Here is a 56,072-nt window from a genome sequence, read left to right on the forward strand (position 1 = left end):
CTTTACCGCAATACAATATGATGCATACGGTTGCACATTCTGCGCTACGTCGTATTCATTCTCTTTCATGTACGGCAATAATCGGTTCCATTCATCAAGTGCTTTTCCTATTACTGAATCTGGCGCATCAAAGGCCATATCATTCACCCCTTCCCGGCATGTTTTATTCATTCATCGTGCATACCCATACATGACCCGTGTTTGTATCAACTTTTGTTTATGCAGGTCAGTTTTTTCACAGAACCAAATGACGCGGGTCTAGACATAGGTACCCTCTAGACTTTTTTGGACTGCATGGGGGTACCCTATGTATGATTATGCATTGTATGTGCATAGTGTTTTATTCATTTATTTTCTATTTCAAATCAAAGAATGAATGATAGTAGGACCATGTGTGTCTATATATATGTCATTGGTATTGCTTACTACTCATCTCCTACCCCTTCCCCGCCGTACTACCTACCGTCTATACCTGGTTACTCTGTGTATAAGTTGGAGTGGATTAGGTATGTGTGCTAGCTTGCTCGCAAGCAAGACGAACTAGCCGCCGAGTAACCGCACACATAGGGGATGACATGGGTAAGCGCATCATCTGGACGTCTGACCTTCCGGACGCCAAGGGCAACTACAACGAGGTTGGCGACCCTGACGAACTTCAGAAGGTGTTCATCGGCATCGGCGGTGACGTGCACCAGCTCGACCTGACCGAAGGTGAGGCACAAGCCTTCCTCAAGTCAGTTCAGAAGTACGTGGATGCTTCGAAGAAGGCTCACGCTGAAGATGATGTGAAGGTGTTCGAAGATGTCTTTGACACCAAGCAGGGCTACCGCAAGGCTGCCTTCTCCTCTGGCGCTGCCCGTACTGCTGGCACGGCCGGTACTGCTACCAAGCCGAGCATGACCGGCGCTGAGATTGCCGCCAAGGTTGACGGCCTGGTCTGGCGCAAGGCTGCCAAGTTCGGCAAGAAGGATGGTGACGCGGTTCCCGAGTCTTCCAAGGGCTTGAAGGACTTCGTCATTGCGATGGGCCAGGACGCGGGCAGCACTCGCATTCCCAACGAGTCCTACGCTGCTGCCATTGATGCAGCCATTGAGCAAGGCATCATTGGCAAGGCCGGTGACGACGAAGGTTCTGACGACAAGTCGGACGACTGACACCTAGCTGACTGCGGTCAGCAGCTCGACACTCAAGCCCCCCGGTGCCTGTCTGGTGCCGGGGGGCTTGCCGTATGTGCCTTAAACCACGATCGCTGTATTGGCCTCTGAGAGCGTCTGTGAGCCACTAGAACCCCTCTCGGGTGTACTGACCCTACCTAGGTCAGTCTGTTTCGTCTGTGTCCCTCTGGGAGCCCTTGTTTCTGGCCTCATCTATGGCTTCATTAATAGGTCTCAATGATTCGAAGTAATCTCGCATCTGTCCCTTAACAACATCGTCACTATCGCCAATAACCCTTACAACGACTTGCTTGACTCGATCAGATGAATCTTTGTTATCTAGTCTGCGATCTTCTCTCATTCTTCCTCCCCGAGAAAAGCGCCTAGCATTGTTTGGCGCTTAGGCTTATCATTATCTTTCAACTGATCAGTATTGACTCTTACTGTCACTGTCTTACTTTCTTTTATCAAGCTAGGGTCTAGCGCGCTAGCCATCTGCAATAGTAATTGCACTACTTGTTGTTTATCTCTTTCGTCAAAGGTCAGGGATACTTTGCCTTCTCCCCCGGCTATTTGAAAACCTTTAAGTGTTGGTATCATAGTGCACGAACCATATTTATTGAACAGTCTAATACTTTCGGCATCATCTTGTACGTCTTCTAGTGTCTGGTCTCTCTGCTCTTCATACTCGAATGTCTCGGTAATCTTTGCTGCATTATACTTTCTAATAATCATTGCTATTCCATTCCGGCCACCACTGGCCTTCTTTATTTTCTCCCCTTGGAGAATCCTATATACCAAACATGTATCTGTATGGCTTACCTGCTTTGCTTCGGAGAAAGGCTCTAAGCTCTTTCTCTGTTGTCTGTCCGTATGGCTTCTTAGTGAACTTCTCAACTTCTCTTCGATAGCCCCCCGTTAAATTTTCAACGCTCATAGTTCCTTATTCCCTCTTGCATAGTTGCAATGGGAATGTGCCGGAGCGAGATTATCAATTGAATGATCTCCTCCCATACTTCTCGGGATGATGTGATCCGCAGTATCAGCGCCGGACAGTCCGCATAAGTGGCATATATCGCTCATGCCTAATACCACTGCCCTATTCTTCTGATACTCGTAACCAAGCCCTCTTTGTGTAGATGATCCACGTTGGTGCTCATAGTGTCGTTTGCATTCAGCACAACGACCACGGATTACTATTCTTCTGCAACCCCCCGCACATAATCTCTTGACTGCGATCACCTTACTTCTTCGACTTTCCTATAGATTTGAGACGCTTACCGCATTTAGGGCAATTGCCTTTGTTCTTGCTGCTGTAGCGCTTATAAATGCACTTAAAGCAGACCAGTATGTAATCACCTGGTGACATGTCAAATCTTCTCGATTCTAATAATGAGCCTATCCAGCTCGTCGTCTGTTGTAATCATTTCGATTACCTTCGGAGGAACGTTATGTTCCGCCGCAATATGAAATAGTCGCAAGCGATATTCCTTGATTCCGAATACAAGATCGAAATACTTTTCTTTCCATGTATCTGCTTCGTCTTCAAGCGATTGAACCTTACTTGAAAGCTTGTCGATTAATTGTTGATGTTTGGATACTTGTTCTCTAAGTTCTCTTCTATAGGATCTACCGCCATTACTCCAGACGGCTATTAATCCTGCTAATCCCCCGCCGGATATAACACCTATGATTGCGAGGATAATTTCTACGCCCATTCATAGGCACATCCTTTCGGTTAATTTGACTAACCCTCGGTATGGGGAACCGTTTGCGCCACCGAAAAGGAATTTGAATAAAAAGTGGCAGAAACGAAAGCAAAGGCTCAACCCATACCGAGGGTTAATATTGATGGGATCTTTTTGTAATACTTCTGATCCCTCAAATCCAGAAAGCCCGATCGGTAAGGAGAGGAGCGTTAGCTTAAGACTTCTGGATACCGGGGAATTATTTTCCCCTCTACTTATTAATAAGAGGGTGCACCCCGTAGAGTGCACCCACCTTTTGAAACTTTCTTCAGATTATTTATTGCTACCCCTCAGAACGGCCCTGAGAGCTTATTACCTTATTAATGGGGTGGTTGTACCCTAATCCCTATTCATTAAGCCGTAGGGCTGATCTAGACCCCTTACCAGTCAAAGCCTGACGGCTCGACCAGTCCAGTTCTCACTAACGCTTGCTCTGCGATTTCATCGGCGGTACCCGTAAAAGCGCCATCTCTTACCGAGGTCATAGCGACGCTCATTGCATTGACGATTCTTGAATCACTGATTCTTGACTTAGCTGATTCTTCCTTTAAGCGACTGCGGATCTTTGTTCTGATATCCGCATAGTAACCTTCGGACCCCGGTAGATTCTCTGAACTCACCCCGTTTATTTCACTCACTGACCCTATGTTCTCAGAACACACCCCCTCTTTCTTTGCTGGCACTTTAAGTACTCCATTAGAATCAAGGATATATGTATCAGTCAAGGAATAAGTAGGGGGTACGCTAGTCGCTCTGCGACTAGCCCCAAACATTTCTTTTCCTTTGGAGTCAAGGAGGTTCATTGAAATAACAATGCCGCCCGGCTTTGCCGGGCTTACTTCTTTATTCTCTTCTTTGATCATTAGTAGTTCCTTAGTTGTTTGTGTGTTGTCAGAACATACCTCCTGTGTTGTCAGAACATAGGGGGTGTGTTGTGAGGACATACCCCCTATGTCGTCAGAACATAGGGTAGGCATTGCGAGGTCGTAGTATTTACGACCGTCTTGCTTATCCTTTGATGAATCGTGAGTCATTAAGCCAAGCTCTTCTAGTAATTGGAAGACCTGACCTACGGTTTTATTCGACATATTGAAGTCTTTTGCGAGCTTAATTTGAGAGCAGTAAATGCCCTCTCCTGTTGTCCAATCAGCGTACTTTTGTGACAGGTGATAGGCGATAAATCCAAACGAAGTACTCGCCTTTAATACAACCGGCTTACCGGTGGCAGTGGTTACCTTGACTTCTGTTTGCTCACTAACGTGAGTATCAATTATCAAAAGCCATTCTCTTTTACTGTATTCAATCATTGTGGTTGTCTCTTTCTCGACATATAAAAGACCCCAAGTGCGGACAACCACGAACGCACTTGGGGTCTTCAAGTCTTTATTTGAAGTAAGCTGAAATGTTCCTTTCGGAGGTGGTTGTCTTTCGCTTCTACTTCTATTATCCGGATATTCTTCTATTTGTCAAATCGCCGGATGATTATTAGGAACGTTTATGGTTGGACTAAAGTCCTCTTTATCCGGGCCTAAAAGGCTTCACCGGTAATTCTCTCTGACCTATCCATTGTATCATTGTTGACCGGGGATACCTAGCCACATTCGCCGTATGACCCCCTAGCAGGGCCGTAGAGCCTCCCTGACCCCTCTTGGGTACAGGCATATAGGCAAGGGCTTAAAAGTCCTTCTATGAAGTTTCCGCAGGTCAAACTATGTTACTTATAGTCGCACGCATAGATACCATGATCATGTCAAGGGCCGTTACCCATACTTGATTAGATGCTCCTTGATTGCATTAGTGCTGCTCTTTGCATTGCTTATGCCCGGTCAAACCATAGCGTTTATTAATGTAACGGGGTATACAATCACCCCACCCGCTATTTTTAATAACGCAGAATCGCTATAGGTAACGATGTGATCTCGGTAACACTTTCCTAGAATAGCCCATAATAGCCACATTTTTACACAAACAATGGAAATATATGATATACTATATATAGATGGTCGGTAAGGACCACAAATAGGAGAAAAACAAATGAGAGAAGTAAGCTATTCATTACTAGCAAAGAAGTACGGGGATTATGACATCCTTTCTGATGGTCGCATTTACTCTTGGAAAAGACGTAAGTTTCTATCGGATAGAGCCTCAACCACATATCAAGAAGTTTGCTTGATGATTGAAGGCAAACGAGAACAATGGAAAGTTCATCGATTAGTGACAGCGGCTTTCTACGGACCATTACCCGAGGGGATGCAAACAAGACATCTCAATGGAAACAGTCGGGACAATAGACTTAGTAACTTGGCTTATGGAACACCAGCAGAAAACATTGCAGACAAAGAACGTCACGGAACAATGTTGAGAGGAACGGATACGCCAATGGCATTATTCAACAAAGAGCAAGTATTAGAGATCAAAGAGGCCCTATCAAACGGTGTCCACTATACAGAAGTAGCAAAGCAGTACGGCGTAAGCGAATCGGTTGTTTACTGTATCGCCAGAGGAAAGACCTATAAGAATGTCGGACCATCACTCTTCATTTCATCTCCGGACAGAATGACCAAAGAGCAAGAAGCAAAGCTAGTCGAGTTGGTTTATGATGGTAAGACAATCAGTGAGATAGCGGAAGCAATCGGTTATAACGTAGGTGCCGTATCACGCAAGTTCAAGAGACTAAAGGGAAAATCAATCAGAGAGTTTAGGAAGGTAGCAGCATGAGCGAAATAAGGATTACTTCTGTAGCGGCGGAAGATAAAGAGAGAATTGAAAGATGGGCAAGAGCGCAGAACTTGCGATTGACAACGGCGGTAAAGAAAGCACTTTTAGATACCGTAGATCAATGGGAAAGGGGAGAGAATGTTGACAATGGCTGATCAGTTCACCTTTGACTTCATGCGAGCTAGCGCAGATGTCGACAAGATCGCCCGTAAGATTATTATTACATCCGGGTTTGATCCATCTAGATATTTGGAAGACATCGCACAAGATGTGCGACTGTATATGTACGAGAGAATAGATAGACTGAAAGAACTAGTAGTATCCAAGAGCTATCAGAATGCGGTTATCAAGCACGCTACATTGAATGCCTTGCTTCCATTGAAGCGGGAAAGAGAAATGCAAGTAGAGTCAACGTACCCACGTTGGTGGATTAAAGACAACCTGGATGACCTGTTAGACGGATTGTCAACACCGACTTATGCGTACGTAGAAGATAAGCTAACAGATGCCAAAGTGAAACAGATAGTAATCAACGGTCATGATGAACAAGACCTAGCAATACAGGTTGATTTCAACCGTGCCTTTACTTCCTTGACCGATAAGCAACAGGAAGCATTATCAAAGGACAGAGAGACTGCAAGCGATAGATCAGCATTCAGTAAGGCACTAGACAGGCTTCACCTGGCAATGAATAAGCCGGGGAAAATCAAGGAGGAACAATGAGAATAGTAAGAGAGTACGAACTAGCACACAGGAGAGCACTACGGGCAAAGATGGGTATTGACTCCGACCCTTTCGCAAAGATTAAAGAAATGATTGCAAAAGTGGATGAGCTTCTAGACCAGTTTGAATCGGCAGTGAATCACTTAAGATGACACGAATTACAGATTGGAACCAACGACCGGCAATCGAATTACCCGGATGGTTCAAGCAAGTACAGAAAGATAGCAAGACCATCACAGTATGTGGTGAAACGTTCAAAACTAAGGAGAATGAAAATGGGCAAGATTGAGCAAGTAAGAGCCGAGGTTGATAAAGGTAACCAGGGAAACCTAGACCTTAGCTTAGTCATTAAGTTAAAAGATGGTGAGCCATGCAGTCACGGATATGCAAGAGGCACCATCAATGGAGTTGATATATCCGATTTAGTGAGAGTGGATGTGAACCGACTTAGTGCAAGTGACTTACTCGGAGAAGTCCGAATAGTATTCTTCCTTGACTATGGGGACTATGAAAATGAGTGAGAATGGATGGAAGGCGGTAGCCGATTTGGTAAACGGTGGGTTTGCGGTTGGTTTCGAAGTAGATTCAGGCATGAACCCGGTGAATGTAGTTGCATTAGATGACACTACAGTAAGAAGATTCTCAATTGAGATGGAAGTAGCAGAAGAAAAAGAATAGGGAATGGGCAGCCTTAGGGCTGCCTCCCTCTAGGAGAAAGGTAAATGGATGACGTAGACAAGCTAGCGGAGCTAGCCGAGAAGATGAAAGCAATTGAGCAAGGGCTAGGCAAGAGAGCGACTAGAGAAGAAACTCTAGAGGCATTCATTCAAGCTCTAACCAAAGAAGCTGAAGACGATGAATGATTGCCACTGCTGGCACAGCTTATACGGTAATCACCAGTGTAGCGGAGGCTTAGACTTAATAAGCCTGTCCCCCGGAATCACTATTAACGTATGTCAACAATGCAGAACAAGAATAACACAGCAGAGCGAAACAATGAAGAGGTACCGCTCTCAATAATGATACAATAAGGGTGGACACCAATAGTGCCCACTCCCTTTTTGGGAGATATTATGAAGAATAGAAAGGAAAAGAACAAAATGGATGACAAGAAAGCAAAAGATGGGGAGCTTGAAACTCAATCGACACCCTATGACCAGTGGGATTATAGGATTGAAACCAGAGGTCTAATCTATAAACAATTCACTATGGGTTACATGCAAGGTCTCGGAGTATTCCCCGCGATATTGATAGACAACTACGGCAGTCAAGATGAGTCATATGAAAGACTTCAGGTATGGGTTACAAAGCAAGTAGACGAGACATTGGTAAGTGACTTTCAGGCTATGGCCGATGCACTACCCGAGGATTCACCGCGTAAAGCTACATTCGCCTATATAGCAAATATGGTCGCATCGGTTTACGACTCATACGTTAATCCGCCCGACTGGTCAGACTTGCCATAAAGTGGACACTTTAGCCAACGTAACGACCATTGCTAGAACAGACCGAACGTGATTGGATGCGCGACATGAAAAAGAGCCACAAGATAGCAGCATGGATCACCGGTGCGATTCTCGTTGCCGTACCTCTCACACTCGGCTTGACCGGCTATGAGCCTGAATTCAGTGCTGACGAAGAGAGAGCTTATGACAGAGTTGTCAAGCTCTACACCGGGAAAGAAGCTATTAATACTTTTCCTAAGGCAGATGTGGTCAATGATATTAATGAGTTTTGCGGAAATCTCACCAAGCACGAATACCGGTCGGATGCTGCACAGGCTACCGACTTTGTGACTGATGAGTTGAGCTATGAACTTTCTCTGATCTATGGCGTAGAGGTTATTTGCCCCGATGATTGGAGTAAGGCAAAGAAGATGGAATAGTGAGGATGGATGGAACCTACAGAAGGGATATGGGTTGACGAGATAGACGCGATACTGTCAAGGATGGTATTCGATGACAAGACAGCCCGAGATATCAAGACCATATTGCAGCAATAGAAAACCCCCGTGAGCAGACTTACACTCACGGGGGTTTTGCTTAGGCATTACCTAGTGGCTAGTCAGGAAACACAAGCTGATCGGGATGGAACCTAGTTCCCTTTGCCCCCGTAGGCTTGACACCAACCACCGGGAACAAACGCTTGATAGTTGCTCGCTGCTGGTCAACACTCGCGTTGAAGAAAGCTTGAGCGTCATCTACAGGCAACTTGGCTTGCTTGGCAGAGGTCTTACGCAATGCCTTGATTTTGTTCTCGGCATCCTGGCGAACGTCAACGAAGTCGGCAAGAGTAATCATCTCTGCCTTCCATGCGTTGCGTGCCTCATCAATCTTGCGTTCTAGCCTTTCAATCTCCTTTGCATTGTCATCGTCTAGCGGTACGTCCTTGACTGCCGGAAGCATCTTGATTGCTTTGTAGGTCAGGGAGATCATGAATTCGTCAACAGCCTTCATGTTGCGGACAATCTTTCCACAACCACCACGACTGACATTGCAGTAGTAACTAGGTGCCTTACCCCCTAGTCCCTTACCGCAGAGGTCACAGACAAGAATGCTGGTAAGCAAGTGCTTACGGGCAGTGTTGCGGGAATACGGTTCATTGTTCTCAACCGCAGTCAGGATCTCGGCGTGCTCTTCGACAGTGAAAATCTTCTCCCACTTGCCTACTCCGACAACCTCACCTTTGAATGCCCTCAATCCAGCGTGCGTAGGGTTGGTAACCATCTTGATGAGGTTCTGACTTTTCCACGGCTTACCCGAGTAGGGCAATCTGCCAGCAGCATTGAACTCTTTGCACAAGGCATAGGCAGATTCACCCGCAATCATTCGCTTGCGTGCCTCTTGCAAGAGCTTCTTTTCCTCGGGAACCGTAGCCGAGAAGTCATAGACATAACCATAGGTGCGGTTCTTTGAGATCGGGGGTTCCCCCGCTTCCGCACGTTCGAGCTTCTGCCTTGATACCCGTCTGGCAGTATCGGCAGATGATTTGTTTGCAATGCTTACCAGGATACGGGCAACCATCTTCCCGTTGTCCGTACTCAAGTCGATCTCACCGGTTACAACAGCATTGGGAATCCCAGTTTCCTCAACAATGTCAATGAGGTTTTCAAGGTCTCGGTTCTGCCTTGCAACACGGTCAAGGTCATAGGCAATGATGCCATCAATGACCCCTGACTTTAGATCAGTGAGAAGCTTCTCCCACTCATCGCGCACAACATCTTTCTTGTACGCGGATACATCATTGTCACAGTAGATGTGACTAGAGGTTCCCCACCTTTTAAGGTCAGCAACCTTCAAACAGTCTTTCGTTTGCCTATCGACACCCGCAGTCTCATCTACCGTACCAGGTAGAATCTCCGAGATACGTACATAGACACCCGCATTCTTGGGTATATAGCCCTTTGGGTATCGCATCTATCTTACCTTTCTTGTTAGTACCATTATAACAAGATATGTGGTACTATGGAAGTATTCTAAGAAAAGGATTGATGTAAATTGAAGAAGTGTAATAAGTGCTTAGTTGAAAAGGAGTTGGTTGATTTCTCTCCCTCTAGAACACATAGCCAAGGTGTAAAAGGAACCTGCAAAGCTTGTATAGCGAAAGAACGCAAAGAGGCTAGAGAGACAAAGAGGGTTGCAGAGGGTAGAAAGAAAGTTAACCGCGCTCCCTATATCGCCCCCGATGGTTTCAAATGGTGCGGCTCATGCTCCAATTTCAAGCCTTTAGACGGGTTTCATAAAGCAGCCACAATCTGTGCCTCTTGCGCCTCCAATCAAGCGTGGCTACTGAGATTGAAGTTATATTCAATTACCAAAGAGCAATACGACCAGCTATTAGCTAGCCAAGGTGGGGTTTGTAAGATTTGTAAGGAACCCGAAACTAGACGCTCTCCCAATGGCGTTGTTCACAGGTTGTCGATTGATCACAACCACTCATGCTGTGCAGATATCGCCACTTCCTGTGGCAAGTGCATTCGTGGTTTGCTGTGCCATCGCTGTAACCTGATGATCGGTCGGGTTGCCGACAGTCCAGACCTCCTACTAGCTATGAGGGACTACCTGATGGAAGACCCCCACTCGTTAGGTGACATGGATCTGTTCAAGTGGGCCTACAAGCTCGACCCGGCCACGCCGTCCGAGCTGGTCGCGGACTGCTTCGAGCTGGCATTGCGGATTCGCGAACTGGACATGCGGGCGAGCCCGTACGACCTGTCCGAGTTGGGCTACCGTCCGGTGCCGATCGAAACGGTCGACGGCCGGGCCGAGTACGTGCGGCAGCAGAGCGCGTTCGCCGAGGCCGCCGCCCCGTTGAGAGCCCGGCTGATCGACCTCACGCGGGTGTTGTCGCACTTCACCCGTTCCGCGGATGTCACCTGTTAGCGTGGCGCCGGTCGGGATTCGCCAGCCGTAGTCGGACGCTGAGAGGGAAGACGATGTCTCGACACCGCGCGCTGCGGACGAAGGTGCGGCGCGGCATCGCGACGTGGCCGGTCGCCATCGTCGGCCTGGTCGCCCTGCTCGTGCTCGGCTGGCTGGGCTGGACCTGGGTCGGCGGCCTCGTGGAACGCCGTGCCGCGGCCCAGGCGGGCGACTGCGACGAGGGTCAGGCGCTGCTCCGGATCGCGTCGACGCCGAGCATCGCCGAGGCGGTCAAGCAGGTCGCCGAGGCGTGGAGCATGCAGCGGCCCGTCGTCTACGACCACTGCATCCAGATCGAGGTGCAGTCGATCGGCTCCGAGGTCGTGCTGGAGGGCCTCACCCAGGGCTGGGACGAGGCCGCGCTCGGCGCGCGCCCGCACGCCTGGGTCACCGACTCGATGCTGTGGGCGAACCGGCTCGGCGCGCAGGACGCGAGCCTGCTCGGCGCGGCGCCCGAGTCCATCGCGACGAGCCCCGTGGTGCTGGCGATGCACCAGGAACCGGCGCAGGCGGTGCAGTCCGGGGCCGGTTTCCGCTGGACCGACCTGCCGGACCTGGCCGGCGCGGCGGACGGCTGGGGCAGGTTCGGCAAGCCCGAGTGGGGCGCGTTCACGGTCGCCATGCCCGATCCCGCGACGAACGCCGCCACCGCGATGGCCTTGCAGTCGGCGTTGGCGGGCGCGAGCCCCGAGGCCAAGGGCCCGGTGACCACCGAGATGCTGGCGCTGGACCCGGTGAAGACCACCATGACCAAGCTGACGGCCGCCAAGCCGGAGCAGACGCCCGTGAGCACGTTGGAGGCGTTGACGCTGCTGGCCGCCGACCCCGCGGTGAACGCGGCCGGGTTCGGCGCGGCGCCCGTGTTCGAGGTGGACCTGTACCGGCACAACACCGGCAAGGACGGAGCCACGCCCGCCCACCCCCTGTACGGGGTGGCGACGGGCGGGCCCACGCCGATCGCGGACTTCCCGTTCGTGCCGTTGGCCGGCGACTGGGTCGGTGAGGCCCAGGTGCGCGCGGCGCAGGCGTTCCGGGAGTTCCTCCAGGGCGACGACCAGCAGAAGACCCTGGCCGTCGCGGGCCTGCGGGTCGACGCCACCACCGAGCGGCCCAAGCCGTCGCCCGGGGTCCGGTGGGCCGCCGTGGCGGACACGCTGACGCCCGCGGACGCCAACACCACCCAGCAGATCTCGGCCGCGTGGGCGACCGCGGACAACGGCCAGGTCGTCACCGTGCTGGTGGACACGTCGAAGTCGATGGAGGAACCCGGCGGCGACGGCCGCAGCCGGATGGAGTGGGTGAAGCAGGCGCTGTCCGGGCAGGTCAACCGGTCGGTGTCCGGGTCGCTCGGGCTGTGGGAGTTCTCCATGCAGCTCGACGGCGACAAGCCGTACCGGCAGCTCGTGACCACCGGGCCGGTCGCCGGGCAGCGGCAGGCCCTGCTGGACGGGGTGGGGAAGCTGGAGCCGCGCAGCGCGACCCAGCTGTACACCAGCGTGCTCGCGCTGTACGAGCGGATGCTGGCCGACTACCAGGACGGCAAGCGGAACCGGATCGTGGTGCTCACCGACGGGGTGAACGACGGCGGGCTGACGTTCGAGGAGCTGACGTCGCGGCTCGCGTCGGTGAAGCAGCCGGGCAAGGACATCGTGATCAGCGTCATCGCGATCGGCCCGGACCCGGAACGGGAGCCGCTGACCGAACTGGCCCGCTCCACCGGCGGCACGCTGTCGGTGGCCGAGGACGGTCGCGGTGTGGACGCCGCCCTCGCCCAGCTCCTCTCGGCCGCCTAGGTCGTTCGGGGCCTTTCGGCTAGGCGGTCACCACGACCTTGCCCCGCGCGTGGCCGTCGGCGACGTGCTGGAGGGCCCGCCCGGCGTCGCTCAACGGCCAGGTGCGGCCGACGACGGTCCTGAGGTGCCCGGACTCCACCATGCGGGCCAGTTCCTCCAGGTCGGCACGCGTGGTCCGGGCGAGCACCGGCGCGATCCGGCGACGGGTGAACGGCTTGACCAGCTCGGCCTTGATCCGGTGCCGGCCGCCACCCATCCACTTGCCGCCGTTGCCGCTGTTCGGCATGAACACACCGCGGGGCGTGAGGAGCCCCAGCAGCGCGGAGAACGGGTGGTTCATGATGTGGTCGAGGATCGCGTCGTACCGCTCGGACGTGCGGGTGAAGTCCTCGCGGGAGTAGTCCACGACGTGGTCCGCGCCCAGTTCCCGCACCAGGTCGACGTTGTGCGGGCCGCACACCGCGGTCACCTCCGCGCCCATCGACTTCGCGATCTGCACCGCGTACGTGCCGATGCCGCCGGACGAACCGTTGACCAGCAGCCGCTGCCCCTCGGTGAGCCGTGCGCCGTCACGCAGGATCTGCAACGCGGTGAGCCCGGCCAGCGGCAGGCCCGCGGCCTCCTCGAACGTCGCGCCCGCCGGCTTGGCGACCAGGTTGTCCTCGTCGGCGCAGGCGTACTCGGCAAACGTCGCCCGACCCTCGCCGAACACCTCGTCACCGGGCTTGAACCGGGTGACCCCGGCGCCGACGGCGACCACTTCGCCGGCGACGTCCGTGCCCGGCGTGGTGCGTTTCGGGGTGCGCAGCCCGAAACCTGCCAGGCGCAGGACGTACGGGGTGCCGGTCGAGATGAACCAGTCGGCGATGTTCACCCCCGCCGCGCGCACTCGCAGCAGCACCTCCCGTTCGCCCGGCTCGGGCTGCTCGACGTCCCGGAGTTCCAGCACGTCCGGCGTGCCGTAGCTGTCCTGCACGATCGCCTTCATGGTCAGTCCACCGATCTGAGGATGTGTTCGACGGACGCGGTGCGGGTGCGCAGGTCGGCCAGGTCCGCCGCGGTTCGCTGCTGCACGTCGAGGGTGTTCTCGGCCAACTGCTCGTAGCGGCGGACGAGTTGGCGCAGCCCTTCGGCCTGCTCGGCGCCGATCTTCGCCTTGCGGATGTCCAGGAAGCTGCTGAGCAGGAACATCACGAAAACCAGGACCAGGAACAGGACGCCGACCGTGAGGATCGCGCCGGGCCAGGTCGTCTCGCTGAAATCCATCACGAACGCTCCTCGCGAGCCGGACCGCGCGTCGGGTCCGGTGTGGTCAGGGTCGGGACCGCCGCGGCCAGCGCCGCCGGGGTCAGGGTGAAGTCGAAGTCCGCGACCTCGAAGTACTTCATGGCCTTGCCGTCGTCGGACAGCTCCAGGCTGCCGACGACCAGCCCGGCCGCTTCCAGCCGTTGCAGGTGCATGTGGAGCAGTGGCCGGCTCACGCCGATCACGCGGGCGAGGTTGCTCACGTAGTCCCGGCCGCCCGCCAGCGTGGCGACGATGCGCAGGCGCAGCGGGTTGGCCAGCGCGGCCAGCACCTCGACCAGCTCGTCACCGGTCGGCCGGGTGCCCGTCATGTCACTCCTTCACGTGTAAGAATTCTCTTACACGTGTCAGGCTAGCACGGATTATTTCCGATAGACGGCGGTCATCGCGGCGAGCCGGGCGATGACGCGTTCGCGCAGCTCCGGCGGTTCCAGCACCTCCGCGTCGGGGCCGAGCCGGACCAGGTCGACCAGGGCGTGGTCCAGCGACTCGACCGGCACCCGCACGGTCGTCCACTCGCCCTGCGGCTCGACGTCCTTCAGCTCACGCGCGGCGACGAGGCTCAGCAGGACGCGGGCGGTCTTGAGCCCGTTCGGTGTCAGCCGGACCGTCACGCGCATCGGGTAAAGGCGCTCCTCGAACCGCTCCGACCAGCCCTGCCAGTACTTGGCGAGGTCGAACCCGTCGGGGCGGTCGAACGGCTCGTCCAGCGGGGTCAGCTCCAGCACGCGGGACACGCGGTACGTGCGCAGGTCGTCGTCCATCCGCGCGTCGTCCGTCCGCGCTTCGTCCGTCCGCGCGTCGTCCGTCCGCGCGTCGTCCGTCCGCGCGTCGTCCGTCCGCGCGTCGTCCGTCCGCGCGTCGTCCGTCCGCGCGACGAGGTACCAGGTGCCGGCCTTGAGCACGAGCCCCAGCGGCTCGACCGTCCGCTCCACCTCGACCTGCGCCCACCGGACGTACCGGATGCGGAGGCGGCGTTGCTGCCACACGGCCTCCGCGATCGTGGCGACGTGCGGCGTGCCCTCGTTGCCGCGGAACCAGCCGGGCGCGTCCAGGTGGAACCTCTCCCCCACCCGCGCGGCACGCGACCGCAACTCCGGAGGAAGGGCGGCGAGCACCTTCAGCTGGACCGCCGCCACGACCGCGCCCAACCCGAGTTCGGCGGCCGGTCCCGGTAGGCCGGCCAGGAACAGCGAGTCGGCTTCCTCGGTGGTCAGGCCGGTGAGCCGGGTGCGGTAGCCGTCGACCAGCTGGTAGCCGCCCGTCGGGCCGCGGTCGGCGTAGACCGGGACGCCGGAGGCGCTGAGCGCGTCGACGTCGCGGTAGACGGTGCGGATCGAGACTTCCAGCTCGTCCGCCAACTCCCGCGCCGTCATCCGGCCGCGTGACTGGAGCAGGAGGAGCAGGGACAACAAGCGGCTCGCGCGCATCCCGCCATCCTTCCTGACAGCACGTGTCAGGTATGCCCGGCACGATTCCCGGCATGACGACAGTTATCGCGCACGCGGAAATGAAGAGCTGGGACGAGACCACCTGGGACGGGAAGCGGTACGACGAGGTGAGCGGCCCGAAGCAGACGGCGGGCGGCATGACCGTCGAGTACAGCGGCGCCCTGGAGGCGACCGGCGACATGCGGTTCGTCATGTCGTACCCGGACGACAAGTCGTGCGTGTCGACCGGGTACGAGGTCGTCACCGGTGCTCTGGACGGCCGCCAGGGCACCTTCGTCCTGCACCACGTCGGCGGCTTCCGTGACGGCGTAGCGGACGCCACCGTCACCATCGTCTCCGCCACCGACGCCCTGGCCGGCCTCACCGGCAGCGGGCGGATCACGTGGGCGCAGGGCGAACCGGGGCGGTTGGAGCTGGACTACGACATCACCTGATCGAGGCGTCGATTTCGACGCCTCGGTAGGAGGACGAGGGCTTGGTGCAGGGGGTTTCGGTGCGCGGGTAGTGGGGTCTGGCAAGAGGTTCGACCTCACCGGCACCGGCCGCGTCACGTGAACCCATCGTCAGACTGTGGTGTCGATGGGTTCACGTTCAGGCGAGGGTCCACCGGGTCGGGCGTCCGTGCTCGTCACGGTTGATCCAGCTGCCGTCGCCAGGGAGCTCGATGTCGTAGTTGTCCTCGTGGATGTCGAGTTGCCCGAGCACGGAACCGGTCGAGAGGTCCAGGAGGTGAAAGGCGCGCCCCTCCTCATCGTCGGATTGCCATTCGACGATGACGACGGCGGTGGTGGCGTCGAGGTAGCCGCCGCCCCAGCCGACCATGACCTCAAGGTCCTCGTCATCGACCTCGGGCTGCGGCAACCGGTCGATGTCCACGACGTACGTCCGCTCGCCGGCGGGAAAGGTGTGGAACGCGACGTCGGCCTGGCTGTGGTCGACGGTCATGAACGCGTTGCCGTCGGGGGAGAAACCGATGAGCACGCGGTCGTTCCACGGGTAGGCGTGCACGTCCAGTGCGGTCCCGTCGAGGCGACCGCGGAACAGGAGGCTGCCGTCCTGACCTTCGCCGACGTCGAGCAGCATGTGCACCCCGTCCGGATGCGGGACGTGACCGGCGCCCTGGCCGGCCGTCGGCAGCGTCTCCTCGGCGACGAGTCGCCCATCGGCTGCGCGGAGCACGAGCCAGCCATCGCCTTCCCCGCGACCGAGCATCGCGTCCGGGCGGTAGACCCACACGTGCTCACCGTCCGGGAAGAACCCGGCGCTGCCACGGGCGATCGACTTCTCGGCCGGCGCGGCGAAGAGGTGCCGCCATCGGACTGTGCCGGAGGGTTCGACGTACATCGCTTCGGTCGTCGTGACCTGCACGTTCGGCTCGGCCTTGGGTTCGACCGGGTCCACAGCTCGCTTGTCCAGTAATGCCACGCACAAATGCTACGGCGGGCACGACAGCCAGTTCGACCGCGTCAACGTGCCTGCGGCCGCCCCGCCCTGACTGCGAGGGACGGCCTCGCAGCCAGGACCGAACGAGTGATCAGCCGCCGTACGCGGAGATCGGAGGGCAGGAGCAGACCAGGTTGCGGTCGCCCTTGGCGCCGTCGATGCGGCGCACCGGCGGCCACACCTTGGGCGCCGACGTGCCCGCCGGGAACACCGCCACCTCACGGCTGTACGGGTGGTTCCACTCGGCGGTGATAGAGGCGGCGGTGTGGGGGGCGTTGCGGAGCGGGTTGTCGTCCGCCGACCACTCGCCCGAGCCGACGCGGTCGATCTCGTGCCGGATCGCGATCATCGCGTCGACGAACCGGTCGATCTCGGCCAGGTCCTCGCTCTCCGTCGGCTCCACCATCAGCGTGCCCGCCACCGGGAACGACATGGTCGGCGCGTGCAGCCCGTAGTCCGCCAGACGCTTCGCCACGTCGTCCACTGTCACACCGGTCGCCTTGGTGATCGGCCGCAGGTCGAGGATGCACTCGTGGGCCACGAAACCGCCCTCGCCGGTGTAAAGCACCGGGAAGTGCTCGTCCAACCGCCGCGCCACGTAGTTCGCCGCCGCCACCGCGGTCAGCGTCGCCCGCCGCAGGCCGTCCGCGCCCATCATCCGCACGTACGCCCAGGAGATCGGCAGGATCGACGCCGAACCCCACGGCGCGGCGCTGATCGGCCCGACACCGGTCGCCGGACCCGCGGTGGGCTGCAACGGGTGGTTCGGCAGGAACGGCGCGAGGTGGGACCGCACGCCGATCGGGCCGACGCCCGGACCGCCGCCGCCGTGCGGGATGCAGAACGTCTTGTGCAGGTTCAGGTGCGACACGTCCGACCCGAACTTGCCGTACTGCGCCAGCCCGATCAGGGCGTTGAGGTTCGCGCCGTCCACGTACACCTGGCCACCGGCGTCGTGCACCAGCCCGCACACCTCGCGCACGGTGTCCTCGTACACGCCGTGCGTCGACGGGTAGGTGATCATGATCGCGGCCAGGTCGTCCCGGTGCGCCTCGACCGTCGCGCGCAGGTGCTCGATGTCCACGTTGCCGCGCTCGTCGCACTTGACGACCACGACCCGCATCCCGGCCATCACGGCCGACGCGGCGTTGGTGCCGTGCGCGCTGGACGGGATCAGGCACACGTCACGGTGGGCGTCGCCGTTGGCGCGGTGGTAGGCGCGGATCGCCAGCAGACCGGCGAACTCGCCCTGGCTGCCCGCGTTGGGCTGCAACGACACCGCGTCGTACCCGGTGATCTCGGCCATCCACCGCTCCAGGTCGCCGACGATGGTCAGCAGCCCTTCGGCGTCCGACGCGGGCGCGAACGGGTGGAGGTCGGCGAACTCCGGCCAGGTGATGGGCTCCATCTCGGCCGTGGCGTTGAGCTTCATCGTGCAGGAGCCCAACGGGATCATGCTGCGGTCCAGCGCCACGTCCTTGTCCGACAACGCGCGCATGTAGCGCAGCAGCGCCGTCTCGGAGCGGTGCGTGTGGAACACCGGGTGGGTCAGGTAGTCGCTGGTGCGGCGCAAGTCGGCGGGGATGCCGTCGGCGGTGTCGGCGTCCAGGCCGTCCACGTCGGCGACGGTCGCGCCGAACGCCTGCCACACCAGTTCCAGGTGGGCACGGGTGGTCGTCTCGTCGCACGCGATCGAGACGACGTCGGCGTCCACCTGCCACAGGTTCACGCCCAGCTCGCGCGCGGCGGAGACGATATCGGCCGCACGGCCCTCGACACGCGCCTGCACGGTGTCGAAGAACTCGCCGTGCACGACCTCGACACCCGCCTCGACCAGGCCCGACGCCAGCACGGTCGCCATCCGGTGGGCGCGGGTCGCGATCGCCCGCAGCCCTTCCGGACCGTGGTACACCGCGTACATGGAGGCGATCACCGCGAGCAGGACCTGCGCGGTGCAGATGTTGCTGGTCGCCTTCTCCCGGCGGATGTGCTGCTCACGGGTCTGGAGCGCGAGGCGGTAGGCGAGGGAGCCGTCGGCGTCGACGGACACGCCGACGAGCCGTCCCGGAAGCTGCCGCTCCAAGCCCTGGCGCACGGCCATGTAACCGGCGTGGGGGCCGCCGAACCCGATCGGCACGCCGAACCGCTGGGTCGTGCCCACGACGACGTCCGCGCCGATCTCGCCGGGCGGGCGCAGCAGCGTCAACGACAGCAGGTCGGCGACGACGACGGCCTGCGCCCCCGCCTTGTGGATCTCCGCGATCACCCCCGCGTGGTCGCGGACCACGCCGGACGCGCCGGGGTACGACAGCAGCACGCCGAAGTAGTCGCCGCCGAGGCCGAGCCCTTCGAGGCCCTGGGAGAGGTCGGCGGTGACGATCTCGATGCCCAGCGGCTCGGCGCGGGTCTCGATGACGGCGAGGGTCTGCGGGAGCGTGTCGACGTCCACCACGAACTTGGCCGACTTCGACCGGCCCGCGCGGCGGACCAGGGTCATGGCCTCGGCGGCGGCGGTGGACTCGTCCAGCATCGAGGCGTTGGCCAGCGGCAGGCCGGTCAGGTCGCCGACCATGGTCTGGAAGTTGAGCAGCGCTTCGAGCCGTCCCTGCGAGATCTCCGGCTGGTAGGGCGTGTACGCGGTGTACCAGGCCGGGTTCTCCAGCACGTTGCGGCGGATCACCGGCGGGGTGGTGGTGCCGTAGTAGCCGAGGCCGATCATCTGGGTCATCGGCCGGTTCCGGGCGGCGAGGGCGCGCAGTTCGGCCAGCGCCTCGGTCTCGGTGGCGGGCGCCGGCAGGTCCAGCACGAGGTCGCGTTCGCGGATCGACGACGGCACGGCGCTCTGCGCCAGTTCCTCCAGCGAGCCGACGCCGATGACGTCGAGGATGCGGGCCAGCTCCACGGGCCGCGGGCCCACGTGCCGGTCGGCGAAGGGCGTGCCGTGCTCCAGAGCGGCCAGGGGAATGCGGTCCTGCGTCATGTGATGCGCCTCCAGGATGGCTACGGACACACTTCTGCCGTTGCCCTCCCCCTCTGTCTCTGCCCGGTGTGCGGGCGCCTGAGAGCTTCACCCGGTTCGCGGGCTTGCACCGTCGGCGGGGTCGACCGGAAGGGCCGACCCGCTTTCCAGAGGCGTCTCACCCGCGCGGTCCTTGCGCCTGAGAGGTTCCGGGGAGGATTTGCTCCTTCGGCGCCGAGACTGGCTCGGACTCTCCCGCGCGGGTTGAAGCGACTACGCGCGAAACGATACCTCGCGGTCGCGCCCGTGGTATCGCCGCGCGACGTGGATCTCAGCTGGAGCTCAGCGGGTTCCGGCAGGTGGACTGGGCTGCGGGTCCAGGCAGCAGGTCCGGCAAGGTCTCGGCCAGGTGGTCCCGGCAGCGGTTCCGGCAGGGTCCCGGCCACGTGTGCCGCCAGCGGGTCCGGCACAGGGTCCCGGCCAGGTGGTCTCGGCGGTGGTTCCGGGCAGCGGGGTCCGGCAGGCTCCCAGCCAAGTAGTACCGGCAGCAGGTCCGGCAGGGTCCCGCCCAGGTGGTGGCAGCGGTTTCGGGCAGGGCTCAGCCGATGGCGCGGGTGCGGCGGCGGCGGGACAGCTCGTCGTCGGCCGCGTCCACGATCTCGCCGCCGTCCGCGCGTTCGGCGGGGAAGTCGTGGATCGTGCCGCTGATCTCCCGCATCGCGCCGCTCACCGCGATGCCGAACACGCCCTGGCCACCTTGGAGCAGGTCCACCACCTCCTCCGGCGAGGTGCACTCGTAGACGGTGGTGCCGTCGCTGAACAGCGTGATCCGGGCCAGGTCCTGCACGCCGCGGCGGCGGAGGTGGTCGACCGCGACCCGGATGTTCTGCAACGAGACACCGGTGTCCAGGAGTCTCTTGACGACCTTGAGGACCAGGATGTCCTTGAACGAGTAGAGCCGTTGGCTCCCCGAGCCGTGGGCGCTCCTTATGGTCGGGTTGACCAGCCCCGTGCGTGCCCAGTAGTCCAGCTGGCGGTAGGTGATTCCCGCGATCTGGCACGCGGCGGGGCCGCGGTACCCGACGAGTTCGTCCGGCAGCGAGGAGTCCGGGAACAGCTCGCCCTGTTCACCGGTTCCGGCCCGGATGGGCGCTTCCTCGACCACGCCTGCCTCCCCTCGGTCCGGTCACGACGACCGGCGACCAACGTGAAGCCGCCGCGGTGCCGAATCACACCGTGGCAATTCACCTGAGTTCGACGGTAAGACCGCCTAGGGGGCAGGTCAACGCGACGCGCGGGACGTGTCTGCCCTAAACCTCAGGTTGAGGTTGAGAGAGCCGCCTGACGTAAGCCATTCGAGTGACGTTTAGTGATCGTTTAGCCGATGATCGCTGACGTTGTGTAACCCGACGGTGTTCCACGAACGAGTGAGACCCGAGGTTGATCCACAACGCACCGCACACGCGGTTATCCACAGGCTCGGGCCGACGGCCCGGAATTGTCGGACCCGCCTGGAAAGATCGAAAACAGGGATCCCCTGGGCGGGGACCCCTGCGAGAGCGTGTGCGCGTGGGGTGTGCCGGTGGCATGTGCCGTGTGCCGTGCCGTGTGCCGTGTGCCGTGCCGTGTGCCGTGGTGTGTGCGGGTGGGACGCGAGGAGAGGCGAGGGCGAGCGAGAACCGTGCGGGGGCGGCCGAGTGGGCGGCGCGGGCGCGGGCGGCCCGAAGCGGTGGCGCTGATACCGGTGTGCGCTGGCGGGGGCGGCCTTGGCGGGGTGTGCCCTTGCGCCGGTGGCCCGGCGGTGGCGCGGGCGGCCGGAGGTGGTGACGGCAGGAGGCGGTGGCGGCCGGAGGCGGTGGCGCGGGCGGCCAGAGGCGGTGGCGCGGGCAGCCAAAGGCGGTGGCGCGGGCGCTCGTGGCGGGGGCGCGCGTGGCGGTGTGCCCTGGCGGCATGGCGCTGAATGGTGGCCCGGGTGTCGGTGACCGAGGCTATGTGTCCGCGGTCTCTGCGACCGTGCCTGCGACCGTGGCGATGTGGACCGTGGCTACGTGGACCGTGGCTACGTGTCGGCGCCGCGGAAGTCTTCGGGGGAGACGGAGTCGAGGAACTCGCGGAACTTCTCGACCTCGTCCTCCTGCTCGTCCGGGATGATCAGTCCGGCCTCGGCGAGCACGGACTCCTCGGCGTGGATCGGCACACCGATCCGCAGCGCGAGCGCCACCGAGTCACTGGGCCGCGCGGACACTCGGATGTCGCCGTCGAACACCAGCTCGGCGAAGTAAGTGCCCTCTTGCAAATCGGTGATCCGGACCTGCTCCAGCTGCCGGCCGAGGGCGCCGATGACGTCCTTGAGCAGGTCGTGCGTCAACGGCCGCGCGGGCCGGACGCCTTGCTGCTCCAACGCGATCGCCGTGGCCTCGACCGATCCGATCCAGATCGGCAGGTACCGCTCGCCCTCGGTTTCGCGCAGCAGCAGGATCGGCTGGTTGGCGGGCAGTTCCACCCGCACGCCGACGACGCGCATTTCGCTCATCGGGTCTCGCCTCCCTCAGCGCGCTGAAATTCTGGCGTCCCCGTTACCCACGAGGATCCCCCACGTACTCGTTCGACGCTACCCGCCAAGCGGGCCTTGTGCGCAACCGTCGGCGGGCTCCGGATCACGATGCGGACACACCACATCCCGGTCAGATGCGGTTACCCGGCACGTCGCGCAAGCCAACCTTCACGAGCAGTGTGTGCAGGGTCACCGACAGTGCCGCCAGCTCGCGCACGACCTCTTCGACCCTCGCCCGGTCACGCTGCCGGTGCACCGTCGTCAGCACCTGTTCGACCAGGCCGATCTCACGGTCCGCGGCGGCGCGGAAGGGGCGCAGGTGGCGCGCCTCCAACCCGTGCTCCACCATCGCCCGCACGGTCGACGCGATCTGCACCGCCTCGTGGTCGTAGAACCCGCCCGCACCCGCCTTGATCAGGCCGTGCTGCTCCAGGTCCGCCAGCACACCGGGCTCGATGCCCGCCCTTGCCAGCAGGTCCTCGCGGGTCACCCGGTGCCCGGCCGCCGGCGCCGGGTCGGCCGTGCGCAACGCCTTCGAAGCGCCCTGGTCGGCCGCCTCCAACTGCTCCTTGATGACCTTCAGCGGCAGGTACCGGTCCCGCTGCGCGGCCAGGATGAACCGCAGGCGCTCGACGTCCGCCGTGGTGAACTGGCGGTACCCCGAGGCCGTGCGCGCCGGGCGGACCAACCCCTCCGACTCCAGGAACCGGATCTTGGAGATGGTGACGTCGGGGAAGTCCGACCGGAGCTGCGCCAACACGGCCCCGATGCTCAACCCCCCGCGTGACCGCCCGGCCGCCGTCACCGGAGCCCCATCGCTCAGGCCCCCTGGCCCCCGGCGCCCGGACCGGTCAGGAACACCAGGCGGAACTTGCCGATCTGCACCTCGTCGCCGTTCGCCAGCACCGCCTGGTCGACGGGCTCGCGGTTGACGTAGGTGCCGTTGAGGCTGCCCACGTCGATCACCACGAACTCGCCGCCCTCACGGCGGAACTCGGCGTGGCGGCGGGACACCGTCACGTCGTCGAGGAAGATGTCGCTGTCGGGATGCCTGCCCGCGCTGGTCGTGTCGCGGTCCAGCAAGAACCTGGAACCCGCGTTCGGACCCCGCTTGACCACGAGCAGGGCCGACCCGGCCGGCAGCGCGTCGACACCGGCGACGGCCGGCTCCTGGGCGGGCGCCTCGGCGCCCTCTACCTCGGCGAGGAAGTCGGCCCGGAAAACGGAGGTCCGCTCCGGGGACTGCTCGGGCGGAACGCCTGGCCCGTCGTTCGTGCTCACCTGAGCTCTCCTCCTGCTGCTGGAAGCGTCGAGACCGCTAGAACCTATCGTGCCCGAACCCTTGTCTGAGGAGCGGCTCCCCCACCGACCGAAGAGCCGCCGGAAGATCGACGTCACTCCGAGGCCGCCAGCTCCTGGTACGCGGCGGCGTCGAGCAGGTCGTCGACCGCGGTCGGGTCCTCCAGCCGCAGCTCCACCATCCACCCCTCGCCGTACGGGTCGGAGTTCACCAGGTCGGGCTGCTGGTCCAACGAGTCGTTCCGGGCGACGACCTCACCGCCGAGCGGCGCGTAGATGTCCGAGACGCTCTTGGTGGACTCCACCTCGCCCAGCGTCTGGCCGGCCGCGACCTGCTCACCCAACTCGGGGAGTTGGACGAACACGACGTCGCCGAGTTGCTCCTGAGCGTAGTCGGTGATGCCCACACGCACGGTGTCCTCACCTGTGCGCAGCACCCACTCATGTTCCTCGGTGTACTTGAGCTCCTCGGGAATCACCGCGGTGTGCTCCTTCAATGACGGTGGATCTTCGCTGCCGGATCTTCCCACGTCGCCGTTCAGAGGGGCGCGACCCCCGGCTGTCTGCGCAGCGCGAGGCCGAATTGGTAGACGTACAGCGCCCCCGACCAGAGGTAGAGGGCACAGCCCCAGACCATGAACGCGTAGGCCACCGGCCGGGCGATCTGGGCGGCGGTGGACGTTCCCTGCGCGAGCAACAGCATCGGGAACGCGTACAGCAGGTTGAACGTGGCGGCCTTGCCCAGATAATTGACCTCGAACGGGCCGTAGCCGCGCACGCGCAGCACGGCCAGGCAGGCGCCGACCACCACTTCGCGGCCGACCAGCACCACGGCCACCCACCACGGCACGATGTCGCGCACGACGAACGCGACGAGGGTGGCGAGGATGTAGAGCCGGTCGGCCGCCGGGTCGAGCAGGGCGCCGAGCCTGCTTGTCTGGTCGAGCCAGCGGGCGATCTTGCCGTCGAGCCAGTCGGAGAGGCCCGCCGCGACCAGCACGACGAGCGCCCAGCCGTCCGCGTGGGGCCCGAGCAGCAGGTACAGGAACAGGGGCACGCCGAGCAGCCGCAGCACGCTGAGCGCGTTGGGGATGGTCAGGAGCCTGTCGGCCGGATCGTGCGACACGCACGCACTGTAGTCACTGGCCGCGCGTGCGGCTCCAGCCGCGGCGTTGCAGTTCGTCACCGCTGAGCGCCTGCGGACGACCGCGGTCGTCGACGCCGACCCAGCGGGCCCGGAAACCTTCGAGCACGTAGGCGTGGCCTTGACTCCAGACCACGCTGCACGGGGCTGTGGGCAGCGATCCCGTCCCGGTGGTGCCGGGACGCGCCGCCTTGCGCTTCGCGGGCTCGGACTCGGTTTCCGTTCTGGTGCTCATGTGAAATCCCTCCATCAGGGTTGTCGCTCACGGCCTTCGTGGCGTTATCCCCGATACGGAATTCTGCGCGACTGTGGTCGGGACCACTCCGCTTCCGGGCCCGGCCGCGCCGGGAGGCGGGTTTCGGTCGCCGAGTTGTGCAGATCCCGAAGTACGCCTTCCTTCGAGGTGTAACCGGCATCGGCCGGATCAAACCGCTCACCGTGCGTGGCACGCCGCACACCGAAAAGCGCACTACACTGGCACCCGTCATGTCGCCGCCCACGCGCTTGTGGTGTCGCCACGGGCTCCGTAACGTGGGTGGCGCAGCGGTTGAGCCAACAGCCGCGCCGGGAAGTCCGGCTAGCGGGCACGTTTCCGCCACGCTGCTGTTCAGTGTTGCGCACCCTGTCGTGCGACCGGGCTTCCCACCAAGGCGGTTCCAGCTGAAGCTGAAGAGGAGAGCCTCGTGACGGTTCAGGATCCGGACGTCGTGGCGACGAGCGGAGCCGAGTCCGCCGCAGCCGCAGGCCCGCGGGCCGGGCAGATCTGGCTCACCGTTCGCACGGTGTCCGAAGGGGTCACCGTGGTCGCGGTGAGCGGTGAGGTCGACATGCTCACCGCTCCGCAGTTGCGCGCGGACGTGCTGCCCCACCTCGACGAGAGCAGCACCCTGGTGCTCGACATGTCCGGCGTGAGCTTCCTCGGCTCGGCCGGTCTGGCGGTGCTGGTGGAGGCGTCCCAGCACGCCAAGCGCCGTGGCGCGGCGTTCCGCGTCGTGGCCGTCGAGCGCGCGGTGACCCGCCCGTTGGCCGCGACCGGCCTGGGTGAGGTGTTCAGCGTGTTCGAGTCGGTCGAGCGCGCGTTGGAGGCCGACGAACCCCGTTGAGACCGAGTGCCGGTCTAGCCGTGCGGAACCAGGTCGATGACTTGATCCACGCCCGCCGCGACGAGTGCGCGGCGGGCGTGGCCGTCTTCGGGTGCTCGCACGACGACCCGGTTGCCCGCCGCGGCGGCCGCGTCGGCGACGGCTCTCAGGCTCCGGATCAGGCCTTCGTTGCGTTCGCCGACGTCACGCAGGTCGACCACGACGGGCACGGTGCCGCCGCGGGCCGCGGTGAGGATGCGGCGGCGGACGGCGGGCGCGGCGTGGGCCGGCACGTCCCCGAGCACGACCACCTCCACCCAGCCGTCACGTGCGGCGACCTGCACGGGATCCGGCGGCGTGGACGGCGCCAGGAACGTGCCGCGCGATCTGCGCCCGGGGGTGAGGACGAGGGTGACGGTGGTGCCGTCCGGCTGCCGGTCGACCAGCACCTCGTCGACGTTCTCGCGCATCAGCAGCAGGCCGCGGCCTCGGGTGGACAGGGTGGGCGCCGGCACGTGCCAGCAGCCGTGGTCGGCGACGACGACCACGACGCGGCCGTCGGGCCGTGCCTCGGCGTCGATGTGCACGGTGCCGGCCGAGGCGGAGGCGTACGCGTGCTCGACGGCGTTGCTCGCCGCCTCGTTCACCGCGATGAGCAGGTCGTACCGGTCGTCCTCGGACAGGCCTTCGCGGGCCAGCCAGGAATCGAGTCGGGCGCGGACCGCCGCGAGTTCCCCGGGCCGGGCCGGGAACTCCACTCCCCAGTGGTGGTCCGCGAGTTGATCGGTCAAAAGGCCTCCTGTCGCACCAGTCAGTCTTCCCGGACCGCGCGTCGCCTACACGTGTGAGCGACGATCAGTTCGGGTACCGATAGCTTCAGCAGCACAACAAGACAGAACGGACGACGAGGTGAGCGTGTCGCACACTGAGCCGCGCAGCGGTGAGTCGGAGAACGCCCTGGCCGGGGTCGAGTTGCGGATGGCTGCGGATCCCACGCAGCTGTCCATCGTCCGCGCCGTGGCCGCCGATATCGCCATGCGGCAGGATTTCGACCTGGACTCCATCGAGGACTTGAAGCTGGCGGTGGACGAGGCGTGCTCGACCCTCATCTCGCTGGCCACGACGGACGCCGTGCTCAGCGCCCGGTTCATCGTGGTCGACGGCGCGGTGCAGGTGTTCACGGAGGTGGGTTCGGAGCGGTCGGCGCCGCCGGACCGGGACAGCTTCGGCTGGCGGGTGCTGAGCGCGCTGGTCGACTCGGTCACGACGTGGGTCGCGCCGCGGGCCGACGCGTTCGAGGTGCACATCGACCTGGTCAAGCGGTCACTGGGGACGGTGGATGCGTGACGGGGTCCGACGGGGGCACGACACGGTCCGGCACCCAGGGGGACTACGACCACCTGGCGCCGCTGTTCGTCCGGCTCGCCGCGACCGCCAAGGACGACCCGGAGCGGGAGCGGCTGCGCGACGAGTTGGTGACCGAGCACCTGCCCGTGGCCAAGCACATCGCGCGGCGGTTCGGGCACCGCGGTGAGCCGTACGACGACCTGGTGCAGGTCGCCACGGTCGGTCTGATCAACGCGGTGGACCGGTTCGACCCGGAGCGGGGCAGCGACTTCCTGTCGTTCGCGGTGCCCACGATCATGGGCGAGGTCCGCAAGTACTTCCGGGACTCCAGCTGGTCGGTGCGGATGCCGCGGCGGCTCAAGGAGCTGCACCTGGCGATCAACGCGGGGTCCGCGCGGCTGTCGCAGGAGCTGGGCCGGGCGCCGACGCCGAGCGAGCTGGCGCAGCACCTCGGGCTGAGCCGGGAGGAGATCCACGAGGGGCTGGCGGCGGGCAACGCCTACCACAGCGCGTCGCTGGACGACCTGCTCGTGGCGGACGACAGCTCGATCTCGCTGGGCAGCACGCTGGGCGAGGAGGACCCGGAGCTGGAGGCGATCGAGCAGCGGGAGGCGTTGCACCCGTTGCTGGAGAAACTGCCGGAGCGGGAGCGGAAGATCGTCGTGATGCGGTTCTTCGGGAACATGACGCAGACGCAGATCGCGCAGAAGGTCGGGATCTCGCAGATGCACGTGTCGCGGTTGCTGGCGAAGACGCTGCGGCAGCTGCGCGAGGGTCTGACCGAATAGGACTCCTCCGGACAGCGCTCCGCCGGAGTGGACTGTTCCGGCGAGGACTGTGCCGCGGGGGACTGTCGCGCCGAGGACGGTCGCGCCGAACATTCGAGGCCGCCTGACTTCCGGGTCAGGCGGCCTCGGCGTGTTCAGAGGGGTGTCGGATTGCGTGTCGGGTTGCGTGTCGGGTTGCGTGTTCGGCCTCGGCATTCGGGGGTCGGAACGGGAGGCTCGCCGGACGGTCAGGCGGCGGAGCGGCGGCGGTTCGCGATGATGCGGCGGCGCTCGTCCTCCCCCATACCGCCCCAGACGCCGTATGGCTCCTGCACCGCCAACGCGTGCTCGCGGCACGGGTCCACGACCGGACAACGGGCGCAGAGTTGCTTGGCCTTCTCCTCCCGGGCCGCACGGGCGGAACCCCGTTCGTTGTCCGGGTGGAAGAACACGGCACTGTCACGGCCTCGGCACAACCCCTCCTTCTGCCAGTCCCAGACGTCGGTCACGGGCTTGGGCAAGCGCGCGGTGCTGGTCATCGGATGAACCCCCTAGCGGTGTCACATGTCCTTGATCACGGCGTACCCGCTGGTCCGGGGAGGGCAAACGTGGTGCGCCTCATCGGATTACCCGAGGGCCCGATTCGTTCGGGCTCCTGATCACTCCGGTTCCTCCTGCGCGAGCCGCTCGTCGAGGGTTTCGCCCTCGCGCAGCTCACGCTTCGTGGTGCCGTGGCGGTCGGCGCCGCTCCAGTGCTCGGGCGGCTCGACGCCCTGCTCCAGCGGGTCGACGTCGAGTTCGTCCTCGTCCAGCTGTTCGGTCTCGTCCAGCGGACGTTCGTTCGGATCGGTCATCGCGCACCTCCGGGTGATCGGCTCGCGGGTGACTGGGCGGTGAGCGCGGGCGCCACCGTCTCGGCCCAGAACGAGAAGAACCGCTCCTGGTCCGGGCCGATCTGCTGGACGTAGATCTCGTCGTAGCCGGCGTCGGCGTACTCGCGGACCGCGTCCACGTACGGCTGCGGATCGGGGCCGACGGGCAGCGCGGACGCCACCATCTCCTCGGTGACCAGCGTCGAGGCCTGCTCGAAGTGCCGCGGCGTGGGCAGCACCTGTGCCAGTTCGCCGGGCAGCTGCTCGTTGGCCCACAACCGGTGCGCGGTCTTCACACCGGCCTCGGCGGAGTCCGCGTGGCACACCTTGAACCCGGCCTGGGTCGGCTTGCCCTCGCCGCCGGCGGACCGGAACTTCGAGATCAACGAGGAGTCCGGCATGGTCGAGCACAGTCCGTCGCCGATCCGCCCGGCGAGGTCCGCCGCCTTCGGCCCGAACGCCGACACGTACACCGGAACGGGTGACGGCGGCAGCGTGTAGAGCCGGGCGTTCTCGACCGTGTAGTGCCGGCCGCGGTGGCTGACCTCGTCGCCCGTCCACAGTGCCCGCATGACCTCGACGGCCTCTTCCAGCATCTCCAGCCGTTCCGGCGCGGACGGCCACGGGTCGCCGAAGATGTGCTCGTTCAGCGCCTCACCGCTGCCCACACCGAGGGTGAACCCGCCGCGGCACTGGACGGCGGCCGTCGCGGCGGCCTGGGCCACCACGGCCGGGTGAATCCGGACTGTCGGACAGGTGACGGCGGTCGTCACGGGCAGCGAGGTGACCTCGGACAGCGCGCCGATGACGGACCACACGAACGGGCTGTTGCCCTGCTCGGCGTTCCACGGGTGGTAGTGGTCGGAGATCCACAGCCGCTCGAAACCGGCCTGTTCCGCCCACCGCGCCTGCCGCACCAGCTCACGCGGTCCGGACTCCTCGCTGGAGAGGAAGTAACCCATCGAGACCATGGCCGACGGTTACCCGCGCAGGAATTCCTGAACCTTGGTCCGCACGCCGCGCCGCACCACGTCCCACGCGTCCGGGTCGCCCCTCAGCATCGCCTCGACGGTGGCCTTGGTCTGGTCGAACGTCGTGTGCGGCGGGATCGGCGGCACGTTCGGGTCGCACCGGACGTCCAGCACGACGGGCTTGGTCGCGGTCAGCGCCCGGTCCCACGCCGCGCCGAGGTCCGCCGGGTCGTCCACGTCGACGCCCTCCAGCCCGATCGACCGGGCGAACGCGGCGTAGCCGACGTCGGGCAGCACCTGGGACTGCTCGAACTTGGGTTCGCCGCCCATGGCCCGCAGCTCCCACGTCACCTGGTTGAGATCGTTGTTGTGCAGCACGCACACCACGCAGCGCGGGTCGGCCCACTCCTCGTGGTAGCGGGCGATGGTGATCAGCTCGGCGAGCCCGTTCATCTGCATCGCGCCGTCGCCGACGAGCGCCACGGCGGGCCGGTCGGGGTGGGCGAACTTCGCGCCGATCGCGTACGGGACGCCGGCGCCCATGGTGGCGAGCGTGCCCGACAGCGATCCGCGCATCCGGCCGCGCAGCTTCACCAGCCGTGCGTACCAGTTGGCCGCGCTGCCGGAGTCGGCGGTGACGATCGCGTCCTCGGGGAGCCGGGGCGACAGCTCCCACATGATCCGCATCGGGTTCACCGGCTCGGCGTCCACAAAGGACTGTCGGCGCAAGGTCTCCCACCAGTCGGCCACGTTGCGCTCGACGGTCTCCCGCCACGACCGGTCCTCCTTGCGCCGCACCGCTCGCAACACCGCCCGCAACGTCGCGGAGGCGTCACCGACGAGGTTGACCTCGGTCGGGTAGCGCATGCCGATCATCCGACCGTCGACGTCGACCTGAACGGCACGCGCGGCGTCGAACGCGGGCAGGAACTGCGAGTAGGGGAAGCTGGAGCCGACGATCAGCAACGTGTCGCAGTCGCGCATCAGCTCGTAGCTGGGCCGGGTGCCGAGCAGTCCGATCGACCCGGTCACCCACGGCTCGTCGTCGGGCAGCACGTCCTTGCCCAGCAACGCCTTCGCCACGCCCGCGCCGAGCACGTCGGCGAGTTCGCGCACCTCGTCGGCGGCTCCGCGGGCGCCCTGGCCGACGAGGATCGCCACCCGCTCCCCCGCGTTCAGCACCTCCACCGCGCGCCGCACGTCCTCCTCCGACGGCACGGCGGTGGCCCACGAATGGCTCGGCGCGCTCGACGGCACGTGCTTGAACGCGTGTTCCGGCGGCGAGTACTCCAGCTCCTGCACGTCCGCCGGGATGATCAACGCGGTGGGCGCGCGCTGCGACTCGGCGGTGCGGATGGCCCGGTCCAGCGCGTTGGGCAGCTGCTCGGGCACCGTCACGTCGACCAGGTACTCGGAGGCGACGTCCTTGAACAGCGAGTGCAGGTCGACTTCCTGCTGGTAGCTGCTCCCCATAGCGGTGCGGGCGGTCTGGCCGACGATCGCGACCACCGGCACGTGGTCGAGCTTGGCGTCGTACAGGCCGTTGAGCAGGTGGATCGCGCCGGGCCCTGACGTGGCCAGGCACACCCCGACCCGGCCGCTGAACTTCGCGTAGCCGACGGCTTCGAGCGCGGACATCTCCTCGTGCCGGGACTGGATGAACCGCGGCTGGTCGTCGTGGCGCCCGAAGGCCGCGACCAGCCCGTTGATGCCGTCACCCGGATAGGCGAAGACGTGCTCGACACCCCAGTCGCGGAGGCGGCGCAGCATGTAGTCGGCGACGGTGGTGGTCATGGCGTCCTCCCTCGAAAGGAAGGGGTTACCCGACCAGCCGCCCGGCTAAAGCGGGAGCAGCATCCGGCCGCCCACCAGGAGGGTGCCGATCGTGACGACGGCGAACAGCATCACCCACATCAGGCCGGGCACGCGGGTGATCCGGGCCAGCTGGTCCGCGTCGGACTGCGGCGCGCGCCCGCGCCGCCGCCTGCGCTGCAACTCGCCCACCGGCCGCACACCGCCCAGGAGCAGGAACCACGTCACGAACAGCGCGAACGACGCCTGCCACTCGGTCGTGGCGTACCAGGACACGGCGAACATCACCCCGCCGGTCAGCACGACCGACAGCACGCCGAACGCGTTGCGGATCATGACCAGCATCCCGGCGAGCAGCACCACCGTGGCCCACAGCAGGGGCCTGACCTGCTCGGACGTCACCAGCGCCGCCGCGCCCAGGCCGAGCAGGGACGGCGTCACGTACCCGGCGAAGTACATCAGCACCACGGCGAGCCCGGTGGGCCGTCCGCGCGACACCGTGACCCCGGACGTGTCCGAGTTCAGCTTGATGCCCTCCAGCCGGCGGCCGGTGAGCAGCGCGACGAGGGCGTGCCCGGCCTCGTGCGCGATGGTGATGACGTGCCTGCTGTACCGCCACACGCCGGGGCTGGCCACCAACACCAGCGCCAGCACGGCGGGAGCCCATTTCGTCAGAGTCGACATCACCGACCAGCATGCCAGGGGCTTGCACCGCTGGTCCGCGCCGGCACCTTGAACGTGAGGGCATGCAGCAGTGCACGGTCCGCGGGACCGTGCACTGTTGCCTCATGTGTCAGTGGCCGCGCCGTGCCCTGTGCTGTTCGACGGCCGGGTCGACCGGCTGGACCGGCCGCGGCTGCACGGTCGGGTCCATCGACTCGATCCGGTCGTTCGGGTGCACGCCCGAACGCTGGGTCGGCATCTCCTGGGTGGTCGGATCCATCTGCGCCTGCGGATCCCGGATGCTCGCGCGCTGGTCCGCCACCGGGCGCTCGTCGATCGGGCGTTCGGCGACCGGCTGCTCGACCACCGGCTCCGTCACCAGCTTGCGCCGGGCCGGGAGCACCGCGATCAGCAGACCCACGGCGGCGAGGCCGAGGTGCAGCCAGTTGTCGTTGGTGTTCAACGCCAACGGGTTGCCCAGCCCCGAAACCGGGTTGGTGGCGAAGACACCGGCCAGAGCGAGGCCCCAAAGCGCTACCAAGCCATAGCCGAGGAACAGCAGCCAGCCGTAGAGCCTGGCCAGACCGGACGTGCTCGCCATCACCAGGCCGAGCACACCGAACACCAGGTGGACCACGTTGTGCAGCGGGTTGAGCGCGAACCCGAGCAGCGTCGCGTGCTGATCACCCGCGAAATCGCCGAACCCGGTCCGCACGAAGCCCAGCACACCCAACGCGAGGAAGACCAGGCCGACCAGGCCCGCCAACACCTGGGCGGGCTGGAGACCCGCGACCTTGACACGACCGGCGGTCGAGTGGTGGGTCATCTCGCCCTCCAACTGAGGACCACGAGCCCGTCTTGCACGGGCTCCGGACGACCACCGACTACCCCCGCGCCCCGAACGGCAAACCAATGACAGACCCGGTGGAGGCGGGCGCACGAGCCCGCCCCCGTTCCCGACAGGAGTCCCACACCCCGTCGTGCCGGGGTTTTCTTCCGTCCCGACCCACCCCATGAAGGCCGGGCCGGCGTGCCGCGCGAATCACCATTCCGACACCGCGACCGAATAGGCCGGACCAGTTATCGGAACAATTCCGCGCCGTCTCGCCGGATCACCGTGCGCACAGGTCAGGAGCGTGCGCCCGCATTACCGGAGACGCGCGTCGCCGAGCCGTTCCACTCGGTTTCCCTGCTCTCCACGATGATCCCCTCCGATTGGCCGGACACCACTGCGGTGTCCATACGACTATCCCGCCGGAGAGGTGTTGTGGTCAAAGGAATTACCGCTCCCCGCCGGGTTCGCTTGACCTCCAGTTAGCTCGAACTCCTAGCGTTGCGGGCAGACCACAGGCAGAGGGGACTACGAAGATGCGCGCCATCCGCCAGCACGAGTTCGGTCCGGCCGAGAACCTGCGCTACGAGGAGACGCCCGACCCGGAGCCGGGGCCCGGCCAAGTCCGGATCACGGTGTCCGCGGCGGGGGTGCACCTGCTCGACACGACCATCCGCCGCGGTGAGGGCGGCGGGCCGTTCCCGCTGCCGTCACTGCCCATGACGCCGGGCCGGGAGGTCGCCGGCGTCGTCACGCGAGTGGGTGACGGGGTCGAGGCGCACTGGCTGGGCAAGCGGGTCACCGCCCACCTCGGGCAGGCGAGCGGCGGTTATGCCGAGTTGGCGGTGGCGAACGCGGCGTCGCTGCACGAGCTGCCGGACCACGTGTCGGACGAGGCGGCGGTGGCCATGATCGGCACCGGCCGGACCGCTGTCGGGGTGCTGCGGATCGCGGAGATCACCTCGGACGACGTGGTGCTGGTGACGTCGGCCGCGGGCGGGTTGGGCGCGTTGTTCGTGCAGGAGGCCAAGGCGGTCGGGGCCAAGGTGGTCGGTGTCGCGAGCACCGCCAAGCTGGACCTGGTCCGGGAGTTGGGCGCGGACGTGGTGGCCGACTACACCCGACCCGGCTGGTCGGAGGGGATCGGCGAGGTGACCGTCGTGCTCGACGGCGTCGGCGGCGCACCCGGCCGCGAGGCGCTGGACCTGCTGGGCGTCGGCGGCCGGATCGTGCTGTTCGGCTGGTCCGCCGGCGAGCCCACGCGCATCGAGACCGCCGACCTCTACCGCCTCGGCATCACCGCCACGGTCGCGGTCGGGCCGCGGATGATGAAGGGCACCAACCTGCGCGGGCTGGAGGAACTGTCGCTGCGCGCTCTGGCCGACCAGCGCCTCACGCCGCTGACCACGGTGTTCCCGCTCAGCGAGGCCGCCAAGGCGCACGCCGCGCTGGAAGGCCGCGCCACCGTGGGCAAGGTCGTGCTCAAGCCCTGAACGGGTGAATGCCCCCGTGCGACGTGCGCACGGGGGCATTCAGTACCTAGACGGGAACCGTGACGATCCGCTCCCCCTCGAAGTTGCGGACCTCGACCGCGGCGACGTCCTCGGGCGCGATGAGCGCCGAGCCGTCCAGGTTGGTGCCGTCCTTCTCGCCGGCCGGGGAGACGAGCCAGCTGCCGGCCTCGTGGCTGCTGCCGTCCTTGGCGACGACGAACAGCTTGCACTTCTCGCCCTTCGCGACGCCCGCGACGGACGCGTTCACCCGCACCCACCCGGCGGCGGGCCTGACCTGCGCGGTCATCCGGGCGCCGGTCACCGGGTCGGTGGCCGACCCGAGCCTGGTCCCGGCCGGCGGCGCGGGCAGCGTGGTGTGCTGCTGGGCCTGGCCGCCGTCGGGCGCGGTGCCCCGGCCGACCGCGAAACCGCCGCCCAGCACGATCGCGGCCACCGCCGCCGCGGCCAACCCCATGCCGATCCTCCGACGGACCACCCGGCTGTCGCGTTCGGACCGCACCTGCCGCAGCGTCCGCTGCAACAGCAGGTCACCGCCGTCGGGCGGGCCGTCGAGCAGCGCCTCGGGGGGCACCTCGCCCATCACCTCCTCCATCACCCGCAGCCCGTCCACCTCGGCGCGGCACCGCGGGCAGGACGCCAAGTGGTCCTCCACGGCACGCGCCTCCCGCTCGTCGAGCACGCCGAGCACATAGGCGCCCAGCAGCTGTGGATCGTGGTTCGTGGTCATCCGGCCACCCCCTTCAGCGCGACCTGTTGCCCGACGAACGTCTCTCTCAGGGCCCGCAGCGCGTAGTGCGATCTCGATTTCACCGTGCCCGGCGGCACCCCCAGCGCCTCGGCCGCCTCGGTCACGCTCCGGCCCCGGAAGTAGATCTCCATCAGCACGTCGCGGTGGTCGGACGACAACCGGTCCAGGGCCTCGAGCACCACCATCGAGTCCACCACGGAATCGGCGTGGTCGCGCTGCACCGGCGGGGCCTCGGGCGTCTCGGCCACCTCCCGCGGTCTCGCCGCCTTCGCCCTGATCCGGTCGGTGACGATGTTGCGCGTCACGGTGAGCAGCCAGCCGCGGACCGAGCCCTTGCCGTTGACCAGGGCGTCCGGGTGCCGCCAGGCGCGCACGAGGGTTTCCTGGACGACGTCCTCGGCCGCCGCCCGGTCACCGGTCAACCGCGTCGCGTACGCGAGCAGCGCCCGGCCGTGTTCCTCGTAGAGGGACCGGACCAGTGCCTCGTCGGCCGCGGCCTCCCGTTTCCGGGACCACAGAGCCGCCATCCACCCACTCCTCTCGTCAACTCCCTCCCCGGACACGGATGTCGGACCGGTTCGGTTCACCGTGGGCGGAAGAAGTTCCTAGGAGCAGTTCTCGCCGGTGTTCAAGCAGGCCGTGACGCGGTCCATCAGCGGCACTGGCATGACGTTGACGAACATGGCGTGGTCGGTGCCGGGATCGCGCAACTGCTCGGGGAAGCTGTCGATGGCGTACGGGGCGCCGTCGGGCACGTCGTAGGCGACCCGGACGCGCAGCTTCGGCACCGGGAACGTCCCGGTCCGGCACACCCCGTTGGCGGCCGGGAACTCGACGTGCGCCCGGTGGCTCGGGCTGTCGGTGTTGCGGCCGTCCCAGCAGCTGGGGAACTCGAACGTGCGCAGGACCTTGCCGCCGGGCGCGCATTCGGGGTAGCGGTCGGTGTGCCGGTCCTCGAACCCGGTGCAGCTCCACCGCGCCCGGCCGCGTCCGGTGTTCAGCGCGGCCGGGTCGCCGGTGATCATGCGCAGGAACCGGGGCATCGCCACGACCCGGCTGACCGGGCTGCCGGCGAACGTGATGTCCACGTCCGCCGGCGGCAGCACCTCACCGGTGTTGCCGTGCACCCCGCCGCCGGGCTCGTGCTCGTCGTGGCCGGTGCGGTCGGTCAGCCGCAGCACCGGCCAGTAGTAGGTGGACGGGTCGCCGGCCCGGCAGGTGGTCCCGGCCGCGGCCAGCGACTCGTCCGTGGAGCCGGCGTTCGTGCTGGTGTTGCCGACGTACTCGTGGGTGTGGTGCGCGCCGAACGGCTGCCCCGGCGCGATGACCATGTTGTCCGCGTTGAGGTGACGCGACTCGTTGCGCCCGCAGTCGACGGCGAACGTGCCGGTCGAGGCGTCCTCGGTGGTGATCGCCGAGTCCACCGCCACCGGCACTTCGTCAATGGCCACGGTGCGGCTGTCCGCGCAGCCGGCGACCAGCACGAGCACCAGCGACAAGGACGCCCATCTCACGGACGACAGCCTATTCAGTTCAGCTGCACGCGGAGGATGCGGGTGTTGGAGTTGTTGGGAGTGCTGTCCTTGTCACCGTCGCTGGTCGTCAGCCACAGACTGCCGTCCGGCGCCGGTTCGACCGTGCGCAGCCGGCCGTAGGTGCCCTGGAAGTGGGTCGTCTCGGAACCGACCGACGTGCCACTGATCTCCAGCCGGTAGAGCCTGCTGCCGCGCAAAGCCGCGACGTACAGGGCGTTGTTGACGATGGCGATGCCGCTGGGCGAGGCGCTGGCCGTGGTCCACGTCCGTTTCGGCGCCACGTAACCGGAGCAGTTGCCGGACGTGCCCTCACAGGCGGGCCAGCCGTAGTTGCCGCCCTTCTGGGACAGGTTCAGCTCGTCCATCACGCTGTTGCCGAATTCGGCCTGCCACAACCGGCCCTGGCCGTCGAACGCCAGGCCCTGCACGTTGCGGTGGCCGTAGGTCCACACGTACCGGGCGTTGCCGCCGTTGCCGTAGAACGGGTTGTCGGTCGGCGCGGAGCCGTCGGTGTTGAGCCGCAACACCTTTCCGCCCAGGTTGGCGAGGTCCTGCGCCCAGTTCGCGTTCTGGCCGTCGCCGGTGCCCGCGTACAGCTTGCCGTCCGGGCCGAACCGCAGCCGGCCGCCGTTGTGGTAGCGGTTGCGCGGGATGCCGGTGAGCAGCACCTGGAGCGAACTCGCCACCAACGCGTTGTTCTGCACCTTGATCCGCACGATCCGGTTGTCGTTCGCGGCGGTGTGGTAGACGTACAGGTAGTTGTCGGCGGCGAAGGTCGGCGAGACCTCCACGCCGAGCAGGCCGCCTTCTCCGCTCGTGCCCGCGACGCCCGGCACGGCGCCCAGGTTCGTCTTCACGCCGGACGGCGACAGCTTGACGATGTCGAACGCGTCGCGCCTGGTGTAGACGCCGGAGCCGTCAGGCAGGAAGTCCAAGCCCCACGGGAGATCCGTCTCGGTGGCGAGCTGCGTGACCGTGCCGACCTGGTCGCCGCCGGACGGCGTGGTGGCGGTGACCGGCGTGCTCGGGTCGGAGGCGTTGCCGACCGCGTCGAACGCCCGGACGGTGAACGTGTACGCGGTGTTCGGGCTGCGCCCGCCGATGGTGGCCGACGTGCCGGTGGCGTCACCGACCTTCGCGCCGCCGGCGTGCACCTCGTAGCGGGTCACGCCGATGTTGTCGGTGGAAGCGTTCCACGCCAGGGACACCGAGTTCGCCGTGACGCCGGTGGCGCGCAGGCCGGTCGGCGCGGTGGGCTTCTCCGTGTCGGCCTGCGCGGGCGGTGTGCGCACCTCGGTGTTGTTGCTGGCCTGGGAGATGTTGCCGGCGGCGTCCTTGGCGTTGACGTAGAAGATGTAGGTGCCGTTGGGGTTCAGGCCGGTGACGGTGGTGGACGTGCCGGTGACCGACTTGACGAACTGGCCCTGCTGGTAGACCTCGTAGGACGTGACGCCGACGTTGTCGGTGGCCGGGTCCCAGGCCAGGTCGACGGACGTGGACGTGATGTTGGCGGAACGCAGGTTCGGCGGCGGGGACGGCGGCACGGTGTCCGCCTGGCCGGTCTCGCCGAAGACCTGGAACTCCTGCAAGGAGTAGCCGTAGTACGACGCCGTGCGGCACCGCGTGGTGCCGTACACCCGGACGTACCGGCCCCGGCCGCTGACCACCAGGTCTTCGACACCGCCCTGGCCGGCGGCGGTCGAGTGGATGCTCGTCCACGTGGTCGCGTCGGCCGACGTCTCGACCCGGTACGCGCGGGCGCAGGACAGGTCCCACTGGAGCCGGACCCTCGTGATGGTCGCGGTGACGCCGAGGTCGACGTAGATCCACGACGGGTCGATGCCGCCCACGCTGGCCCAGCGGGTGGACGACGTGCCGTCCACCGCCAGACCGGCCGCGAAGCCCTGGCCGGCCGAGGAGGCGACCGCCCGTTTTCCCTGGGACAGCAGGACGGGGGCCGCGCTCGCCGGCGCGGCGGACACCAAGGTGGCCGCGAGCACGGCCAAGGTGGTGGCAAAGGTCGTCGACAGACGCCGGGTGCGGGACGCTGAGCGTCGGTTGGGTACGCCTCGGTTCGGTACGCCTGGGCTGGGCGCCACAGAAGCCTCCACGGGTCGTTGTCGTGCGCTGACCTGGGCGGAGGCAGGTCGGGTCATCGTCTGTGACCTAAAACGGTAAAGGCTTTCCCCGGTGGCGTCCAGTCTGTGGCGTCCAGTGGGCCGTTACGCGTACAGCTCGTTGTACCGCTCGGCGTGGGTGCTGTGGACGACCCTGCGCTTGACCTTCAACGTCGGCGTCAGCTCGCCGTCGTCCTGGCTCAGGTCCCGGTCCAGGATCGTGAAGCGCTTGACCTGGGAGAGGTGGGAGAAGTGGGAGTTCGCCTCGTCCACGACCTGCTGGATCAACGCCTGGACCTCGGGTGTCCGGGCCAGGGTCGGGAGGTCGGCGGGCAGGCCCTGCGCGGTGGCCCAGGGGACGACCTCGTCCTGGTCCAGGGTGATCAGGGCGACCAGGTACGGCTTGCGGTCGCCGTACACGACGGCGTGGGAGATCCAGCGGGACTGGCGGAGCTGGTTCTCGACGTTGGCCGGGGCGATGTTCTTGCCGCCCGCGGTGATGATGATGTCCTTCTTGCGGCCGGTAATGGTGACGAAGCCGTCGTCGTCGACCTCGCCCAGGTCACCCGTGTGCAGCCAGCCGTCGGTGAGCACTTCGGCGGTGGCGGCGGGGTTGTTCCAGTAGCCCGCGAACACGTGCGGGCCGTTCATCAGGATCTCGCCGTCCTCATCCACCTTGAGCTGGAGGCCCGCCATGCCGAACGTGCCGACGGAGCCCAACTTGTGCCGTGTCAACGTGTTCACCGTGCCCACGCCGGTGGACTCGCTCATCCCGTACCCCTCCAGCACGGGCACGCCGGCGGCGGTGAAGAACTCCAGCACCTCGACCGAGATCGGCGCCGCGCCGGACAGCGCCTGGCGCAGCCGGCCGCCGAAGATCGCCCGCACCTTGGCGAACACCGGGTCCACGGTGGCGAACGCGGCGGCCAGGTCCGGCGGCAGGGGTCGACCGGCGGCCTGGAGCTCGCGGACCGCCAGCCCGACCTTGACCGCTTGGCGCAGCTGGTCTTCCGGCACACCGGCGGTGGCGGCCGTGTAGACCTTCTCGAAGATCCGGGGCACGGACGGCAGGTACGTCGGCCGCACCTGGGCCAGCTCCGGCACGATCTTCGTCGCGTCACCGCCGTAGAACGCCAGCGTGGCGCCGACGTGCATCGCGGACAGGTGCACGATCTGCGCGAACACGTGCGCCAACGGCAGGAACAGGTACACCACGTCGTCCACCAGGACGTACGACAGCTCCTCGGTGAGCCGGCACATGGTGATGAAGTTCCGGTTGGTCAGCACGCAGCCCTTGGGCGGGCCGGTGGTGCCGGAGGTGTAGATGATGACGGTCGGGTCGTCGGGGTCGATCGCGGCGCGGCGGTCGTCCAGCTCGGCGGGCAGCGGCGACGTGCGGCCCTGCGACCGGAGTTCGGCCAGGCCGCCGTCGTCCATGACGATCACGTCGCGCAGCGCCGGCGCCTGGTCGCGGATCCCGTCGACCTTGGCCCGCTGCTCAGTGGTCTCCGCGATCAGGAGCACGGCGCCCGAGTCGCCGATGATCCACGCGCACTCCTCCGGCGCGCTGGACGCGTAGATCGGCACCACCACGCCGCCCGCCGCGAGCACCGCCAGCTCCACCGCCGACCACTCGGGCCGGGTCTCGGACAGCACGCACACCCGGTCGCCGGGCGCGATGCCCAGGTGCACCAGGCCGGACGCCAACTCCATGACCCACTCGGCGACCTCGGTGTACGTCAGGTCGTGCCACTGCCCGTCGCGCAGGTGGCGCCAGGCCACCCGGTCGTCGTGCACCTGGGCGGCCACGAAGGGCAGGTCGGCGGTGACGCGCGCCGTGGTCACGGGCATGGCGGTGCTCCTCACTTGGCGGGCTGGACGGGCTGCGCCGGCTGGACGGGGGTGACGTGCACGCGGACGCCGTTGAGGACGGCGGTGCCGGAGAGCGGGTCCACGGCCAGGTCGTCGGTGAGCAGGTTGACGTTCACGCCGGGGTGGGCCTCGGCGGTGGCGAGGCGGGTGCCGGGCCGGTCGTGGCCCCAGCCGTGCGGCAGGCTGACCACTCCGGCGGCCATGTCGGCGCTGACCTCCACGGTGGCCTCGACCTCGCCGACCCGTGACGTCACGCGGGCCGGGCCGCCGTCCACCAGGCCGATCCGGTCGGCGTCGTCCGGGTTGACCAGCAGCGTGCACAGCTGCTTGCCCTTCACCAGCACCGGCACGTTGTGCAGCCACGAGTTGTTCGACCGCAGGTGCCGGCGGCCGACCAGCACCAGACCGTCGACCGGCGTGCGCAACGCTTCGAGCACGCGCGGCACGTCGGCCGCGATCGGGTCCGGGCACAGCTCGATCCGGCCGGACGGGGTGCGCAGGATCTCCGGCACGCGGCTGGTCAACGGCCCGAGGTCGACGCCGTGCGGCTGGTCGAGCAGGGCGTCCACCGACAGCCCGTACGGGCCGGACCGCAGGCGTGCGTCCAACAGCCGTTCCTCGCGGGTGTGCGGCGATTCGCCGGACAGGCCGACCAACGCGTCGAGGTCGGCGTCGGGGCCCAGACCTGCGAAGATGCCGGTCAGCCGCAGCAGGATGTCGCCCTCGTCGGGTTCACCGGGGGTCGGCTCTACGGCGGGGCGGGAGTACTTGGCCACGTTCCGCACCGCGAACGACAGGAACGCGAGGTCGTAGTGGCCGCGTCGGCTGGGCGGCGGTGGCGGCAGGATCACGTCGGCGTGCCGGGTGGTCTCGTTGAGGTACGGGTCGACCGAAACCATGAAGTCCACAGTGGACAGGGCGGCGTCGAGGCGGGCGGAGTTGGGCAGGGACAGCGCGGGGTTGCCCGCCACGGTGACCAGCGCGCGGACCTGGCCGGGGCCGGGCGTCCCGATCTCGTCGGCCAGCGTGACCGCCGGGAGCTCCCCCGCCACCTCGGGCAGTCCGCGCACCCGGCTGTGCCACCGGCCGGTCGTGAAACCCTTGCCCGTACCCGTGCCGCGCCGCATGTGCGCGGGCAGCGGGAACATCGCGCCGCCGGGCCGGTCCAGGTTGCCGGTGAGGATGTTCAGCACGTCGACCAGCCAGCTCGCGACCGTGCCGAACTCGACCGTCGTGGTGCCGATCCGCCCGTACACGGCCGCGCGAGGCGCCGCCGCGAGCCGGTGCGTCAACGCCCGGATCTCGTCCGCGGCGACACCGCACCGCGACGCCACCGCCTCCGGGGTGAACGGCTCGCTCAACGCCCGCACCCCGTCCACCCCGGTGACGTGCGGGGCGAGGGCGCCGAGGTCGACCAGGTCCGCGGCGAACAGCTCGTTCACCATGGCCAGCAACAGGAACACGTCCGTGCCCGGCACGATCGGCAGGTGCCGGTCGGCCGCGGCGGCGGTGCGGCTGCGCCTCGGGTCGACCACGACGAACGCCCCGCCGCGCTTGCGGAGCGCCTTGAGCCGGCCCGGCACGTCCGGCACGGTCCACAGGCTGCCGTTGGAGGAGAACGGGTCCGCGCCCAGCAGCAGGAGGAAGTCCGTGCGGTCGATGTCGGGCACGGGGATGGTGAAGATCCCGCCGTAGAGCAGGCCGGACGACACGTGCTTGGGCATCTGGTCCACGGTGGCAGCGGTGAAGACGTTGCGCGAGTCGAGCGCCTTGCGCAGCACGCCCGCGTACAGGCCGCCGGCCAGCGAGTGGACGGTCGGGTTGCCCAGGTACATGGCCACCGCGTCCCGGCCGTGTTCGGCGATGATCGCGGTCAGCTTTTCGTCCACCAGGGTGAACGCCTCGTCCCAGGACACGGGTTCGAACTCGCCGTCGCGGCGGGCGAGGGGCGTTCGGAGGCGGTCCGGGTCGGCGTCCAGCGCGCCGAGCGAGGCGCCTTTGGGGCAGAGGAAGCCGTTGCTGAAGGTGTCCTTCCGGTCGCCTCGGACGGCGGTGATGCGGTCGTCCTCGACGGTCAACTCCAGGCCGCAGGTGGCCTCGCACAGCGGGCAGGTGGTGTAGGCGGTGCGCATGGGACTCCTCAACGGACGGTCCGGGCGGACGCGAGCGGGTGCAGCCGACCGGCGGACGTGAGGCCGATCAGCTCGCTCAGCGCGGCGACGACCATCTCCGGCTTGGCCAAGCAGTCGCCCAACCGAAACCCCACCACCGCCCGGGATCCAAGCCGCACCGGGTCCACGTCGACCGGTTCGCCGTGGCAGACGAGGCGGCCGAAGGGGGCGAGCAGGGCCAGCGCGCCGTCGACCGGGCTGGGACAGGTCGGGAATGTGGCGGTCGCGAGCGCGCCGGGCAGAGGGGTGCCGCTCGGCAACACACCCGCCGGAAGCGGGCCGGTCTGGTGGGTGGACGTGTTCGCGGGGAGGCCGACCACGACGTCGACCAGGCCTCCGGCGAGCAGCCGTTCGGTGAGGCCGGGCGCGGACGAGTCCACTGCGATGTCGGCACCGAGCCGCACCGCCAGCCGCCGCTGAGCCTGGGTCGGCGCGGTGGCCACCACCCGGCCCGCGCCGAAGCTCACCGCGAGCTGCACGGCCAGCGCACCCACCCCGCCCGCCGCGTCGTGCACCAGGACCGACTCACCCTGCCGCAGGTGCGCACACGTCCGGAGGAGGTGCCACGCGGTGACGCCGTGGTGGGCCAGGGCCAGCGCGGAGGCGTCGTCGATCTCGGCGGGCAGCGGGAAGCGGAAGCCGTCGAACGACAGCTCCCGACGCCCGGCGTCCGCGATGACCTCCACACCGACCAGGCAACACCGGAAGTTACCGGTCGGTTAGTGGGGACTCCACGACAACTAAGCGGCCGACTCGAAGGCGCCGGTGGTCAGGGCTGCTTGTAGTACGGGTACGGCGGATCCTGGTGCATCTGCTGGATCCGCCGGGTGCGGCGGCGACTCCGCCCGACCAGCACGGCGATCACGCCGCCGATCAAAAGCAGCAGGAGGATGCCGACACCGGCGACCCAACCCCCGGTCGAGCTGCCACCCGTCGCCTCGGGCCGGATCTGGCGCGCGCCGTACGTCTGCTCCAGCTCCTTGGCGGTGACTCCGCGCGGTTTGCCGTTGACGGTGACCACCAGCTCGTCGATTTCACCCTGGTACGTGTCCCAGGCGGCGCGGGCGATGCGCGCGCCGGTGTCGTCCGTGTCGGTCGTGACGGCTGAGATGGTCAACCGGTCGCGGCCGTTGGACGTCTGGTGGTGGACCGAGACGTTGGTGTACCCGTCCTCCTGGATGCGGGACTGGAGGTCCGCCAGGTCGGCGAGCGAGGCGCACCCCGCGGCCACCAGGAAGGCCGTCAGCAGGGCGAGCAGGCGCACAGTGGCAAGTCTTTTCACGAAGTCCCCCCGGACGACACGAGTGACAGGACCCGCGGCTCCGTGGGAGGGCGCCGCCGTGCGAGGAGAGTACGTGAGCGGACACGCCGTCCGGCTGACTTCCGGCAAATCTTTGCTCAGGCGCGGGCGTCCAGGGCGCGGGCCAGCTCAAGGCGCGAGGACACGTGCAGCTTGGCGTAGATGCGGGACAGGTAGACCTCGATGGTGCGCGGGCTGTAGTGCAGGGCGGCGGCGATGTCCCGGTTCCGCATCCCCTGCTGCACCAGCCGGGCGACGTTCTCCTCCGCCTCGGTCAGCACGCCGGGCGCCTTGGCACGGGCTCGTGGCACCTTCGCGCCGAGTTCGCGCAGCCGACCGCCCGCTTGGCGGCGCAGGCCGTGCGCGCCCAGGCGTTGGAACAGGGCGTAGGCGTCGAGGAGTTCCGGCACGGCTTCGCGGTCGACCACGCCCAGGGCCAGTTGGGCGCGGGCCTTCTCGAAGACCAGACCGCCGGCCTCCGCCTCCCGCACGGCCTCGCGGAGCACGTCGGCGTCCCGGTCGGTCAGGCCGTGGACCCGTCGAACGGTGGCGCGGGTCCACGGCGCGACCCGGTCGGCCGCCACCCCGCAGAGCCGCTTCACCGTCTGCCGCGCCTCTTCCTCCCGACCGTGCGCCAGGTCCAGTTCGATCAGGCGGCCCAGCAGCACGCAGCTGTACGCGGTCATGCCGTCGTCGTCCACAGCCTCGACCAGGGTGGTCCGGGCCCTTTCCACGTCCCCGCGCGCGGCCAGGTAACCGGCCATCGCCAGGGCGTGCAGGCGGGACATGTTCGGGCTGGTCGGCGGTGTGAGAGCGGCAAGCCGGGCGGCCACGTCGAGTTCTCCGCGCCAGGTGCGGACCTCCAGTTCGATCGCGCGCAGGCCGTCCAGCATCATCAGCTCCTGCCGCGACTCCAGCTCGGCGGCGGCCCGGCCCACGCGTTCCAGGCACGCGTCCCACGCTCCGCCGAACCAGTCCAGCGCCACCCGCGCCATCTCCAGCTCACCGCGGAACGCGTGGCCGCCGGTTCGTTCCCGCAGTTCCTCCGCCCGGCGAAGGCGCCAGGTCGCGTCGTGCACGAGGCCCGCGAGCGCGCCGGTCGACGCGCCGACGGCCAGCGCCTGGAGTTCGAGGATCGGCTGGCCGGCGGCGGAACGCAGGGAGCGGTTCGCGTACTCGACCGTCTTGTCGTGCCGGAACAGCATCGACGTGATCACCGCCAGCCGGTCGAACACCACCACGCCCTCGGCTGCGGACGTGAACGGCATAGCCTCGATCCGGTCGGCGGCGGCCAGGGCTTCGGCGTGACGTCCGGTGAAGACGAGGAGCAGCGCGCGCTGTGCGTGCAGGGCGGCTGGCGCGTTGCCGGTGGCGAGTTCCGCGTCGGCCAGGCGCAGCGCCTCGGTCATCCGGCCGACCAGGAACAGGCTGGTGAGCACGACCACCGCGCACCGCGACCGGTCCGGGCCGGGCGGCAGCACGTCGAGCGCGGCGAGGCCGGGTGCGATGGCGGCGGCCGGGCGGGACGCGTGGGCCAGTGCACGGCACTGCGAGGCCAGCAGCCCGGCCCGTTCCGGCGCGGCCACCGGCAGCAGTTCCAACGCCCGCGCGCACAACGCCGCCGCCGTCTCCGGTGCGGTGGTGCGGTTCGCCGCGGCGGCCTGCGCCATCACCCGGATCGCGCGCAGGTCGCCGGGCGGCGCGGACTCGGCCAGGTGCCAGGCCAGCTCCATCTCGTCCACGGCCAGGCCGCGCTCGCGGTCGTCCAGCAGGCGGGCGCTGATCAGGCTGTGCAGGTGGCGGCGTTGGGCGGGGCCGATCTCCTGGTACAGCGCCTCGCCGACCAGGGCGTGCGAGAACCGGTAGCCGCGGTCGTCGTCGCGGACCACGATGTGCGCGCGCAGCAGCCCGTCGAACGCGTCCACCACGGTGTCCTCGGGCAGCGACGACACCCGCGCGAGCAGCCCGATCTGGTCCAGCCGCACCCGCCGGAAGATCGACACCGCGCGGGCCACCGCCCTGGTGTCCCGGTCCAGCGGCGCGACCCGGCGCAGCACGGCTTCCCGTCTGGTGAGCCGGATGGCCGACGGTGACACGGTGAGCCGGGCCCGGTTGCCGTCCACCGCGACCAGGTCCAGCTCGCGCAGCGACCGGGCGATCTCGACGGCGAAGAACGGGTTGCCGTCCGCGCGCTGGTGCACCTCGTGCGCGAGGCCGTCGTCCACCGGGGTGCCGAGGACCGTCTCCACGATCCGCGCCACGTCGCCGCCGCTGAGCGGGGCCAGCTCCACCCGCACCACCTCGGCGTGGCGTTCGAGCCGGTCCAGCAGTTCGCCGACGCCGGGGTTGTGGTGGTGGGTGCGGGCGGCGGTGATCAGCACGAGCGGTGCGGCGGTGACCCGGCGCAGGACGACGGCGAGCATGGCCAGCGAGTCGTCGTCCACCTGGTCGAGGTCGTCCAGGACGAGGGCGGCGGGCCGTTGGGCGGTGAGGCCGGTGAGCACGCGGGCGACCAGTTCGCAGGAGCGGCCGAACCAGGAGGCGTCCGGCGTGGAGGTGAGGTCCAACGCGTCCAGCGCGGCCTGCACATCACCGGTCACCGGCACCGACCGCAACGCCGTGGCCACCGCCGCGTACGGGATGCGCCTGCTCACGTCGTCCGACTCCGCGACGGCCACCGGACAGCCCCGGTCACGCAGCCGGCGGCACGTCTCGGCCAGCAGGCTGGACTTGCCGATCCCCGGCTCCCCCGACACCACGACCGTCACCAACCCGGCCGCCGGCACCCGCCCGACCACGTCGAAGACCGCCGCCAGTTCGCTTTCCCTGCCGAAGAAGGCTTGGCCCGAGAACGACGTCAATGGCGACCTCCCGTCGTTGGGCCACTCACCCTACCGACTGAGGAATCCCTACTCACGTGTCGTGGCTCACGGTGGTGACATGGTGGCGACAACCGCCGCACCTGGAGGGTCCATGACGGTCGAGGGCAGCTGCGCCGACGAGTTCGCCGAGGTCCGTGCCGAGTTCGAACGCAACTTCGCCGAACGCGGTGAAGTGGGCGCGGGCGTTCATGTGACGGTGGAGGGCGAGACCGTGGTCGACCTGTGGGGCGGTGACGCGGGTGGTCGGCCGTGGACGGAGGACACGATCACGCACGTCTGGTCCTGCACGAAGGGCGCTACGGCGTTGTGCGCGCACGTGCTGGCGTCACGGGGCGAGTTGGACCTGGACGCGCCGGTCACCCGGTACTGGCCGGAGTTCGGGCAGAACGGCAAGGCGGACACGCTGGTGCGGCACCTGTTGTCCCACCAGGCCGGGCTGACCGCGTGGCGTGAGCCCGTGCCACAAAGCGGGATGTTCGACTGGGAGTTGATGACGGACCTGCTCGCCCGGCAGGAGCCGTTCTGGACGCCGGGCACGCGGCACGGCTACCACGCGCTGACGTTCGGGCACCTGGTCGGCGAGGTGGTGCGGCGGGTCGCGGGAGTGTCGTTGGCGGAGTTCTTCGAGAAGGAGGTCTCCGGTCCGCTGGGGCTGGACTTCTGGCTGACGTTGCCGGAGGACCTGGAACCGCTGGTCGCGCCGACCATCCCGGCCAGCCGGGGCGAGACGCTGCCCAAGCTGTACGTGGCGGCCATGACCAGGCCCGAGTCGATGCAGGGGATGCTGCTGACGAACAGCGGCGGGTACCTCGCCGCGACAGACACGCGTGAGGCGCACGCGGCGCAGTACGGGGCGGTCGGGGGGATGAGCAACGCGCGAGGGCTGGCGCAGATGTACCGGCCGTTGGCGTTGGGCGGCGAGTACAACGGGCTGCGCCTGGTGGCCGACACGCAGGTCCCGGTGATGTCGTCGGTGGTGTCGGCCGGGCACGACGAGATGCTGCTCGCGCCGACCAGGTTCTCGCTGGGGTTCATGAAGGCGGTCGACAGCCACTACCTGCCCGTCGAGGACCGGGCTGTGCTGATGTCCGAGGACGCGTTCGGCCACTCGGGGATGGGCGGCTCGCTCGGGTTCGCCGCGCCGGACTCGCGGATGTCGTTCGGGTACGCGATGACCCGGATGGGCCAGGGCGTGGGCGTCAACGAGCGCGGACAGTCCCTTGTGGACGCCGTGTACCGGGCTCTGGGCTACCGCCAGGCCACCGGCGGCCTCTGGTTCCGCTGACCTCAGGTGCTGTAGATCGAGCGGAGCCAGATGTGGGTGAGGGTGTCCACCAGGGCGCGGTCGCGGGCGGTGGAGCGGCGGGTGTGGGAGCGGGTCAGGAAGGCCTGCTCGTTCATCGAGACGAGGGCGGTGGCGAGTGACTTGGCGGCGGGGCCGGGCGGTGCGGTGCCGGCGGCTCGTTCGAGGGTGATCTGCGAGGCGGTCGCGTCGATGAAACGGCGGGCCACGCCGGTCCAGAACTCCCGCATCAACGGGTCCGTGTCGCGCGCCCGAACGGCCGCACGGAGCACGGGGCCGTGTTTGCGCCACAGGGCGAGGGTCGCGCCGAGCGCCCGGCGGATGGAGTCCTCCGGCGGTTCGTTGCCGCGACGCAGCCACGCCTGGGCGGCCTCGTAGACGGCGTCGAGGATGGCGCCGGAGAGCGCGTGCAGCACCGCCTCGCGTGACGCGAAGTGGAAGTAGAAGGTCGACCGCGAGATCCCCGCTCCCGAGGCCAGCTCGTCGACCGCGATGTCGTCCAGGGAACGCGTCTGGAGCAGCCGCTCGGCGGTGTCGAGGATCGCCTGCGAGGTGAGGTCGCCCTTGCTGGGCCTGCGCCGCGACCCGACCGTGCCGGCACGTGGGGACATGCGGAACATCCTCGGTTCAGCGGCCCAGCAGCCGCAAGCCTTCCGCACGCACCGCTGCCAAGTCGCAAGCTCCGACGGCGATCCGCACCCCCGCGTCGGCGCCCGCGCACGCGTACGCCTCGACGTCGGGGATGGACTTCGACCGCCGGGTCAGGATGACGCCCTCCACCAGCCCGAACACCAGGTCGGCGGCCAGGTCGTCGTCCACCAACGCCCGATATGCCGCTTTCAGCTCGTCACGTTCGGCGTGGAACCCGGCGAACCGCTCCGCCCGCACTTCCGGCAGCAGGTACAGCGCGCCGAGGTTGTACGGGCCTCCGCACAGCAGCTCCAGGTCGAACCGGCACAGCGCCCACAGCTTGGCGGGCTTCGGCGCGACTTCCCCCAGCAACGAACGCGCGGTGTGCAGGGACGGCAGGACGGTGGCTTCCAGCAGCACGGCGAGGATGTCGTCCTTGCCGCCGAAGTAGTGGTACAGCGACGCCTGCCTCAACCCGGCGCGTTCGGCGACGGCCCGGGTCGAGGTCGCGGTGTACCCGCGCTCGGTGAACAGCTCCGCCGCGGCGTCGAGCAGGTCACGCCGCGAATCGCGTTCCCCCGCCGACTCCCCGGTCGCCCTGGGTCGCCCAACCACGCGGTCATCGTCCCACGTGCGGCCGCCCACGCAGGACCCGGCGGCGGTGAGGGAACGGCAACGCGGCTGTCACATGAGCCATTTCGGCTAACCCGTTCGTCACCGGTTCTTCATCCGGCCGTCTCGGGCGGCTCTTAATTTCTATCAATCGATCGAAATCCTCTGACCTGCACAGACAGCACGGAGGTCCCCCACCATGTCCGATGATCTAGCCCCGTTCGGGTACCGGCAGGAGCTGCGCCGGAGCCTCGGCGGCTTCTCCGCGTTCGCGGCCGGCTTCTCCTTCGTCTCGATCCTCACCACCGTCTTCCAGCTGTTCGGGTTCGGGTTCTCCTTCGGTGGCGCGCTGTTCTTCTGGACCTGGCCGGTGGTGATCGTGGGCCAGCTGCTGGTCGCGCTGAACTTCGCCGAGCTGGCCGCCCGGTTCCCGCTGGCGGGTTCGATCTACCAGTGGGCCAAGCACCTCGGGACGGGGTTCAGCGGCTGGCTGGCGGGCTGGATGATGCTGCTCGGCTGCACGGTCGCGCTCGCGTCGGCGGCGATCGCGCTCCAGGTCGTGCTGCCGTCGGTGTGGTCGGGCTTCCAGCTCGTCGGCGGCGACCCGGCCGTCACCTCGCCCACCGGCGCGACGAACGCCGTGCTGCTGGGCGTGCTGCTGATCGTCTGCACGACGGTGATCAACGTGGCCGGCGTGCGGGTCATGGCCCGGGTCAACGACATCGGGGTGGCCGCCGAACTGGTCGGCGTGGTCGTGCTGCTCGGCGGTCTGGCGTGGTTCGCGGTGCGCGGGCCGGAGATCGTGGTGGAGAACACCGGCGGCGCGGCGACCGGCGGGCTGCTGGCGTCGGCGCTGATGGCGGCCTACGTGCTGTACGGGTTCGACACGGCGGCGTCGGTGTCCGAGGAGACCAAGGACGCCAAGCGCAGGGCTCCACGCGCGGTGCTGCGGGCGTTGCTCGTGTCGGGTGTGGGCGGGCTGCTGGTGGTGCTGTTCGCGCTGATGGCCGCGCCCAGCCTGACCGACGGGCGGCTGGGGCTGGAAGGCCTCCCGTACGTGATCACGGCGGTGTTCGGTGACGTGGCCGGGCGGATCTTCCTGGTCGACGTGGCGATCGCGGTGGTCATCTGCACGTTGACCATCCAGACCGGCACGGTCCGACTGCTGTTCGCGATGGCCCGTGACGGCGCGCTCCCCGGCTCGGCACGGCTGGCGAAAGTCCACCCGCGCACCGGCACGCCCGTGCTGCCCGCCGTGGTGTGCGGGGCGGTGGCCATCGGGCTGCTGCTGCTCAACGTGGGCAACGCGGGGATCTTCAGCGCGATGACCGCGACCTCGGTGGTCGTGGTGTACCTGGCGTACCTGCTGGTCACCGTGCCGCTGCTGGGGCACCGGCTCCGGGGGACCGCGACCACCGACGGGTTCTCGATGGGCCGCTGGGGTCTGGTCGTGAACATCGGCGCGGTGGTCTACGGGCTGGCGATGGTGGTGAACATCGCGTGGCCGCGTGCGGAGGTGTACGACCTCGGCGGCACGGGGTCGTGGTGGGCGCTGCTGTTCCCGCTGGAGTTCGTGGCGGCGGCGGTGCTGGTCGGCTGGGTGGCGTGGCGGCGGACGAGGCGGCCCGCGGCCGTCGGAGAGCTGGTGACGGCGTGAGCAGCACCGAGACGACGTACGGGGCCCGTGATCACGCTCGGGCACAGGAGACGGTGATCGAACGGCCGGTCGCACCCGAAGGTGCGGTCTGGGCCGAGCACGTCGCCCCCGACAACTACACGCACCGGGTGTTGGCGCGCGGCACCGTGTTCCGGCTGGCCAACCCGGAGGGCGCGGCGTGTGCGCACCTGCTGCTGCACCACGCCGACCAGCCGTGGGAACGGCTGAACGTGGCCGACACGGTGAAGGTCCAGTGGAACGCCTACGGGGGTGATCTGCTGCTCTCGGACCAGGGACGGGTGCTGGCGTCGATCGAGGCGGCGGACGGGTATGACGCGCTGTGCGGCACCACGCCGCAGGGCCGCGACATGTTCGTGCGGGCTGCGGCGAAGCACGGGCTGGACAAGCGAGACCTCCCGCCGAGCCTGTCGTTCTTCCAGGGCACGCGGGTCCGACCGGACGGGTCGCTGCACTTCACCGGTCCCGTCGGCGAAGTCGTGACGTTGCGCGCCGAACTGCCGCTGGTCGTGCTGGTGGTCAACACCGCGCACCCGTTGGACCCATTCGACACGTGCACGCGGCTGGACGTCACCGCGTGGCCCGACCGGCCGACCGGACCGGACGATCCACTGTGGACCGCCACGCCGGAAGGACGTCGGGCGTTCGAGAACACCCACGAGTACCTGAGCGCGAGGGGGTTGGCATGACGGTCGTCGCGGCCAACGCGGGATGGTCGGCGTTGATCCGAAAGGGCCAAACGCTGTCCATTGTGGATCTCGAAGGCAACCAGGCGGTGGACTTCCTGGCGTACTCCGCCGCCGACACCGCCGAGCGGTACAGCGCGCAGGACACGGTCACCGCGCAGGGGAACATCTTCCTGACCACCGGTTCCGTGCTGCTGTCGAACGAGCGCAACCCGCTGATGACGGTGGTCGAGGACACCTGCGGGCGGCACGACACCATCGCCGGCGCGTGCGGCAAGGAGTCCAACACGCTCCGGTACGGGCACCACACCCGGCCGCAGCACGCGTGCGTCGAGAACTTCCTGTCCGAGGGCGCGAAGTGGGGCCTGGGCAAGCGGGACCTCGTCAGCAACGTCAACTGGTACATGAACGTGCCGGTCGAAGAGGACGGGACGCTCGGCATCGTGGACGGCATCTCCTCCCCCGGCCTCAAGGTCGTGCTGCGCGCCGCGATGGACGTGATCGTGCTGGTGTCGAACTGCCCGCAGATCAACAACCCGTGCAACGGCTTCAACCCCACCCCGGTCCGGCTGGAGGTCGCCTGATGACGATCAAGACGCTGCTGGTGGCGAACCGGGGCGAGATCGCGGTGCGGATCCTGCGCACGGCCCGCCAAATGGGGTTGCGCACGGTCGCGGTGTTCTCCGACGCCGACCGGGGCGCGCCGCACGTGCGACTGGCCGACACCGCCGTCCGGCTCGGGCCCGCCCCGGCCCGGGAGAGTTACCTGCTGGTCGACCGACTGCTGGAAGCGGCACGGGAGACGGGCGCGGACGCCGTGCACCCCGGCTACGGGTTCCTGTCCGAGAACGCCGAGTTCGCCCGGCGGGTGGAGGACGCCGGGCTGGGGTTCGTCGGGCCGACGCCGGAGCAGCTGGAGCTGTTCGGGGCCAAGCACACCGCGCGTTCGGCGGCACAGGCGGCCGGTGTCCCGATGCTCGCGGGCACCGGGCTGCTGTCCGATGTGGAAGAGGCGGTGGTCGAGGCGGAGCGGATCGGCTACCCCGTCATGCTCAAGGCCACCGCGGGCGGTGGCGGGATCGGGATGCGGGCCTGCCGGAACGCCGACGACGTCGTCGAGGCGTGGTCGGCGGTGCGGCGGCTGGCGGCGGCCAGTTTCGCCGGGTCGGGGGTGTTCCTGGAACGGCTGGTCGAGCACGCCCGGCACGTCGAGGTGCAGGTGTTCGGCGACGGCGCGGGCCGGGTGCTCGCGTTGGGCGACCGGGACTGCTCCGTGCAGCGGCGCAACCAGAAGGTGCTGGAGGAGGCGCCCGCGCCGAACCTGCCGGACGGGGTGCGCAAACGTTTGGCCGAGGCGTCCGTGGCGTTGGCGTCGTCGGTGTCGTACCGCAGCGCGGGGACGGTGGAGTTCGTCTACGACGCGGCACGGGAGGAGATCGCGTTCCTGGAGGTGAACACGCGGCTCCAGGTCGAGCACCCGGTGACCGAGGCGGTGTTCGGGGTCGACCTGGTCGAGTGGATGCTGAGGCTCTCCCGGGGCGAGACGTCGTTCGAGGTGCCCGAGCCGCGCGGGCACGCGGTCGAGGCGCGGGTGTACGCGGAGGACCCGTCGCGTGACTTCCAGCCCAGCGCCGGTGTGGTGACGGCGGTCCGGTTCCCGGACGACGTGCGGGTCGACTCGTGGGTGGAGCCGGGGACCGATGTCGGGGCGCACTACGACCCGTTGCTGGCCAAGGTGATCGCGCACGGCTCGTCGCGGGAGGAGGCGTGGGCGGGGCTGGGTTCGGCGCTGGCGGTGAGCCGGGTGGACGGGATCGAGACGAACCTCGGGTTGCTGCGGGCCGTCTGCGCTTCACCGGAAGTGATGGCGGGTGAGCACAGCACGGCGACGTTGGCCGGGATCCGGGACGACGAGCCGCGCATCGAGGTGGTCCGGCCGGGGACGATGACCGCCGTGCAGGACTGGCCGGGTCGGGTCGGGTACTGGCACGTGGGCGTGCCGCCGTCGGGGCCGATGGACGACCGGTCGTTCCGGCTGGGCAACCGGGCGTTGGGCAATCCCGAGGGCGCGCCGGGCCTGGAGTGCACGGTGGACGGGCCCGCGCTGCGGTTCTCGCACGAGACGACGGTGTGCGTGGTCGGGGCGACGGCCGTCGTGACCGTGGACGGGGCTGCGGTGCCGCAGTGGGAGCCGGTGGTGGTGCCCGCCGGCGGCACGCTGGACGTGGGGCGAGCGACAGCCGGGCTGCGGACGTACGTGCTGGTCGAGGGCGGGTTGGACGTGCCCGAGTACCTGGGCAGCGCGTCGACGTTCGTGCTGGGCAAGTTCGGCGGGCACGGCGGTCGGGCGTTGCGGACCGGGGACGTGCTGCGGGCGGGTTCGGCGACAGGCGAGCCGGTGCCGGTGACCGAAGTGCCGGTGATCTTCCCGAACCACTGGGAGATCGGGGCGGTCGAAGGGCCGCACGCGGCGCCGGAGTTCTTCACCGTCGAGGACGTGGAGACGTTCTACGCCACGGACTGGCAGGTGCACTTCAACTCGGCGCGCACCGGCGTCCGGCTGGTCGGGCCGCGACCGCGGTGGGCGCGCGACGACGGTGGCGAGGCCGGGCTGCACCCGTCGAACATCCACGACACGCCGTACTCGGTGGGCGCCGTGGACTTCACCGGTGACCTGCCGATCCTGCTCGGGCCGGACGGGCCGAGCCTGGGCGGGTTCGTGTGCCCGGCGACGGTCGTGGTGGCCGAGCGGTGGAAGCTCGGGCAGCTCAGGCCCGGTGACACGGTGCGGTTCGTGCCGGTGACGGTGTCCGGGCGGCGGCGGGCGGCGCACGTCGACGGCGGGGTGCTGGCCCGGCTGGAGGAGACGCCGGGGCGGCCCTCGGTGACGTACCGGCGCAGCGGTGACGACAACCTGCTGGTCGAGTACGGGCCGATGCAGCTGGACCTGGCGTTGCGGATGCGGGTGCACGCGCTGGCCGCCGCACTTGAGGCGCGCGGGATCTCCGGGTTGACTCCGGGCATCCGGTCGTTGCAGGTCAGGGCACATCCGGACGAAGTGCTGGACCTGGTGCGGGAGGTGGAGGAGACGTTGCCGGCGACGCGCGACTTGGTCGTGCCGAGCCGGACCGTGCACCTGCCGCTGTCGTGGGACGACCCCGCCACCCGCGAGGCCATCGCCCGGTACATGGCGGGGGTGCGGGACGACGCGCCGTGGTGCCCGTGGAACATCGAGTTCATCCGGCGGGTCAACGGTCTGTCCTCTGTGGACGACGTGTACCGGACCGTGTTCGACGCCGAGTACCTGGTGCTGGGCCTGGGTGACGTGTACCTGGGCGCACCGGTGGCGACCCCGCTGGACCCACGGCACCGTCTGGTGACGACGAAATACAATCCGGCCCGCACCTGGACGGCGGAGAACTCCGTCGGCATCGGCGGGGCGTACCTGTGCGTCTACGGCATGGAAGGGCCTGGCGGGTACCAGTTCGTGGGCCGGACCGTGCAGGTGTGGCGCAGCTGGCAGGACGGCGACCCGTGGCTGCTGCGGTTCTTCGACCGGATCAAGTGGTACCCGGTGTCGGCCGAGGAGCTGCTGGACCTGCGGGCGGACATGGCGGCCGGTCGGTTGCAGCTGAAGGTCGAGCCGGGCGAGTTCGTGCTGTCCGAGCACGAGGAGTTCTTGGCGCGCAACGCGTCCGGCATCGCGGAGTTCCGGGAACGGCAGGCGGCGGCGTTCTCGGCGGAACGGGCAGCGTGGGAGGCGGCGGGTGAGTTCGCGCCCCGGCCGGAGCCCGAGTTGACCGTGGCGGAACCGGTGACGGTGACCGCGCCGCCCGGCGGGCACGTGGTGGAGGCGCCGTTCGTGGCCACGGTGTGGCGGGTGGACGTGAAGCCCGGTGACCGGGTGCGGGCCGGTGAGCCGCTGTTGTCGTTGGAGGCGATGAAGTCGGAGGCCGTGGTCCCCGCGCC

Annotated in this window: 57 protein-coding genes, 2 pseudogenes and 1 riboswitch (2 of these 60 running past the window's edge); of the genes and pseudogenes, 22 read left to right on the forward strand and 37 right to left on the reverse strand. The window is 66.6% G+C overall.

From position 1 onward, the window contains the following. Positions 1-138, reverse strand: partial view of a phage terminase small subunit P27 family gene (locus F4560_RS21775; protein ID WP_184922662.1) — the beginning only. Its footprint begins 237 nt before the window's first position; 138 of the gene's 375 nt are visible here — the first part of the coding sequence; its start codon is at positions 136-138; its stop codon lies beyond the left edge, outside the window. 437 nt (positions 139-575) lie between these two features. On the opposite strand from F4560_RS21775, the gene F4560_RS21780 reads away from it, so the two are divergent. Next, complete coding sequence (locus tag F4560_RS21780) at positions 576-1,154, forward strand: hypothetical protein (RefSeq protein WP_184922664.1); 579 nt, start codon at positions 576-578, stop codon at positions 1,152-1,154. Positions 1,155-1,511: 357 nt separating this feature from the next. On the opposite strand, the gene F4560_RS21785 is transcribed toward F4560_RS21780, so the two are convergent. The 4 genes from F4560_RS21785 to F4560_RS21800 form a co-directional block, all read right to left on the reverse strand. Next, positions 1,512-1,889, reverse strand: a complete 378-nt coding sequence (locus F4560_RS21785; protein ID WP_184922666.1) for a hypothetical protein — start codon at positions 1,887-1,889, stop codon at positions 1,512-1,514. Positions 1,890-2,087: 198 nt separating this feature from the next. Next, positions 2,088-2,237, reverse strand: coding sequence for an HNH endonuclease (locus F4560_RS45710; protein ID WP_184922668.1), 150 nt, complete (start codon positions 2,235-2,237; stop codon positions 2,088-2,090). 287 nt (positions 2,238-2,524) lie between these two features. Continuing rightward, positions 2,525-2,872 carry a hypothetical protein gene (locus F4560_RS21795; protein ID WP_184922670.1) on the reverse strand — a complete coding sequence of 116 codons (348 nt, stop codon included), beginning with the start codon at positions 2,870-2,872 and terminating at the stop codon, positions 2,525-2,527. Between the two features lie 410 nt (positions 2,873-3,282). After that, positions 3,283-4,260, reverse strand: a complete 978-nt coding sequence (locus F4560_RS21800) for a hypothetical protein (protein ID WP_184922672.1) — start codon at positions 4,258-4,260, stop codon at positions 3,283-3,285. A 676-nt stretch (positions 4,261-4,936) separates the two neighbouring features. Between F4560_RS21800 and F4560_RS21805 the strand changes: the two genes are divergently transcribed. From F4560_RS21805 to F4560_RS21840, 8 genes are all read left to right on the forward strand, one after another. Continuing rightward, positions 4,937-5,620 carry an HNH endonuclease gene (locus F4560_RS21805; protein ID WP_184922674.1) on the forward strand — a complete coding sequence of 228 codons (684 nt, stop codon included), beginning with the start codon at positions 4,937-4,939 and terminating at the stop codon, positions 5,618-5,620. Beyond that, complete coding sequence (locus F4560_RS21810) at positions 5,617-5,775, forward strand: hypothetical protein (protein WP_184922676.1); 159 nt, start codon at positions 5,617-5,619, stop codon at positions 5,773-5,775. Before F4560_RS21805 ends, F4560_RS21810 begins: the two co-directional genes overlap by 4 nt. Beyond that, positions 5,768-6,343: a hypothetical protein gene (locus F4560_RS21815; RefSeq protein ID WP_184922678.1), complete on the forward strand. Its 576-nt coding sequence runs from the start codon at positions 5,768-5,770 to the stop codon at positions 6,341-6,343. The genes F4560_RS21810 and F4560_RS21815 overlap by 8 nt, the downstream gene beginning before the upstream one ends. Before the next feature lie 275 nt (positions 6,344-6,618). Next, positions 6,619-6,864, forward strand: a complete 246-nt coding sequence (locus F4560_RS21820) for a hypothetical protein (RefSeq protein WP_184922680.1) — start codon at positions 6,619-6,621, stop codon at positions 6,862-6,864. Beyond that, a complete protein-coding gene (locus F4560_RS21825; RefSeq protein WP_184922682.1) occupies positions 6,851-7,021 on the forward strand; it encodes a hypothetical protein in 171 nt (56 codons plus the stop codon). The genes F4560_RS21820 and F4560_RS21825 overlap by 14 nt, the downstream gene beginning before the upstream one ends. Before the next feature lie 44 nt (positions 7,022-7,065). Then, positions 7,066-7,206: a hypothetical protein gene (locus tag F4560_RS21830; protein ID WP_184922684.1), complete on the forward strand. Its 141-nt coding sequence runs from the start codon at positions 7,066-7,068 to the stop codon at positions 7,204-7,206. A gap of 210 nt (positions 7,207-7,416) precedes the next feature. Then, entirely contained in the window at positions 7,417-7,809 is a 393-nt protein-coding gene (locus tag F4560_RS21835) for a hypothetical protein (protein ID WP_184922686.1), read from the forward strand. 56 nt (positions 7,810-7,865) lie between these two features. Continuing rightward, positions 7,866-8,228: a hypothetical protein gene (locus tag F4560_RS21840; protein WP_184922688.1), complete on the forward strand. Its 363-nt coding sequence runs from the start codon at positions 7,866-7,868 to the stop codon at positions 8,226-8,228. 175 nt (positions 8,229-8,403) lie between these two features. On the opposite strand, the gene F4560_RS21845 is transcribed toward F4560_RS21840, so the two are convergent. Then, the gene (locus F4560_RS21845) at positions 8,404-9,759 is read right to left on the reverse strand and encodes a recombinase family protein (protein ID WP_184922690.1); all 1,356 of its coding nucleotides are present in this window, start codon (positions 9,757-9,759) and stop codon (positions 8,404-8,406) included. Between the two features lie 378 nt (positions 9,760-10,137). On the opposite strand from F4560_RS21845, the pseudogene F4560_RS46680 reads away from it, so the two are divergent. The 3 genes and pseudogenes from F4560_RS46680 to F4560_RS21855 all read left to right on the forward strand — a co-directional run. Then, positions 10,138-10,395: pseudogene (locus tag F4560_RS46680) on the forward strand (endonuclease domain-containing protein); the annotation flags it as partial. 33 nt (positions 10,396-10,428) lie between these two features. Next, positions 10,429-10,725: pseudogene (locus F4560_RS44880) on the forward strand (3-methyladenine DNA glycosylase); the annotation flags it as partial. A gap of 53 nt (positions 10,726-10,778) precedes the next feature. Beyond that, entirely contained in the window at positions 10,779-12,557 is a 1,779-nt protein-coding gene (locus tag F4560_RS21855) for a substrate-binding domain-containing protein (protein ID WP_184922694.1), read from the forward strand. Between the two features lie 19 nt (positions 12,558-12,576). On the opposite strand, the gene F4560_RS21860 is transcribed toward F4560_RS21855, so the two are convergent. The 4 genes from F4560_RS21860 to F4560_RS21875 are packed head-to-tail and all read right to left on the reverse strand — an operon-like array spanning position 12,577 to position 15,292. Continuing rightward, positions 12,577-13,545: an NAD(P)-dependent alcohol dehydrogenase gene (locus tag F4560_RS21860; RefSeq protein ID WP_184922696.1), complete on the reverse strand. Its 969-nt coding sequence runs from the start codon at positions 13,543-13,545 to the stop codon at positions 12,577-12,579. 2 nt (positions 13,546-13,547) lie between these two features. Next, the gene (locus F4560_RS21865; protein WP_184922698.1) at positions 13,548-13,823 is read right to left on the reverse strand and encodes a hypothetical protein; all 276 of its coding nucleotides are present in this window, start codon (positions 13,821-13,823) and stop codon (positions 13,548-13,550) included. Continuing rightward, the gene (locus F4560_RS21870) at positions 13,823-14,173 is read right to left on the reverse strand and encodes an ArsR/SmtB family transcription factor (RefSeq protein ID WP_184922700.1); all 351 of its coding nucleotides are present in this window, start codon (positions 14,171-14,173) and stop codon (positions 13,823-13,825) included. The genes F4560_RS21865 and F4560_RS21870 overlap by 1 nt, the downstream gene beginning before the upstream one ends. 51 nt (positions 14,174-14,224) lie before the next feature. Then, positions 14,225-15,292, reverse strand: coding sequence for a helix-turn-helix transcriptional regulator (locus F4560_RS21875; protein ID WP_184922702.1), 1,068 nt, complete (start codon positions 15,290-15,292; stop codon positions 14,225-14,227). 53 nt (positions 15,293-15,345) lie between these two features. Here F4560_RS21875 and F4560_RS21880 point away from each other — a divergent pair, with 53 nt between their 5' ends. After that, complete coding sequence (locus F4560_RS21880; protein WP_184922704.1) at positions 15,346-15,747, forward strand: DUF3224 domain-containing protein; 402 nt, start codon at positions 15,346-15,348, stop codon at positions 15,745-15,747. A 157-nt stretch (positions 15,748-15,904) separates the two neighbouring features. Here F4560_RS21880 and F4560_RS21885 read toward each other — a convergent pair whose 3' ends face one another. The 9 genes from F4560_RS21885 to F4560_RS21925 all read right to left on the reverse strand — a co-directional run bounded on the left by F4560_RS21885 (position 15,905) and on the right by F4560_RS21925 (position 24,947). Next, positions 15,905-16,738, reverse strand: coding sequence for a hypothetical protein (locus F4560_RS21885; RefSeq protein WP_184922706.1), 834 nt, complete (start codon positions 16,736-16,738; stop codon positions 15,905-15,907). Between the two features lie 109 nt (positions 16,739-16,847). Further along, complete coding sequence (gene gcvP / locus F4560_RS21890; protein ID WP_184922708.1) at positions 16,848-19,736, reverse strand: aminomethyl-transferring glycine dehydrogenase; 2,889 nt, start codon at positions 19,734-19,736, stop codon at positions 16,848-16,850. A 156-nt stretch (positions 19,737-19,892) separates the two neighbouring features. Beyond that, positions 19,893-19,983: riboswitch (glycine riboswitch) on the reverse strand. 330 nt (positions 19,984-20,313) lie between these two features. Continuing rightward, entirely contained in the window at positions 20,314-20,880 is a 567-nt protein-coding gene (locus tag F4560_RS21895) for a MerR family transcriptional regulator (protein ID WP_184922710.1), read from the reverse strand. An 894-nt stretch (positions 20,881-21,774) separates the two neighbouring features. After that, entirely contained in the window at positions 21,775-22,248 is a 474-nt protein-coding gene (locus tag F4560_RS21900; RefSeq protein ID WP_053720858.1) for a bifunctional nuclease family protein, read from the reverse strand. 151 nt (positions 22,249-22,399) lie between these two features. Then, positions 22,400-23,074: a transcriptional regulator FtsR gene (ftsR, locus tag F4560_RS21905; protein WP_184922712.1), complete on the reverse strand. Its 675-nt coding sequence runs from the start codon at positions 23,072-23,074 to the stop codon at positions 22,400-22,402. 14 nt (positions 23,075-23,088) lie between these two features. Continuing rightward, positions 23,089-23,550 carry a glycogen accumulation regulator GarA gene (garA, locus tag F4560_RS21910; RefSeq protein WP_033427969.1) on the reverse strand — a complete coding sequence of 154 codons (462 nt, stop codon included), beginning with the start codon at positions 23,548-23,550 and terminating at the stop codon, positions 23,089-23,091. Positions 23,551-23,663: 113 nt separating this feature from the next. Continuing rightward, on the reverse strand, positions 23,664-24,047 hold the full coding sequence (gcvH, locus tag F4560_RS21915; protein WP_184922714.1) for a glycine cleavage system protein GcvH: 384 nt from the start codon (positions 24,045-24,047) through the stop codon (positions 23,664-23,666). 59 nt (positions 24,048-24,106) lie between these two features. Next, positions 24,107-24,694: a cardiolipin synthase ClsA gene (gene clsA, locus F4560_RS21920; protein ID WP_184922716.1), complete on the reverse strand. Its 588-nt coding sequence runs from the start codon at positions 24,692-24,694 to the stop codon at positions 24,107-24,109. A 13-nt stretch (positions 24,695-24,707) separates the two neighbouring features. After that, positions 24,708-24,947 (reverse strand): hypothetical protein, encoded by a 240-nt coding sequence (locus F4560_RS21925; protein ID WP_184922718.1) that lies wholly within the window; start codon positions 24,945-24,947, stop codon positions 24,708-24,710. Between the two features lie 448 nt (positions 24,948-25,395). On the opposite strand from F4560_RS21925, the gene F4560_RS21930 reads away from it, so the two are divergent. Further along, a complete protein-coding gene (locus F4560_RS21930) occupies positions 25,396-25,815 on the forward strand; it encodes an STAS domain-containing protein (protein WP_184922720.1) in 420 nt (139 codons plus the stop codon). A 14-nt stretch (positions 25,816-25,829) separates the two neighbouring features. On the opposite strand, the gene F4560_RS21935 is transcribed toward F4560_RS21930, so the two are convergent. Further along, positions 25,830-26,585 carry an ATP-binding protein gene (locus F4560_RS21935; protein WP_184922722.1) on the reverse strand — a complete coding sequence of 252 codons (756 nt, stop codon included), beginning with the start codon at positions 26,583-26,585 and terminating at the stop codon, positions 25,830-25,832. Between the two features lie 124 nt (positions 26,586-26,709). On the opposite strand from F4560_RS21935, the gene F4560_RS21940 reads away from it, so the two are divergent. After that, positions 26,710-27,141, forward strand: a complete 432-nt coding sequence (locus F4560_RS21940) for an ATP-binding protein (RefSeq protein WP_312869408.1) — start codon at positions 26,710-26,712, stop codon at positions 27,139-27,141. After that, a complete protein-coding gene (locus F4560_RS21945) occupies positions 27,138-27,929 on the forward strand; it encodes a SigB/SigF/SigG family RNA polymerase sigma factor (RefSeq protein WP_184922726.1) in 792 nt (263 codons plus the stop codon). The genes F4560_RS21940 and F4560_RS21945 overlap by 4 nt, the downstream gene beginning before the upstream one ends. A 227-nt stretch (positions 27,930-28,156) precedes the next feature. On the opposite strand, the gene F4560_RS21950 is transcribed toward F4560_RS21945, so the two are convergent. From F4560_RS21950 to F4560_RS21975, 6 genes are all read right to left on the reverse strand, one after another. Further along, the gene (locus tag F4560_RS21950) at positions 28,157-28,447 is read right to left on the reverse strand and encodes a WhiB family transcriptional regulator (protein ID WP_184922728.1); all 291 of its coding nucleotides are present in this window, start codon (positions 28,445-28,447) and stop codon (positions 28,157-28,159) included. A 120-nt stretch (positions 28,448-28,567) separates the two neighbouring features. Next, complete coding sequence (locus F4560_RS21955) at positions 28,568-28,762, reverse strand: hypothetical protein (protein ID WP_184922730.1); 195 nt, start codon at positions 28,760-28,762, stop codon at positions 28,568-28,570. Beyond that, positions 28,759-29,751 carry a TIGR03557 family F420-dependent LLM class oxidoreductase gene (locus F4560_RS21960; RefSeq protein WP_184922732.1) on the reverse strand — a complete coding sequence of 331 codons (993 nt, stop codon included), beginning with the start codon at positions 29,749-29,751 and terminating at the stop codon, positions 28,759-28,761. Before F4560_RS21960 ends, F4560_RS21955 begins: the two co-directional genes overlap by 4 nt. A gap of 9 nt (positions 29,752-29,760) precedes the next feature. Then, positions 29,761-31,545 carry a thiamine pyrophosphate-requiring protein gene (locus F4560_RS21965; protein WP_184922734.1) on the reverse strand — a complete coding sequence of 595 codons (1,785 nt, stop codon included), beginning with the start codon at positions 31,543-31,545 and terminating at the stop codon, positions 29,761-29,763. Positions 31,546-31,590: 45 nt separating this feature from the next. Then, a complete protein-coding gene (locus F4560_RS21970; protein WP_184922736.1) occupies positions 31,591-32,247 on the reverse strand; it encodes a M50 family metallopeptidase in 657 nt (218 codons plus the stop codon). 109 nt (positions 32,248-32,356) lie between these two features. Then, entirely contained in the window at positions 32,357-33,052 is a 696-nt protein-coding gene (locus F4560_RS21975; protein WP_184922738.1) for a DUF4383 domain-containing protein, read from the reverse strand. Between the two features lie 542 nt (positions 33,053-33,594). On the opposite strand from F4560_RS21975, the gene F4560_RS21980 reads away from it, so the two are divergent. Further along, positions 33,595-34,551, forward strand: coding sequence for a zinc-binding dehydrogenase (locus F4560_RS21980; protein ID WP_184922740.1), 957 nt, complete (start codon positions 33,595-33,597; stop codon positions 34,549-34,551). Between the two features lie 46 nt (positions 34,552-34,597). On the opposite strand, the gene F4560_RS21985 is transcribed toward F4560_RS21980, so the two are convergent. From F4560_RS21985 to F4560_RS22025, 9 genes are all read right to left on the reverse strand, one after another. Further along, positions 34,598-35,299, reverse strand: coding sequence for an anti-sigma factor family protein (locus F4560_RS21985; RefSeq protein WP_184922742.1), 702 nt, complete (start codon positions 35,297-35,299; stop codon positions 34,598-34,600). After that, entirely contained in the window at positions 35,296-35,847 is a 552-nt protein-coding gene (locus F4560_RS21990) for a sigma-70 family RNA polymerase sigma factor (protein ID WP_184922744.1), read from the reverse strand. Before F4560_RS21990 ends, F4560_RS21985 begins: the two co-directional genes overlap by 4 nt. Before the next feature lie 78 nt (positions 35,848-35,925). Further along, positions 35,926-36,834 (reverse strand): DUF1996 domain-containing protein, encoded by a 909-nt coding sequence (locus F4560_RS21995; protein WP_312869409.1) that lies wholly within the window; start codon positions 36,832-36,834, stop codon positions 35,926-35,928. A 14-nt stretch (positions 36,835-36,848) separates the two neighbouring features. Beyond that, positions 36,849-38,855 carry a PQQ-dependent sugar dehydrogenase gene (locus F4560_RS22000; RefSeq protein WP_312869410.1) on the reverse strand — a complete coding sequence of 669 codons (2,007 nt, stop codon included), beginning with the start codon at positions 38,853-38,855 and terminating at the stop codon, positions 36,849-36,851. 222 nt (positions 38,856-39,077) lie between these two features. After that, the gene (locus tag F4560_RS22005) at positions 39,078-40,823 is read right to left on the reverse strand and encodes an AMP-dependent synthetase/ligase (RefSeq protein ID WP_184922748.1); all 1,746 of its coding nucleotides are present in this window, start codon (positions 40,821-40,823) and stop codon (positions 39,078-39,080) included. Positions 40,824-40,834: 11 nt separating this feature from the next. Continuing rightward, on the reverse strand, positions 40,835-42,976 hold the full coding sequence (locus tag F4560_RS22010) for a molybdopterin oxidoreductase family protein (RefSeq protein ID WP_184922750.1): 2,142 nt from the start codon (positions 42,974-42,976) through the stop codon (positions 40,835-40,837). A gap of 8 nt (positions 42,977-42,984) precedes the next feature. Further along, positions 42,985-43,701, reverse strand: coding sequence for a zinc-binding dehydrogenase (locus tag F4560_RS22015; protein WP_312869411.1), 717 nt, complete (start codon positions 43,699-43,701; stop codon positions 42,985-42,987). An 83-nt stretch (positions 43,702-43,784) separates the two neighbouring features. Beyond that, the gene (locus F4560_RS22020; RefSeq protein ID WP_184922752.1) at positions 43,785-44,297 is read right to left on the reverse strand and encodes a hypothetical protein; all 513 of its coding nucleotides are present in this window, start codon (positions 44,295-44,297) and stop codon (positions 43,785-43,787) included. Positions 44,298-44,413: 116 nt separating this feature from the next. Further along, entirely contained in the window at positions 44,414-47,176 is a 2,763-nt protein-coding gene (locus F4560_RS22025) for an ATP-binding protein (protein WP_184922754.1), read from the reverse strand. Positions 47,177-47,288: 112 nt separating this feature from the next. On the opposite strand from F4560_RS22025, the gene F4560_RS22030 reads away from it, so the two are divergent. Continuing rightward, on the forward strand, positions 47,289-48,482 hold the full coding sequence (locus tag F4560_RS22030) for a serine hydrolase domain-containing protein (protein ID WP_184922755.1): 1,194 nt from the start codon (positions 47,289-47,291) through the stop codon (positions 48,480-48,482). A 2-nt stretch (positions 48,483-48,484) separates the two neighbouring features. Here F4560_RS22030 and F4560_RS22035 read toward each other — a convergent pair whose 3' ends face one another. Together F4560_RS22035 and F4560_RS22040 are read right to left on the reverse strand one after the other, a co-directional pair. After that, positions 48,485-49,111: a TetR/AcrR family transcriptional regulator gene (locus F4560_RS22035; RefSeq protein ID WP_184922757.1), complete on the reverse strand. Its 627-nt coding sequence runs from the start codon at positions 49,109-49,111 to the stop codon at positions 48,485-48,487. A 16-nt stretch (positions 49,112-49,127) separates the two neighbouring features. Beyond that, the gene (locus F4560_RS22040; protein ID WP_312869412.1) at positions 49,128-49,745 is read right to left on the reverse strand and encodes a TetR/AcrR family transcriptional regulator; all 618 of its coding nucleotides are present in this window, start codon (positions 49,743-49,745) and stop codon (positions 49,128-49,130) included. Between the two features lie 196 nt (positions 49,746-49,941). On the opposite strand from F4560_RS22040, the gene F4560_RS22045 reads away from it, so the two are divergent. The 4 genes in view from F4560_RS22045 to uca are tightly spaced (each overlapping or abutting the next) and all read left to right on the forward strand, a layout consistent with a single transcriptional unit that may run on beyond the window. Continuing rightward, entirely contained in the window at positions 49,942-51,399 is a 1,458-nt protein-coding gene (locus F4560_RS22045) for an amino acid permease (RefSeq protein WP_184922761.1), read from the forward strand. Further along, the gene (locus F4560_RS22050; protein ID WP_184922763.1) at positions 51,396-52,106 is read left to right on the forward strand and encodes a DUF1989 domain-containing protein; all 711 of its coding nucleotides are present in this window, start codon (positions 51,396-51,398) and stop codon (positions 52,104-52,106) included. The genes F4560_RS22045 and F4560_RS22050 overlap by 4 nt, the downstream gene beginning before the upstream one ends. Next, positions 52,103-52,687 (forward strand): urea amidolyase associated protein UAAP2, encoded by a 585-nt coding sequence (locus tag F4560_RS22055; protein ID WP_184922765.1) that lies wholly within the window; start codon positions 52,103-52,105, stop codon positions 52,685-52,687. The genes F4560_RS22050 and F4560_RS22055 overlap by 4 nt, the downstream gene beginning before the upstream one ends. After that, positions 52,687-56,072: the 5' portion of an urea carboxylase gene (gene uca, locus F4560_RS22060; protein ID WP_184922767.1), read on the forward strand. Its footprint extends 127 nt past the window's final position; 3,386 of the gene's 3,513 nt are visible here — the first part of the coding sequence; it begins with the start codon at positions 52,687-52,689; the stop codon falls past the right edge of the window. The genes F4560_RS22055 and uca overlap by 1 nt, the downstream gene beginning before the upstream one ends.

Source organism: Saccharothrix ecbatanensis, from assembly GCF_014205015.1.
Lineage (GTDB): Bacteria > Actinomycetota > Actinomycetes > Mycobacteriales > Pseudonocardiaceae > Actinosynnema > Actinosynnema ecbatanense.

Bases quoted from the DNA above. Each gene is read 5' to 3' on its own strand.
- F4560_RS21780 (WP_184922664.1), top strand. From the start codon at position 576: ATGGGTAAGCGCATCATCTGGACGTCTGACCTTCCGGACGCCAAGGGC.
- F4560_RS21785 (WP_184922666.1), bottom strand. From the start codon at position 1,889: ATGATTATTAGAAAGTATAATGCAGCAAAGATTACCGAGACATTCGAG.
- F4560_RS45710 (WP_184922668.1), bottom strand. From the start codon at position 2,237: ATGAGCGATATATGCCACTTATGCGGACTGTCCGGCGCTGATACTGCG.
- F4560_RS21795 (WP_184922670.1), bottom strand. From the start codon at position 2,872: ATGGGCGTAGAAATTATCCTCGCAATCATAGGTGTTATATCCGGCGGG.
- F4560_RS21805 (WP_184922674.1), top strand. From the start codon at position 4,937: ATGAGAGAAGTAAGCTATTCATTACTAGCAAAGAAGTACGGGGATTAT.
- F4560_RS21810 (WP_184922676.1), top strand. From the start codon at position 5,617: ATGAGCGAAATAAGGATTACTTCTGTAGCGGCGGAAGATAAAGAGAGA.
- F4560_RS21815 (WP_184922678.1), top strand. From the start codon at position 5,768: ATGGCTGATCAGTTCACCTTTGACTTCATGCGAGCTAGCGCAGATGTC.
- F4560_RS21820 (WP_184922680.1), top strand. From the start codon at position 6,619: ATGGGCAAGATTGAGCAAGTAAGAGCCGAGGTTGATAAAGGTAACCAG.
- F4560_RS21825 (WP_184922682.1), top strand. From the start codon at position 6,851: ATGAAAATGAGTGAGAATGGATGGAAGGCGGTAGCCGATTTGGTAAAC.
- F4560_RS21830 (WP_184922684.1), top strand. From the start codon at position 7,066: ATGGATGACGTAGACAAGCTAGCGGAGCTAGCCGAGAAGATGAAAGCA.
- F4560_RS21835 (WP_184922686.1), top strand. From the start codon at position 7,417: ATGAAGAATAGAAAGGAAAAGAACAAAATGGATGACAAGAAAGCAAAA.
- F4560_RS21840 (WP_184922688.1), top strand. From the start codon at position 7,866: ATGCGCGACATGAAAAAGAGCCACAAGATAGCAGCATGGATCACCGGT.
- F4560_RS21845 (WP_184922690.1), bottom strand. From the start codon at position 9,759: ATGCGATACCCAAAGGGCTATATACCCAAGAATGCGGGTGTCTATGTA.
- F4560_RS21855 (WP_184922694.1), top strand. From the start codon at position 10,779: ATGTCTCGACACCGCGCGCTGCGGACGAAGGTGCGGCGCGGCATCGCG.
- F4560_RS21860 (WP_184922696.1), bottom strand. From the start codon at position 13,545: ATGAAGGCGATCGTGCAGGACAGCTACGGCACGCCGGACGTGCTGGAA.
- F4560_RS21865 (WP_184922698.1), bottom strand. From the start codon at position 13,823: ATGGATTTCAGCGAGACGACCTGGCCCGGCGCGATCCTCACGGTCGGC.
- F4560_RS21870 (WP_184922700.1), bottom strand. From the start codon at position 14,173: ATGACGGGCACCCGGCCGACCGGTGACGAGCTGGTCGAGGTGCTGGCC.
- F4560_RS21875 (WP_184922702.1), bottom strand. From the start codon at position 15,292: ATGCGCGCGAGCCGCTTGTTGTCCCTGCTCCTCCTGCTCCAGTCACGC.
- F4560_RS21880 (WP_184922704.1), top strand. From the start codon at position 15,346: ATGACGACAGTTATCGCGCACGCGGAAATGAAGAGCTGGGACGAGACC.
- gcvP (WP_184922708.1), bottom strand. From the start codon at position 19,736: ATGACGCAGGACCGCATTCCCCTGGCCGCTCTGGAGCACGGCACGCCC.
- F4560_RS21900 (WP_053720858.1), bottom strand. From the start codon at position 22,248: ATGAGCGAAATGCGCGTCGTCGGCGTGCGGGTGGAACTGCCCGCCAAC.
- F4560_RS21925 (WP_184922718.1), bottom strand. From the start codon at position 24,947: ATGAGCACCAGAACGGAAACCGAGTCCGAGCCCGCGAAGCGCAAGGCG.
- F4560_RS21950 (WP_184922728.1), bottom strand. From the start codon at position 28,447: ATGACCAGCACCGCGCGCTTGCCCAAGCCCGTGACCGACGTCTGGGAC.
- F4560_RS21955 (WP_184922730.1), bottom strand. From the start codon at position 28,762: ATGACCGATCCGAACGAACGTCCGCTGGACGAGACCGAACAGCTGGAC.
- F4560_RS21960 (WP_184922732.1), bottom strand. From the start codon at position 29,751: ATGGTCTCGATGGGTTACTTCCTCTCCAGCGAGGAGTCCGGACCGCGT.
- F4560_RS21965 (WP_184922734.1), bottom strand. From the start codon at position 31,545: ATGACCACCACCGTCGCCGACTACATGCTGCGCCGCCTCCGCGACTGG.
- F4560_RS21970 (WP_184922736.1), bottom strand. From the start codon at position 32,247: ATGTCGACTCTGACGAAATGGGCTCCCGCCGTGCTGGCGCTGGTGTTG.
- F4560_RS21975 (WP_184922738.1), bottom strand. From the start codon at position 33,052: ATGACCCACCACTCGACCGCCGGTCGTGTCAAGGTCGCGGGTCTCCAG.
- F4560_RS21980 (WP_184922740.1), top strand. From the start codon at position 33,595: ATGCGCGCCATCCGCCAGCACGAGTTCGGTCCGGCCGAGAACCTGCGC.
- F4560_RS21985 (WP_184922742.1), bottom strand. From the start codon at position 35,299: ATGACCACGAACCACGATCCACAGCTGCTGGGCGCCTATGTGCTCGGC.
- F4560_RS21990 (WP_184922744.1), bottom strand. From the start codon at position 35,847: ATGGCGGCTCTGTGGTCCCGGAAACGGGAGGCCGCGGCCGACGAGGCA.
- F4560_RS22005 (WP_184922748.1), bottom strand. From the start codon at position 40,823: ATGCCCGTGACCACGGCGCGCGTCACCGCCGACCTGCCCTTCGTGGCC.
- F4560_RS22010 (WP_184922750.1), bottom strand. From the start codon at position 42,976: ATGCGCACCGCCTACACCACCTGCCCGCTGTGCGAGGCCACCTGCGGC.
- F4560_RS22030 (WP_184922755.1), top strand. From the start codon at position 47,289: ATGACGGTCGAGGGCAGCTGCGCCGACGAGTTCGCCGAGGTCCGTGCC.
- F4560_RS22035 (WP_184922757.1), bottom strand. From the start codon at position 49,111: ATGTCCCCACGTGCCGGCACGGTCGGGTCGCGGCGCAGGCCCAGCAAG.
- F4560_RS22045 (WP_184922761.1), top strand. From the start codon at position 49,942: ATGTCCGATGATCTAGCCCCGTTCGGGTACCGGCAGGAGCTGCGCCGG.
- F4560_RS22055 (WP_184922765.1), top strand. From the start codon at position 52,103: ATGACGGTCGTCGCGGCCAACGCGGGATGGTCGGCGTTGATCCGAAAG.